The sequence below is a fragment of the Streptomyces sp. NPDC006610 genome (assembly GCF_040611575.1).
In the GTDB taxonomy this organism is placed as follows: domain Bacteria; phylum Actinomycetota; class Actinomycetes; order Streptomycetales; family Streptomycetaceae; genus Streptomyces.
In genome coordinates, this window is sequence record NZ_JBEXOP010000010.1 from 113,228 (window position 1) to 169,159 (window position 55,932).

At 74.2% G+C, this 55,932-nt stretch carries 51 protein-coding genes and 1 pseudogene (1 of these 52 running past the window's edge); 22 read left to right on the plus strand and 30 right to left on the minus strand.

Going from position 1 to position 55,932, the window contains the following annotated elements; genetic code table 11:
- Nucleotides 1–42 precede the first annotated feature (42 nt).
- Nucleotides 43–1,434, minus strand: coding sequence for a glycoside hydrolase family 43 protein (locus tag ABZY13_RS10875; protein WP_356629032.1), 1,392 nt, complete (start codon nucleotides 1,432–1,434; stop codon nucleotides 43–45).
- Nucleotides 1,435–1,547: 113 nt separating this feature from the next.
- On the opposite strand from ABZY13_RS10875, the gene ABZY13_RS10880 reads away from it, so the two are divergent.
- Nucleotides 1,548–1,994: a type II toxin-antitoxin system PemK/MazF family toxin gene (locus tag ABZY13_RS10880; protein WP_356629034.1), complete on the plus strand. Its 447-nt coding sequence runs from the start codon at nucleotides 1,548–1,550 to the stop codon at nucleotides 1,992–1,994.
- Here the strand turns inward: ABZY13_RS10880 and ABZY13_RS10885 are convergent.
- On the minus strand, nucleotides 1,979–2,824 hold the full coding sequence (locus tag ABZY13_RS10885) for a TIGR02452 family protein (protein WP_356629035.1): 846 nt from the start codon (nucleotides 2,822–2,824) through the stop codon (nucleotides 1,979–1,981). The two genes, ABZY13_RS10880 and ABZY13_RS10885, sit on opposite strands and share 16 nt — an antisense overlap.
- A gap of 276 nt (nucleotides 2,825–3,100) precedes the next feature.
- Here ABZY13_RS10885 and egtA point away from each other — a divergent pair, with 276 nt between their 5' ends.
- The 4 genes from egtA to egtD are packed head-to-tail and all read left to right on the plus strand — an operon-like array spanning nucleotide 3,101 to nucleotide 7,534.
- On the plus strand, nucleotides 3,101–4,417 hold the full coding sequence (gene egtA, locus ABZY13_RS10890; protein WP_356629037.1) for an ergothioneine biosynthesis glutamate--cysteine ligase EgtA: 1,317 nt from the start codon (nucleotides 3,101–3,103) through the stop codon (nucleotides 4,415–4,417).
- Nucleotides 4,414–5,775: an ergothioneine biosynthesis protein EgtB gene (gene egtB / locus ABZY13_RS10895; protein ID WP_356629039.1), complete on the plus strand. Its 1,362-nt coding sequence runs from the start codon at nucleotides 4,414–4,416 to the stop codon at nucleotides 5,773–5,775. Before egtA ends, egtB begins: the two co-directional genes overlap by 4 nt.
- The gene (egtC, locus tag ABZY13_RS10900; protein WP_356629041.1) at nucleotides 5,775–6,566 is read left to right on the plus strand and encodes an ergothioneine biosynthesis protein EgtC; all 792 of its coding nucleotides are present in this window, start codon (nucleotides 5,775–5,777) and stop codon (nucleotides 6,564–6,566) included. Before egtB ends, egtC begins: the two co-directional genes overlap by 1 nt.
- Nucleotides 6,563–7,534, plus strand: a complete 972-nt coding sequence (gene egtD, locus ABZY13_RS10905) for an L-histidine N(alpha)-methyltransferase (protein WP_356629043.1) — start codon at nucleotides 6,563–6,565, stop codon at nucleotides 7,532–7,534. Before egtC ends, egtD begins: the two co-directional genes overlap by 4 nt.
- Before the next feature lie 31 nt (nucleotides 7,535–7,565).
- Here egtD and ABZY13_RS10910 read toward each other — a convergent pair whose 3' ends face one another.
- Nucleotides 7,566–8,840 (minus strand): extracellular solute-binding protein, encoded by a 1,275-nt coding sequence (locus ABZY13_RS10910; protein WP_356629045.1) that lies wholly within the window; start codon nucleotides 8,838–8,840, stop codon nucleotides 7,566–7,568.
- A gap of 237 nt (nucleotides 8,841–9,077) precedes the next feature.
- Here ABZY13_RS10910 and ABZY13_RS10915 point away from each other — a divergent pair, with 237 nt between their 5' ends.
- Nucleotides 9,078–9,299 (plus strand): dodecin, encoded by a 222-nt coding sequence (locus ABZY13_RS10915; protein WP_356629047.1) that lies wholly within the window; start codon nucleotides 9,078–9,080, stop codon nucleotides 9,297–9,299.
- A 170-nt stretch (nucleotides 9,300–9,469) separates the two neighbouring features.
- Here the strand turns inward: ABZY13_RS10915 and ABZY13_RS10920 are convergent, their stop codons facing one another.
- On the minus strand, nucleotides 9,470–9,961 hold the full coding sequence (locus tag ABZY13_RS10920; protein WP_356629049.1) for a hypothetical protein: 492 nt from the start codon (nucleotides 9,959–9,961) through the stop codon (nucleotides 9,470–9,472).
- An 86-nt stretch (nucleotides 9,962–10,047) separates the two neighbouring features.
- On the opposite strand from ABZY13_RS10920, the gene ABZY13_RS10925 reads away from it, so the two are divergent.
- Nucleotides 10,048–11,061, plus strand: a complete 1,014-nt coding sequence (locus ABZY13_RS10925) for an LLM class flavin-dependent oxidoreductase (protein WP_356629051.1) — start codon at nucleotides 10,048–10,050, stop codon at nucleotides 11,059–11,061.
- Here ABZY13_RS10925 and ABZY13_RS10930 read toward each other — a convergent pair.
- The 5 genes from ABZY13_RS10930 to ABZY13_RS10950 form a co-directional block, all read right to left on the minus strand.
- Complete coding sequence (locus ABZY13_RS10930; RefSeq protein ID WP_356629053.1) at nucleotides 11,013–11,930, minus strand: lysophospholipid acyltransferase family protein; 918 nt, start codon at nucleotides 11,928–11,930, stop codon at nucleotides 11,013–11,015. The genes ABZY13_RS10925 and ABZY13_RS10930 overlap by 49 nt on opposite strands.
- Nucleotides 11,930–12,703: a GNAT family N-acyltransferase gene (locus ABZY13_RS10935; protein WP_356629055.1), complete on the minus strand. Its 774-nt coding sequence runs from the start codon at nucleotides 12,701–12,703 to the stop codon at nucleotides 11,930–11,932. Before ABZY13_RS10935 ends, ABZY13_RS10930 begins: the two co-directional genes overlap by 1 nt.
- Nucleotides 12,704–12,929: 226 nt before the next feature.
- The gene (locus ABZY13_RS10940; protein WP_356629057.1) at nucleotides 12,930–13,679 is read right to left on the minus strand and encodes a succinate dehydrogenase/fumarate reductase iron-sulfur subunit; all 750 of its coding nucleotides are present in this window, start codon (nucleotides 13,677–13,679) and stop codon (nucleotides 12,930–12,932) included.
- Nucleotides 13,676–15,625 carry a fumarate reductase/succinate dehydrogenase flavoprotein subunit gene (locus ABZY13_RS10945; RefSeq protein WP_356629059.1) on the minus strand — a complete coding sequence of 650 codons (1,950 nt, stop codon included), beginning with the start codon at nucleotides 15,623–15,625 and terminating at the stop codon, nucleotides 13,676–13,678. Before ABZY13_RS10945 ends, ABZY13_RS10940 begins: the two co-directional genes overlap by 4 nt.
- 1 nt (nucleotide 15,626) lies before the next feature.
- The gene (locus tag ABZY13_RS10950) at nucleotides 15,627–16,334 is read right to left on the minus strand and encodes a succinate dehydrogenase (protein ID WP_356629061.1); all 708 of its coding nucleotides are present in this window, start codon (nucleotides 16,332–16,334) and stop codon (nucleotides 15,627–15,629) included.
- An 84-nt stretch (nucleotides 16,335–16,418) separates the two neighbouring features.
- Between ABZY13_RS10950 and ABZY13_RS10955 the strand changes: the two genes are divergently transcribed.
- Nucleotides 16,419–17,303 carry a LysR substrate-binding domain-containing protein gene (locus tag ABZY13_RS10955; RefSeq protein ID WP_356629063.1) on the plus strand — a complete coding sequence of 295 codons (885 nt, stop codon included), beginning with the start codon at nucleotides 16,419–16,421 and terminating at the stop codon, nucleotides 17,301–17,303.
- A 453-nt stretch (nucleotides 17,304–17,756) separates the two neighbouring features.
- Here ABZY13_RS10955 and ABZY13_RS10960 read toward each other — a convergent pair whose 3' ends face one another.
- From ABZY13_RS10960 to ABZY13_RS10970, 3 genes are all read right to left on the minus strand, one after another.
- Complete coding sequence (locus tag ABZY13_RS10960; protein WP_356629065.1) at nucleotides 17,757–19,886, minus strand: EAL domain-containing protein; 2,130 nt, start codon at nucleotides 19,884–19,886, stop codon at nucleotides 17,757–17,759.
- Entirely contained in the window at nucleotides 19,883–20,695 is an 813-nt protein-coding gene (locus ABZY13_RS10965; RefSeq protein ID WP_356629067.1) for an SAM-dependent methyltransferase, read from the minus strand. Before ABZY13_RS10965 ends, ABZY13_RS10960 begins: the two co-directional genes overlap by 4 nt.
- 298 nt (nucleotides 20,696–20,993) lie before the next feature.
- Nucleotides 20,994–21,950 (minus strand): SCO0930 family lipoprotein, encoded by a 957-nt coding sequence (locus ABZY13_RS10970; protein WP_356629069.1) that lies wholly within the window; start codon nucleotides 21,948–21,950, stop codon nucleotides 20,994–20,996.
- Between the two features lie 773 nt (nucleotides 21,951–22,723).
- Here ABZY13_RS10970 and ABZY13_RS10975 point away from each other — a divergent pair.
- Nucleotides 22,724–22,852 carry a hypothetical protein gene (locus tag ABZY13_RS10975; RefSeq protein WP_356629071.1) on the plus strand — a complete coding sequence of 43 codons (129 nt, stop codon included), beginning with the start codon at nucleotides 22,724–22,726 and terminating at the stop codon, nucleotides 22,850–22,852.
- A 30-nt stretch (nucleotides 22,853–22,882) separates the two neighbouring features.
- Entirely contained in the window at nucleotides 22,883–23,647 is a 765-nt protein-coding gene (locus ABZY13_RS10980; RefSeq protein WP_356629073.1) for a hypothetical protein, read from the plus strand.
- A gap of 178 nt (nucleotides 23,648–23,825) precedes the next feature.
- Here ABZY13_RS10980 and ABZY13_RS10985 read toward each other — a convergent pair whose 3' ends face one another.
- Complete coding sequence (locus tag ABZY13_RS10985; protein ID WP_356629075.1) at nucleotides 23,826–24,314, minus strand: hypothetical protein; 489 nt, start codon at nucleotides 24,312–24,314, stop codon at nucleotides 23,826–23,828.
- Between the two features lie 335 nt (nucleotides 24,315–24,649).
- Between ABZY13_RS10985 and ABZY13_RS10990 the strand changes: the two genes are divergently transcribed.
- A complete protein-coding gene (locus tag ABZY13_RS10990; RefSeq protein ID WP_356629077.1) occupies nucleotides 24,650–25,312 on the plus strand; it encodes a class F sortase in 663 nt (220 codons plus the stop codon).
- 38 nt (nucleotides 25,313–25,350) lie between these two features.
- Here ABZY13_RS10990 and ABZY13_RS10995 read toward each other — a convergent pair whose 3' ends face one another.
- Both ABZY13_RS10995 and ABZY13_RS11000 read right to left on the minus strand, forming a co-directional pair.
- Entirely contained in the window at nucleotides 25,351–26,181 is an 831-nt protein-coding gene (locus tag ABZY13_RS10995) for a polysaccharide deacetylase family protein (protein ID WP_356629079.1), read from the minus strand.
- A 116-nt stretch (nucleotides 26,182–26,297) separates the two neighbouring features.
- Nucleotides 26,298–27,479, minus strand: a complete 1,182-nt coding sequence (locus ABZY13_RS11000; protein ID WP_356629081.1) for a CapA family protein — start codon at nucleotides 27,477–27,479, stop codon at nucleotides 26,298–26,300.
- 212 nt (nucleotides 27,480–27,691) lie between these two features.
- Between ABZY13_RS11000 and ABZY13_RS11005 the strand changes: the two genes are divergently transcribed.
- The 4 genes from ABZY13_RS11005 to ABZY13_RS11020 all read left to right on the plus strand — a co-directional run bounded on the left by ABZY13_RS11005 (nucleotide 27,692) and on the right by ABZY13_RS11020 (nucleotide 31,086).
- On the plus strand, nucleotides 27,692–28,237 hold the full coding sequence (locus tag ABZY13_RS11005) for a sigma-70 family RNA polymerase sigma factor (RefSeq protein WP_356629083.1): 546 nt from the start codon (nucleotides 27,692–27,694) through the stop codon (nucleotides 28,235–28,237).
- A 136-nt stretch (nucleotides 28,238–28,373) separates the two neighbouring features.
- Nucleotides 28,374–28,886, plus strand: a complete 513-nt coding sequence (locus tag ABZY13_RS11010) for a hypothetical protein (protein WP_356629085.1) — start codon at nucleotides 28,374–28,376, stop codon at nucleotides 28,884–28,886.
- Nucleotides 28,887–29,086: 200 nt separating this feature from the next.
- Entirely contained in the window at nucleotides 29,087–29,737 is a 651-nt protein-coding gene (locus tag ABZY13_RS11015) for a zf-HC2 domain-containing protein (protein WP_356629087.1), read from the plus strand.
- A 167-nt stretch (nucleotides 29,738–29,904) separates the two neighbouring features.
- A complete protein-coding gene (locus tag ABZY13_RS11020; RefSeq protein WP_356629088.1) occupies nucleotides 29,905–31,086 on the plus strand; it encodes a PP2C family protein-serine/threonine phosphatase in 1,182 nt (393 codons plus the stop codon).
- Nucleotides 31,087–31,129: 43 nt separating this feature from the next.
- On the opposite strand, the gene ABZY13_RS11025 is transcribed toward ABZY13_RS11020, so the two are convergent.
- The 3 genes from ABZY13_RS11025 to ABZY13_RS11035 all read right to left on the minus strand — a co-directional run bounded on the left by ABZY13_RS11025 (nucleotide 31,130) and on the right by ABZY13_RS11035 (nucleotide 35,536).
- Nucleotides 31,130–31,993, minus strand: a complete 864-nt coding sequence (locus ABZY13_RS11025; protein WP_356629090.1) for a DNA-formamidopyrimidine glycosylase family protein — start codon at nucleotides 31,991–31,993, stop codon at nucleotides 31,130–31,132.
- Nucleotides 31,994–32,035: 42 nt separating this feature from the next.
- Nucleotides 32,036–34,132 carry a SpoIIE family protein phosphatase gene (locus tag ABZY13_RS11030; protein ID WP_356629092.1) on the minus strand — a complete coding sequence of 699 codons (2,097 nt, stop codon included), beginning with the start codon at nucleotides 34,130–34,132 and terminating at the stop codon, nucleotides 32,036–32,038.
- A gap of 126 nt (nucleotides 34,133–34,258) precedes the next feature.
- Complete coding sequence (locus ABZY13_RS11035) at nucleotides 34,259–35,536, minus strand: DUF6777 domain-containing protein (protein WP_356629094.1); 1,278 nt, start codon at nucleotides 35,534–35,536, stop codon at nucleotides 34,259–34,261.
- A gap of 119 nt (nucleotides 35,537–35,655) precedes the next feature.
- Between ABZY13_RS11035 and ABZY13_RS11040 the strand changes: the two genes are divergently transcribed.
- Complete coding sequence (locus ABZY13_RS11040) at nucleotides 35,656–37,077, plus strand: lipase maturation factor family protein (protein WP_356629190.1); 1,422 nt, start codon at nucleotides 35,656–35,658, stop codon at nucleotides 37,075–37,077.
- Between the two features lie 171 nt (nucleotides 37,078–37,248).
- On the opposite strand, the gene ABZY13_RS11045 is transcribed toward ABZY13_RS11040, so the two are convergent.
- From ABZY13_RS11045 to ABZY13_RS11065, 5 genes are all read right to left on the minus strand, one after another.
- Nucleotides 37,249–37,467 (minus strand): hypothetical protein, encoded by a 219-nt coding sequence (locus ABZY13_RS11045; RefSeq protein ID WP_356629096.1) that lies wholly within the window; start codon nucleotides 37,465–37,467, stop codon nucleotides 37,249–37,251.
- 68 nt (nucleotides 37,468–37,535) lie between these two features.
- Nucleotides 37,536–38,423: an amidohydrolase family protein gene (locus tag ABZY13_RS11050; RefSeq protein ID WP_356629098.1), complete on the minus strand. Its 888-nt coding sequence runs from the start codon at nucleotides 38,421–38,423 to the stop codon at nucleotides 37,536–37,538.
- Nucleotides 38,420–39,403, minus strand: coding sequence for an aldo/keto reductase (locus ABZY13_RS11055; protein ID WP_356629100.1), 984 nt, complete (start codon nucleotides 39,401–39,403; stop codon nucleotides 38,420–38,422). Before ABZY13_RS11055 ends, ABZY13_RS11050 begins: the two co-directional genes overlap by 4 nt.
- Complete coding sequence (locus tag ABZY13_RS11060; protein ID WP_356629102.1) at nucleotides 39,400–40,158, minus strand: SDR family oxidoreductase; 759 nt, start codon at nucleotides 40,156–40,158, stop codon at nucleotides 39,400–39,402. The genes ABZY13_RS11055 and ABZY13_RS11060 overlap by 4 nt, the downstream gene beginning before the upstream one ends.
- Nucleotides 40,155–41,495, minus strand: coding sequence for an L-fuconate dehydratase (locus ABZY13_RS11065; RefSeq protein ID WP_356629104.1), 1,341 nt, complete (start codon nucleotides 41,493–41,495; stop codon nucleotides 40,155–40,157). Before ABZY13_RS11065 ends, ABZY13_RS11060 begins: the two co-directional genes overlap by 4 nt.
- A gap of 158 nt (nucleotides 41,496–41,653) precedes the next feature.
- Between ABZY13_RS11065 and ABZY13_RS11070 the strand changes: the two genes are divergently transcribed.
- Nucleotides 41,654–42,409, plus strand: coding sequence for an FCD domain-containing protein (locus ABZY13_RS11070; RefSeq protein WP_356629106.1), 756 nt, complete (start codon nucleotides 41,654–41,656; stop codon nucleotides 42,407–42,409).
- Here ABZY13_RS11070 and ABZY13_RS11075 read toward each other — a convergent pair.
- Complete coding sequence (locus tag ABZY13_RS11075) at nucleotides 42,393–45,410, minus strand: glycoside hydrolase family 38 C-terminal domain-containing protein (protein ID WP_356629108.1); 3,018 nt, start codon at nucleotides 45,408–45,410, stop codon at nucleotides 42,393–42,395. The two genes, ABZY13_RS11070 and ABZY13_RS11075, sit on opposite strands and share 17 nt — an antisense overlap.
- 233 nt (nucleotides 45,411–45,643) lie before the next feature.
- On the opposite strand from ABZY13_RS11075, the gene ABZY13_RS11080 reads away from it, so the two are divergent.
- A complete protein-coding gene (locus ABZY13_RS11080) occupies nucleotides 45,644–46,990 on the plus strand; it encodes an amidase (RefSeq protein WP_356629110.1) in 1,347 nt (448 codons plus the stop codon).
- A 52-nt stretch (nucleotides 46,991–47,042) separates the two neighbouring features.
- Here the strand turns inward: ABZY13_RS11080 and ABZY13_RS11085 are convergent, their stop codons facing one another.
- Nucleotides 47,043–47,216 carry a hypothetical protein gene (locus ABZY13_RS11085; RefSeq protein ID WP_356629112.1) on the minus strand — a complete coding sequence of 58 codons (174 nt, stop codon included), beginning with the start codon at nucleotides 47,214–47,216 and terminating at the stop codon, nucleotides 47,043–47,045.
- A 485-nt stretch (nucleotides 47,217–47,701) separates the two neighbouring features.
- On the opposite strand from ABZY13_RS11085, the pseudogene ABZY13_RS11090 reads away from it, so the two are divergent.
- The 3 genes and pseudogenes from ABZY13_RS11090 to ABZY13_RS11100 form a co-directional block, all read left to right on the plus strand.
- A pseudogene (locus ABZY13_RS11090) lies at nucleotides 47,702–47,985 on the plus strand (metal-dependent phosphohydrolase); the annotation flags it as partial.
- A gap of 6 nt (nucleotides 47,986–47,991) precedes the next feature.
- Entirely contained in the window at nucleotides 47,992–48,138 is a 147-nt protein-coding gene (locus ABZY13_RS11095; RefSeq protein ID WP_356629192.1) for a hypothetical protein, read from the plus strand.
- A complete protein-coding gene (locus ABZY13_RS11100) occupies nucleotides 48,135–48,290 on the plus strand; it encodes a hypothetical protein (protein WP_356629194.1) in 156 nt (51 codons plus the stop codon). The genes ABZY13_RS11095 and ABZY13_RS11100 overlap by 4 nt, the downstream gene beginning before the upstream one ends.
- Here the strand turns inward: ABZY13_RS11100 and ABZY13_RS11105 are convergent.
- The 5 genes from ABZY13_RS11105 to ABZY13_RS11125 all read right to left on the minus strand — a co-directional run bounded on the left by ABZY13_RS11105 (nucleotide 48,269) and on the right by ABZY13_RS11125 (nucleotide 54,558).
- Nucleotides 48,269–49,744, minus strand: coding sequence for an SDR family NAD(P)-dependent oxidoreductase (locus tag ABZY13_RS11105; protein WP_356629114.1), 1,476 nt, complete (start codon nucleotides 49,742–49,744; stop codon nucleotides 48,269–48,271). The genes ABZY13_RS11100 and ABZY13_RS11105 overlap by 22 nt on opposite strands.
- A gap of 102 nt (nucleotides 49,745–49,846) precedes the next feature.
- A complete protein-coding gene (locus ABZY13_RS11110) occupies nucleotides 49,847–51,184 on the minus strand; it encodes a wax ester/triacylglycerol synthase family O-acyltransferase (RefSeq protein WP_356629116.1) in 1,338 nt (445 codons plus the stop codon).
- 120 nt (nucleotides 51,185–51,304) lie between these two features.
- Complete coding sequence (glgC, locus tag ABZY13_RS11115) at nucleotides 51,305–52,525, minus strand: glucose-1-phosphate adenylyltransferase (RefSeq protein ID WP_356629118.1); 1,221 nt, start codon at nucleotides 52,523–52,525, stop codon at nucleotides 51,305–51,307.
- A 52-nt stretch (nucleotides 52,526–52,577) separates the two neighbouring features.
- Entirely contained in the window at nucleotides 52,578–53,750 is a 1,173-nt protein-coding gene (gene glgA / locus ABZY13_RS11120) for a glycogen synthase (protein WP_356629120.1), read from the minus strand.
- 37 nt (nucleotides 53,751–53,787) lie between these two features.
- The gene (locus ABZY13_RS11125) at nucleotides 53,788–54,558 is read right to left on the minus strand and encodes a (2Fe-2S)-binding protein (RefSeq protein ID WP_356629122.1); all 771 of its coding nucleotides are present in this window, start codon (nucleotides 54,556–54,558) and stop codon (nucleotides 53,788–53,790) included.
- Nucleotides 54,559–54,786: 228 nt separating this feature from the next.
- Between ABZY13_RS11125 and ABZY13_RS11130 the strand changes: the two genes are divergently transcribed.
- On the plus strand, nucleotides 54,787–55,932 hold the 5' portion of the coding sequence (locus tag ABZY13_RS11130) for a DMT family transporter (protein ID WP_356629124.1). It continues 102 nt past the right edge of the window; 1,146 of the gene's 1,248 nt are visible here — the first part of the coding sequence; the start codon lies at nucleotides 54,787–54,789; its stop codon lies off the right edge, out of view.

Consider the following 55,932-nt stretch of genomic DNA (forward strand, 5'->3'; position numbering starts at 1 on the left):
CCCGCGCCGGCCGGCGGACGGGGAGCCGGCGGGGTGGCCGGCTCAGGCCCAGGCGGTCACCGGCAGGAAGGAGCTGTCCTGCCGGAACAGCTCCGTGCCGTCGGCCGGGTCCACGCGCAGCTGGTAGCCGTAGTGGCGCAGATAGCGACCCGGGTAGTTGTACGACTCGAAGCGGACGGCTCCGGAGGCGGTGCCCGTGCGGGCGATGAACGTGGCGTCGCGGGCGAGGACCGCGGAGCCGTCGTCGGCGTCGAATCGGCCCCGGAAGTCCCAGTGCCGCAGGTACCTGCCCGAGGCGTCGCGGAAGGAGAAGGCGGCGGGGTCGGCGAGTCCCGGCGCCAGGGTGAAGGACGCCGCCTGTTTCTCCGCGGTGGTGGACGAGGAGGTCACCACGGGCAGGTTGAGCAGGGCGGACTGCTCCTGCCAGTGGCGGGTGGGGAAGTTGACCGAGCGGAAGGAGCGGCGGACGCCGGTGGCGAGGGCCGGGCCTGCGGGGACGGTCTCCTTGAGCACGGTGAAGTGGCGGGCGGTTCCGGAGATGCCGGGGAGCCTGCGGGGCGCCGTCCAGGTGGCGAAGGTGTCGTGGCTGTCGCTGTAGTAGTAACTGCCGTCGCCGTAGCCGTCGAAGAAGATCCGCCAGGCGCCGTTGTCGAGCCGGATCAGCGCGGGCCCCTCGCGGGTGCCGCCCCAGCCGGCCCAGTCGCCGGTCCGGTGGACGGTGTAGGGGCCGCCCAGGCTGGAGGCGGTGGCGTACTCGATGTACTTCGTCGTCTCGTTCTTCGGGAACGCGTGGTAGGTGGACCCGGTCCGGACGATGAAGGTGTCGATGCGGTTGGCGCCGATCCCCGTCAGGGCGACCGGCGGACTCCAGGCGGTCAGGGCGGAGTTGGCGGCCCTCATCCGGTACGGGGTGAAGATCCACTGGTTGTCGGCGGTGGAGCAGGACACGATGACGTGGACGCTGCCGTCGGCGTCGACGAACCACTCCGGCGCCCACGCCCGGGACAGGCCCGCGATCGGGACCGGATGGTCGTACAGGAACGTCCAGTCGAGCCGGTCGGCGCTGCGGGCGAAGCCGATGGTGGTGCTGGTGTCCTGCCAGGTGCGGGTGGTGTAGACGAGATAGTAGAGGCCGTCGGTGTGCTTGAGGATGCTGGCGTCGCGGATGCGGTGGGCGGGCGGCCGGTAGGCGGCGGAGCGCAGCAGCCGGAAGTCGGTGGCGTCGTCGGACTGGTAGACGTTCACGGTCCCGTCGTCGCTGTCGAGGAACGGGACGATGGTGTAGCGGGTGGCGGATCCGCTCGGCGGCGCGGCGGCGTGGGCGACGCCGAGCGGTCCGGCTTCGCCGAGCGCGAGCGCGGAGGCGGGCAGGGCGGTCAGGGCGGCGCGCAGCAGGGTCCGGCGGGAGGGGGTGGCGGGGTGGTGTGGGGGCACGGGCGGCTCTCCTCTGAACGTCCGACATACCGAACACGGTTCGGGAAGGCGGTCAGAAGCTAGAGCCGGGGCATGGACGCGTCAATGGCCGGCGCAGGGCTACCGTGACCCCCGTGACTGCCTTCACCGACGACGCCGCGCCCGGCCGCTTCGGCCCCACCGCCACCACCGAGACCGACCCGCGCGCGGTGGGCCGGGTCCGCACCGAGTACTCCCCCGCACACGACGGCGACCCGGATCCCGGCGAGATCGTCTGGACGTGGGTGCCCTACGAGGAGAACGACGGGCGCGGCAAGGACCGGCCGGTTCTGGTCGTCGCCCGGGAGGCGGCGGGCACCTTCCTCGCCGTGCGGCTCAGCAGCAAGCGGCACGGCGGGGACCGCGAGTGGGTGCCGATCGGGCAGGGACCGTGGGACCGGTCCGGGCGGGACTCGTGGGTGGGCGTGGACCGGGTGCTGCGGCTGCACGAGCGGGGGATGCGCCGGGAGGCCTGCGCGCTGGACCGGATGCGGTTCGACCTGGTCCGGCGGCGGCTGCGGGAGCGCTATGGCTGGAGCTGAGCCGCCGGCGCCGCGGCGGACGCCTCGGGGAACGCCCGGACGAACGCGGCGCGCACCACGGCGCCCGGAGTGCGGTCCAGCACGCCGAACACCACCTGCGTGAACACGCCCGCGAACCGGCCGCCGGGCGCGAGCAGGTCCCGGAACGCGCCCGCCACCTGCGCCGGGTCGTTCTGGAAGACGCCGCAGCCCCAGGCGCCCAGCACCAGCCGCCGGTGGCCGTGGTGGGCGGCGGTCTCCAGCACCCGCTCGGCGCGCACGGCGAGGACGCGCGGCAGTTCCGCCGCCCGCTGCGGCGCCGTACGGCGCACGACCCCGGCGTTCGGGGCCGCCGCAGTGAGGAAGGCGGCGGTGAAGGGCTCCTCCAGCAGCCGGCCCCGGTCGTCGCGGAAGACCGGCACGCCCGGGGAGTGGATGACGCGGTCCGAGTACAACGGGTCGCGGTGGGCGCGGTGGTGGGCGTAGAACTCCGGGGCCCGCAGCAGGCAGGCGTACAGCGCCGAGGCACGGCACAGCGCCTCCTCCTGGGCCTGGGCGCCGTTGAGGAAGCCGCCGCCCGGGTTGCGGGCGGAGGCGAAGTTGAGCACGGCGGCGTCGCCGATCCGGCGGGCCGCCTCCAGGCTGCTCTCCCCCGTCACCTCGAACACGGTGGCCCCGCCGTCCGGCAGGGAGGGGAGCGGCACCGGGTCGGGTCCGTGCATGAACGTGCCCGCGCACGCCTCCCGGACCGCGGCGGCGAGGGACACCTCGCGCCCGCCGTCCGAGCGGTAGCCGCCGTCGGCCACGATCCGCTCGGTCTCCCGCGCGAGCGCGCGCAGCCGGGCGCTCATGGCGCCACCCCCGTGGACGCCATGACCGCCCCGACCGCACACGGCCGGCGGGCCGCTCCCGTCTTCCCCGTGGTGCTCATGAACGCATCGTGAGCGATGCTGGTCCTGCGGTGCAACGGAGTTTTCCCGCCCCGGGAACCCGCCCCCCGCGGTCCGGCACGTCCGCGGTCGCGCCCTTGTGCGCGGCGGTGCGAGGGGTTTGGGTGGACGGTGGAGCCGGTCCGGGACGCGTTCCCGGACCCGGCGACATGGTGGAACTCTCAGGAGGAACCCGACATGTCCGATACCGAGCCCGCCGGTCCGGCGGGCGACCGTACGGATTCCCGGTCCGCCGTCACCGAAGCCGAGGTGGAGGCCCTGGTCCGCGGGATCTGTTTCAAGACGGGACCGCCCCGCCGCGTCGGCGTGGAAGTGGAATGGCTGGTCCACGAGCTGCGCGAACCGCGGCTCCCCGTGACGTCCGAACGACTCGAAGCGGCCTACGCCGCACTGCGCACCGTCCCGCTGCGGTCCGCGCTCACCGTCGAACCCGGCGGTCAGCTGGAGCTCAGCTCCCCGCCCGCCGCCTCCCTGACGGACTGCGTGCGCACCGTCTCCGCCGACCTGGACGCCGTCCGCACCGCCCTGCGCGAGCACGGTCTCGGCCTCAGCGGCCTCGGCCACGACCCGTGGCACCCTCCCCGCCGGTTCCTGCGCGAGCCCCGCTACGACGCCATGGAGGCCTGCCTGGACCGCACCGGCCCGGCCGGCCGCGCCATGATGTGCACCTCGGCCTCGGTGCAGGTCTGCCTGGACGCCGGGCACGAGGAGCCGGGCCCGCTCGGACATGTGCGGCGCTGGTGGCTGGCCCACCAGTTGGGCGCGGTCCTGGTGGCCGCCTTCGCCAACTCCCCCGTGGTCGAGCACGCGCCCACCGGCTGGCGCTCCACCCGTCAGCTGCGGTGGACGCAGATCGGCTCCGGCCGGGCGGGCGGCCCCGCCCTGGACACCGCACCGCGTGAGGCGTGGGCCCGGCACGTCCTGGACGCCCCGGTGATGTGCGTACGGCGCGACGGCGGCCCGTGGGACGTTCCCGAGGCGCTGTCCTTCCGGGAGTGGACCCGCACCGGCCTGCCCCGGCCCCCGACCAGGGACGACCTCGACTATCACGTCACGACGCTGTTCCCGCCGGTCAGACCGCGCGGCCACCTGGAACTGCGCATGATCGACGCGCAGCCCGGCGACGACGGCTGGATCGTGCCGCTGGCCGTGACGACCGCGCTGTTCGACGATCCGGAGGCCGCCGAGACGGCCTACCGCGCGGTGAAGCCGCTGGGCGAGCGCACCCGGGCACGGCCCGCTCCGCACAATCCGCTGTGGCTGGAGGCGGCCCGCAGCGGCCTCGCCGACCCGGAGCTGCGCGAGGTGGCCGCCCAGTGCTTCGCCGCGGCCCTCGACGCGCTGCCCCGCCTCGGGGCCGGCCCGGGGATCACCGACGCCGTGGCGGCGTACCGGGACCGCTATGTGAGCCGGGGCCGCTGCCCCGCCGACGACCTGCTCGACCGGCTGTACGGCGCCGGCCGCAGCCCGCACGGGAGGGACGACCGCCCATGACCGACTCCGTCACCGATTCCGTCACCGACACCGGCCACGGCTCCCCCGTACCCGCCGACCCCGAGACGCTGCGCGAGCGCGCCCTGGCCTCGCTGCTCATCGCGCGGGACCGCACCGCCCTGCTGACCGGCTGCGTCGAGGAGCCGGACCTGACCGCGCAGCACTCCCCGCTGATGTCCCCGCTGGTGTGGGACCTCGCCCACATCGGCAACCAGGAGGAGCAGTGGCTGCTGCGGGCGGTCGCCGGACAGGAGGCGATACGGCCCGAGATCGACAGCCTCTACGACGCCTTCGAGCATCCCCGGTCCGAGCGGCCCTCGCTGCCGCTGCTGCCGCCCGCCGAGGCCCGCCGGTACGCGGCCGACGTGCGCGGCCGGGTGCTGGACGTGCTGGCGCGCACGCCGTTCGAGGGCACGACCCGGCTCACCGAGGCCGGGTTCGCCTTCGGCATGATCGCCCAGCACGAACAGCAGCACGACGAGACGATGTTGATCACCCATCAGCTGCGCAAGGGCCCGCAGGCCCTGGCCGCCCCGGACCCCGGGCCCGCCCCGCTGTTCACGGGACCGTCCGAAGTCGTGGTTCCCGGCGGCCCGTTCACCATGGGCGCCACCGGCGAGCCGTGGGCGCTGGACAACGAACTCCCGGCCCACCGCCGCGAGGTGGCGTCGTTCGCCATCGACACCACGCCGGTGACCAACGGCGCCTACCAGGTGTTCATCGAGGACGGCGGGTACGACGACCCGCGCTGGTGGACGGCGGAGGGCTGGGCGCACATCCGCCGGCACGCCATCCGGGCCCCGCTGTTCTGGCACGGCGACGGCGGGCAGTGGCTGCGCCGCCGGTTCGGGGCGACGGAGATCGTGCCGCCCGACGAGCCGGTGCTGCACGTGTGCTGGTACGAGGCCGACGCGTACGCCCGCTGGGCCGGGCGCCGGCTGCCCACCGAGGCCGAGTGGGAGAAGGCGGCCCGCTTCGACCCGGCGACCGGCCGCTCCCGCCGCTACCCGTGGGGCGACGCCGATCCGGGGGCCGAGCACGCCAACCTGGGCCAGCGGCATCTGCGCCCGGCCCCCGCCGGCAGCTACCCGGCGGGCGAGTCGCCGCTCGGCGTACGCCAGTTGATCGGGGACGTGTGGGAGTGGACGGCGAGCGACTTCCTGCCGTACCCGGGATTCACGGCGTTCCCGTACAAGGAGTACTCGGAGGTGTTCTTCGGGCCCGACCACAAGGTCCTGCGCGGCGGTTCGTTCGCCGTGGACCCGGTGGCCTGCCGGGGCACCTTCCGCAACTGGGACTACCCGATCCGGCGGCAGATCTTCTCCGGCTTCCGCACGGCCCGCTCGGTGGACGCCTGATGTGCCGTCACATCGCTTACGCGGGACCGGAGCTGGCGCTCGGCGAGGTGCTCGTCGATCCGCCGCACGCGCTGTACCGGCAGTCGTGGGCGCCGCGGCGGCAGCGCCACGGGACCGTCAACGCCGACGGTTTCGGAGTCGGCTGGTACGCCGAGGGCGATCCGCGCCCGGCCCGTTACCGGCGGGCCGGGCCGATCTGGGCGGACCTGTCCTTCGCCGACCTCGCACGCGTCGTGCGCACCACCACGCTGCTCGCCGCGGTGCGCGACGCGACGCTGGCCGGCGCCGACGCGGAGGCCGCGGCGGCCCCGTACGCGGCCGGGCCCTGGCTGTTCAGCCACAACGGCGCCGTCAAGGGCTGGCCCGGCTCCCTGGCGCCGCTGTCGCGGACCCTGGACCCGGTGGATCTGCTGTCCCTGGAGGCCCGCAACGACTCCGCGCTGGTGTGGGCCCTGGTCCTGGCCCGGCTGCGGGCCGGGGACGATCCGGGGCGGGCGCTGGCCGAGACCGTGCCGGAGGTCGCCGCGGCGGCCCCCGGCTCCCGGCTCAACCTGCTGGTGACCGACGGCGCCTCCGTCGCCGCGACCGCCTGGGGCGACACCCTGTGGTACCTGTCCCGGCCCGCGGGCGGCACGGTCGTGGCCTCCGAGCCGTACGACGACGATCCGCGCTGGCGCGAGGCGCCCGACCGCACCCTGCTCACCGCGGGCGGCGCCGGGGTGCGGCTCACGCCGCTGAAGGAGCCGAGCGACGTCTCGGCGCACGCACCGACCGAGGAGCCCCACCCGTGAGTCCGTTCCACCTCACCCGCACCCTGCCCGAGGGCGCCACGGAAGCGGCACTGCGCCAGGACGTCCTGCGCGGGCTGACCGCCACGCCCAAGACCCTGCCGCCGAAGTGGTTCTACGACGCCCGCGGCAGCGAACTGTTCGACGAGATCACCGAGTTGCCTGAGTACTACCCGACCCGCGCCGAGCGGGAGATCCTGCTCGCCCGTTCCACCGACGTCGCGGCGGCGACCGGCGCCCGCACCCTGGTCGAACTGGGCTCCGGCTCCTCGGAGAAGACGCGTCTGCTCATCGACGCGCTGACCGGGACGGGCGCCCTGCACACGTACGTCCCGGTCGACGTCAGCGAGAGCGCGCTCACCCGGGCGGGGCACGCCCTGGTCGCGGAGCGGCCCGGTCTGCGGGTGCACGCGCTGATCGCCGACTTCACCGCCGGGCTGGAGCTGCCGGACTCACCGGGGCCCCGGCTGCTGGCGTTCCTCGGCGGCACGATCGGCAATCTGCTGCCCGCCGAACGCGCCGCGTTCCTCGCCTCGGTGCGCGCACTGCTCGCCCCGGGCGACGCGCTGCTGCTCGGCACGGACCTGGTCAAGGACGAGCGGGTCCTGGTCCGGGCGTACGACGACGCTGCCGGGGTGACGGCGGCGTTCAACAAGAACGTCCTGACCGTCGTCGACCGCGAGCTGGGCGCCGACTTCGATCCGGGCGCCTTCGACCATGTGGCCCTGTGGGACGCCGAGCGGGAGTGGATCGAGATGCGGCTGCGCTCGCGCACCGCGCAGACCGTGAAGGTGCCGGCGCTCGACCTCGCCGTGGACTTCGCGGCGGGCGAGGAACTGCGCACGGAGGTCTCCGCGAAGTTCCGCAAGGAGGGCGTGCGCGCCGAGCTGCGCGCGGCCGGCCTGGAGCCGGTCCACTGGTGGACGGACTCCGAGGGCCGGTTCGCGCTGTCGCTCGGCGTGGCCCGGTAACGGCCGGGGGCCCGCGCCACCGGGTCCGGCGTCAGGAGACGGAGACCGTCAGCGCCTCGGTGATCCGCTGCGAGGCGCGGCGGGCCTCCGTCGCCGGGTCGGCGCCGGTCAGCACCTTCGTCATGTACTCCTTGATCGGGTTGTCCGCCTCGACGTTGGCCCACTCGGGAGAGGAGGGGGTCGCCCGGCCCCGCGCGGCGCCCGCCGCCATCGCGGCGACCCCTTCCTCGCCGGCGACCGCGTCGGCCAGCGTCGTCTTGTTGGGCACGTAGTTCATGGTCCGGGCCAGTTCGGTGTTCCACTTCTCGCCGGCGAGCGCCTCCACGACCGCGACGGCGGCCTCGCGCTGGTCGGTGTTCCTCGGCACGACCAGGTCGGAGCCGCCGGTGAAGACGGCGCCCGGCTTGTCGGCGCTCCGGCCCGGCACCGGGAAGAAGCCCAGCTTGCCCTTCAGGTCCGGGTTCCGCTCGACGATGGCGCGGGCGAGGCCGGGCACCGCCACGATCTGCGCGACCCGTCCGTCGGCGAACACCCCGGCCTGCGGCGGGTGTTCCTCGTCGGCGTCGACCGGGCCGTCGCCGAGCGCCTGGAGCCGCCGGTAGAAGTCCATGCCGCGCAGGGCGGCCGGGGTGTCCAGCGTGCCGTACCACGAACCGCCGCGCTGCTCGGCGAGTTCGCCGCCCTCCTCCCAGATGAAACCGGAGAGCGTGTACCAGTCCTGGCCCGCGAGGTAGATGCCCTGGCGGCCGTCCCCGTCGAGCTTCTCGGTGACCGCCAGCCACTCGTCCTGGGTCTTCGGCACCCCGGTGACGCCGGCCTCGGCGAACAGGTCCTTGCGGTAGATGACGACGCGGTTGGCCGCATACCAGGGGATGCCGTACTGGGTGGAACTCTGCTGCCCCGGTTCGGCGAGGCCGGGCAGCCAGTCGCGCATCCCCCAGTCCCGCATCGACTCCAGCGTCAGGTCGAGCAGTCCGCCGCCGGCGACGTACTGCGGGACCTGGGTGTTGCCGACCTCGATGACGTCCGGCCCGTTCGCGCCCTCCTCCCCGGCGCGGGCGTCGAGCTTGGCGTGCACCTTCTCCCCGATGCCGGTCCATTCCTGGATGCGGATGTCGAGGTCGAGGTCGCCGTGGGCGCTCTCGAAGTCCTCGGTGAACCGGTCGATGAACTCCCGGGAGGCGCTGTCCTTCATCAGCCATACGGTGACCGTGCGCCGCTCGCTCCCACCCCCCTGCGGCACGAGTCCGCAGGCGCCGGCCAGGGAGGCGGACACGCAGACGAGGGCGAGGAAACGAAGTCTCACGGTGGTCCTGTTCTGTCTGACGGACAGGGGGAAGGGACCCGACGTGGGGGGCCGAGTCCGGGACTCGGACGGGTGTGCCGATTTTGGTATGGACCAATGCGGAGGTCAAGACCGGTGCGGTCACCGTCCGGGGACGGCCGACGTCTCGCGCTCCGCCTCGGCTTGGGGCACGGTGGAGTGACGTGTGACACACGCGCGGCCGAAGAGGCGGCGGAGGAACGGAAGGGGAGCACCCGTATGTCGAACCACATCTACCGGGTCACCGAGATCGTCGGCACCTCGCCCGACGGCGTGGACCAGGCGGTCCGCAACGCCATCGGCCGCGCCTCGCAGACCCTGCGCAACCTGGACTGGTTCGAGGTGACGCAGGTCAGGGGGCAGATCGAGAACGGGCAGGTGGCGCACTGGCAGGTGGGCCTGAAGGTGGGCTTCCGGCTGGAGGACGCGGACGCGGGCTGAGGGGCGGACGCAGGGGCGGGCCGAGGCGCGCTCCACGCGGCGGCCGGCGGTCGGCGGCGTCCCGTGCGCCGGGTTGCGCCGGTGTCGTGCGTCGGGTCCCGTGTGCCGGGTGTCGGGTCCCGTGTGCCGGGTGCGTCGGGCGAGCCGGCGTGCGGGGTGCGCGAGGTGCTTCAGGTGCGGCCCTCCTTCTCCTGGGCCGCCTTCAGGTCGGCCGACGGGCTCGCCCAGCGCGCCCGCACCACGGTGAACCCGGCCCGTTCGGCGTCCGCGCACACCAGTTCGTCGTCGTCCACGAGGACGCGGACCGTGCGGGTGCGGGCGAGCCGGCGCAGGATCTGGAGCTTGGTGAAGCGGGCCGGCCTGCGGTCGTCGTCGCGCCGCATGTACACGCGGCCCTCGGGCAGTCCGTGCCGGGCCAGCCACTCCAGTGTGTCGCGCCGGCAGCGCTCGGGACGGCCGGTGAGGTAGACGACCTCGCACTCCTGCGCGCTCGCCGACGCCAGGGCCAGCCCCTCGGGGAGCGGCGGGTCCTGGGGCGCCGCCGCGAAGAAGGCGTCCCAGTCGCGCGGCCTGCGCTCCAGGAACCGCTGCCGGTGGGCGGTGTCCGCGAGGGTGTTGTCCAGGTCGAAGACGGCGAGCGGCCGTGCGCTGTCGGCTGTCACGCCCCCAGCCTAGGCACCCGCCGCGTCCGACGCCTGCGGCGCCCCGGCTCGGGGAATGCCGCGGCGCGGACGGCGTTGAACCGGGTGTGACTTCCGTGATCGGCGCGACCCGTTTCTCCGTGCTCGACCGTTCCCGCATCCGTGAGGGGCACGCGGACGCCGAGGCACTGCGCGACACCGTGCGGTTCGCCCAGAAGGCGGAGCGGCTCGGCTATCACCGGTTCTGGGTGTCGGAGCACCACGGCGTGCCCGGCGTCGCCGGGTCCGCTCCCACCGTCCTGGCCGCCGCGGTGGCCGCCGCGACCTCCACGATCCGGGTCGGCACGGGCGGGGTGATGCTGCCCAACCACCGGCCGCTGGTGGTCGCCGAGCAGTTCGGGGTGCTGGAGTCCCTCTTCCCGGGGCGGATCGACATGGGGCTCGGCCGGTCGGTGGGGTTCACGGACGGGGTGCGCAGGGCGCTGGGCCGCGGCAAGGAGGACGCCGAGGACTTCGCGGCCCAGCTCGACGAGTTGCTCGGCCGGCTCCGGGGCACCTTTCCGGACGGGGTGCGGGTTCGGCCCGCTGCGGGGCTTTCGGAACCGCCGTTCGTGCTGGCCATGGGCGAGGGGGCCGCCGTGGCCGCCCGCGCGGGGCTGCCCATGGTCATCGGCGACCTGCGCGACCGCGCGAAGATGCTGCGCGGCGTCGAGCGCTACCGCGCCCACTTCCGCCCCTCCCCCTGGGCGCGGGAGCCGTACGTCGTCGTCTCGGGCACGGTCGCGGTGGCCGCGACCCCCGAGGCGGCCCGTCGGCTGCTGGTTCCGGAGGCCTGGTCGATGGCCCACTCCCGTACCCACGGCACGTTCCCGCCGCTCCCGCCCGCCGGACGCGTCGAGTCCCTGGCCCTGTCCCCCAAGGAGCGCGACCTGTACGAGTCCGGGCTCACCGGCCATCTGGCGGGCACCGAGGAGCAGGTGGCGGACGGGCTGGAGACGCTGCTGAAGGAGACGGGCGCCCAGGAGGTGCTGGTCACGACCAGCACGTACGACCGCGACGCCCTGCTGGACTCCTACCGGCGGCTGGCGCGCGTCGTCGCCTCCCGGGCCGCCGGCCGTTGAGCCGTCCCCTCCTGCGCCGTCGCCTCCCGGACGGTCACCTGACGGGGCATCACCGGCCGCCCGGACGGAGCGATCCGCGCGGTGTGGTCGCCGCCCGGAGCGGTGTGCGGCTGGGCGGCGCGGGCGAGGGCCCGGCGGTCGGGGTGGGCGCCGGGCGCAAGGGGCGGCCGTATGTCCACCTCGGCGACCAGGCCGCGGGTGGAGGCGACCCGCCACAGCGAGGCGAGCAGGGAGTCCTCGCCGACGAAGGCGGGCGCGGTGCTGGCCGCGCCGTCGGCGAAGCGGTAGTGGAGGCGGACCGGCTGCACCGGCACGCCCGCGTCCAGGGCGGCCTGGAAGACGGCCCGGCGGAAGGCGCCCTGGGCCCGGCCGCACCAGGTGCTGCCCTCGGGGAAGACACCCACCGCCGCCCCGGAGCGCAGGGCGCCGGCGATGTCGGCGACCGTCCCGGGCAGGGTGCGCAGCCGGTCGCGTTCGATGAACACCACGCCCGCCCGCGCCGCCAGCGGGCCGGCGACCGGCCACTGCCGGATCTCCGTCTTGGCGATCATCCGGGCCGGGCGGACGACGGCGAGCAGCGGGATGTCCAGCCACGAGATGTGGTTGGCGACCAGCAGCAGCCCGCCGGCCGGTACGGGGCCGCCGGACAGGCGGATCCGCACCCCCGCGGCCCGCACGACGGCCCGCGACCACACCCGCACCAGCCCGGCGGGGACCCGCCCGCCGAGCGGCAGCAGCACGATTCCGGCCAGCACCAGCAGCGTCACCGCGGCGAGCCGCAGCACGGCCCGCGGCGCGGCCACCGCCCGGTCCGCGGGTTCGACACACGCCCCGGGGGTGCAGGGCGCACTCGGCAGCCAGACGCTCATCAGGACGGGACGAGCGAGAGGAAGTGCTTCAGGTAGCGGGCGTTGACCCGGCTCATCGGCAGCAGCACATAGAGGTCGGCGACCCCGAAGTCCGCGTCGTGGGCGGGCTCGCCGCACACCCAGGCGCCGAGGCGCACGTAGCCGCGCAGCAGGGGCGGCAGGTCGGTGTGGCCGGCCGGGCGGGCGACGCCCTCGGGGTTCCACGGCGTCAGCGGCCGTACCCGGTACTCCTCGGGGGCGAGATTCTTGGCCCGGACGCGGTCCCAGGTGGCGGCGGCGACCGCGCCGCCGTCGGCCAGCGGGATCGAGCAGCAGCCGGCCAGCCACTCGTGGCCGCGGTCGACCATGTAGCGGGCTATGCCGGCCCAGATCAGGCCGATGACGGTGCCGTCGCGGTGGTCGGGGTGCACGCAGGAGCGGCCGACCTCGACGAGTCCGGGGCGGATCGGGTCGAGGCGGGTGAGGTCGAACTCGCCCTCGGAGTACAGCCGGCCGGCGACCGCGGCGCGCTCGGGCGGCAGCAGCCGGTAGGTGCCGACGACCTGGTCGGTGAGGGTGTCCCGGACCAGCAGGTGGTCGCAGTAGGCGTCGAAGGCGTCGATGTCGTGGCCCGGCTGCGGGGTGGACAGCAGGGCGCCCATCTCGCCGGCGAAGACGTCGTGGCGCAGCCGCTGGGCGGCGCGCACGTCGTCCTCGTCGCGGGCGAGGGTGACGGTGTAGCGGGTGGGAGCGGCTGGCTGCGGGGGGCGGTCGAGCGTGGAAACGCCGGTCATGTCACTCTCCTGGTCGGGCCGGGGACGGCGGAGCGCGGAGCGGGGCCGGCGCCGTGTGTCCGGCCGTCACAGTTCTTCCGATTCCGGCTGTCCTGCGCGTGACCCGTGCGCGGAGAGCGGGTGTGAGCTAGTTGAATGCCCGGGGTGCACGACGGGGCCGGGATGAGCACCGCTCCCGGCCCCGCCCGTCCGCACCCTGCCGGCGAACGTTCCTCAGCTGCCGCGTCTAGCCCCTGGCCACCTTGCGGGTCGCGCGCAGCCACTCCTTGTTCATGCTCGTGATGGACGTCAGCGGGATGCCCTTGGGGCAGGCGGTGGCGCACTCGCCGGTGAGGGTGCAGCCGCCGAAGCCCTCCTCGTCCATCCGCGCGACCATGTCCAGCACCCGGGTCTCCCGCTCGGGCGCGCCCTGCGGGAGCACGCCGAGGTGGTTGACCTTCGCGGAGGTGAACAGCATCGCCGCTCCGTTGGGGCAGGCGGCCACGCAGGCTCCGCAGCCGATGCACTCGGCGTGCTCGAAGGCGAGGTCGGCGTCCGCCTTGGGCACGGGCGTGGCGTGCGCCTCGGGCGCGGAGCCGGTGGGGGCCGTGATGTAGCCGCCGGCCTGGATGATCCGGTCGAAGGCCGAGCGGTCCACGACCAGGTCCTTGATCACCGGGAAGGCGGCGGCCCGCCACGGCTCGACGTCGATGGTGTCGCCGTCCTGGAAGGAGCGCATGTGCAGCTGGCAGGTGGTGGTGCGCTCGGGCCCGTGGGCGTCGCCGTTGATGACGAGGCTGCACGCGCCGCAGATGCCCTCACGGCAGTCGTGGTCGAAGGCGACGGGGTCCTCGCCCTTGAGGATGAGTTCCTCGTTGAGGGTGTCCAGCATCTCGAGGAAGGACATGTCGGGTGAGACGCCGTCCACTTCGTACGTGGACATCGCGCCGTCGGCGTCGGCGTTCTTCTGCCGCCAGACGCGCAGGGTGAGCTTCATGCGTAGCTCCGCTGGGTGGGGTGGACGTACTCGAAGGCCAGGTCTTCCCTGTGCAGGACGGGCGCCTCGCCGGTGCCGGTGAACTCCCAGGCGGCGGCGTAGGAGAACGCGTCGTCCTTGCGGGCGGCCTCGCCGTCGGGGGTCTGGGACTCCTCGCGGAAGTGGCCGCCGCAGGACTCGGTGCGGTGCAGCGCGTCGAGGCACATCAGCTCGGCGAGTTCGAGGTAGTCGACGATGCGGTTGGCCTTCTCCAGGGACTGGTTGAACTCCTGGCCGGTGCCGGGGACCTTGATCCGCCGCCAGAACTCCTCGCGGATCTGCGGGATGCGCTCCAGCGCCTTGCGCAGGCCGCCGTCGGAGCGGGACATGCCGCAGAACTCCCACATCAGCTCGCCCAGTTCGCGGTGGAAGGAGTCGGGCGTGCGGTCGCCGTCGACGGCCAGCAGCAGGTTGAGGCGGTCCTCGGTCTCGGCGAGCACCTCCTGCACGACGGGGTGGTCCGCGGTGACCTCCCCCTGGCGCGGGGTGCGGGCGAGGTAGTCGTTGAGGGTGGCCGGCAGCACGAAGTAGCCGTCCGCGAGGCCCTGCATGAGCGCGGACGCGCCGAGCCGGTTGGCGCCGTGGTCGGAGAAGTTGGCCTCGCCGATGGCGAACAGGCCGGGGATCGTGGTCTGGAGGTCGTAGTCGACCCACAGGCCGCCCATCGTGTAGTGCACGGCCGGGTAGATGCGCATCGGCACCTCGTACGGATCCTCGTCGGTGATCCGCCGGTACATGTCGAAGAGGTTGCCGTACCTGGCCTCGACGGCCTTGCGGCCCATGCGCCTGATCGCGTCCGCGAAGTCGAGGTAGACGCCCTGTCCGCCGGGGCCGACGCCGCGGCCCTCGTCGCAGACGTTCTTCGCGGCGCGGGAGGCGATGTCGCGGGGCACCAGGTTGCCGAAGGACGGGTAGATGCGCTCCAGGTAGTAGTCGCGTTCGTCCTCCGGGATCTGCGCCGGCGGGCGGGTGTCGCCCTTGGCCTTCGGCACCCAGATGCGGCCGTCGTTGCGCAGCGACTCGCTCATCAGCGTCAGCTTGGACTGGTGGTCGCCGGTGCGCGGGATGCAGGTGGGGTGGATCTGGGTGAAGCAGGGGTTGGCGAAGTACGCGCCGCGCCGGTGGGCCCGCCAGATCGCGGTCGCGTTGGAGTTCATGGCGTTCGTCGACAGGTAGAAGACGTTGCCGTAGCCGCCGGTGGCGAGGACGACGGCGTCCGCGAAGTACGTGTCGATCCTCCCGGTGACCAGGTCGCGCGCCACGATGCCGCGGGCCCGCCCGTCGACGACGATCAGGTCGAGCATCTCGGTGCGGGCGTGCATCTCGACGTTCCCGGCCGCGATCTGCCGGGACAGCGCCTGGTAGGCGCCGAGCAGGAGCTGCTGGCCCGTCTGGCCGCGGGCGTAGAAGGTGCGGGAGACCTGGACGCCGCCGAAGGAGCGGGTGTCGAGCAGGCCGCCGTACTCGCGGGCGAAGGGCACGCCCTGTGCCACGCACTGGTCGATGATCTCGACGGAGATCTGCGCGAGCCGGTGCACGTTGGACTCTCGGGCGCGGAAGTCGCCGCCCTTGACGGTGTCGTAGAACAGCCGGTGGATCGAGTCGCCGTCGTTGCGGTAGTTCTTCGCGGCGTTGATGCCGCCCTGCGCGGCGATGGAGTGGGCGCGGCGCGGCGAGTCCTGGAAGCAGAACTGGACCACCTTGTAGCCCTGTTCGGCGAGGGTGGCGCCGGCCGAGCCGCCGGCGAGGCCGGTGCCGACGACGATCACCGTGTGCTTGCGCCGGTTGGCCGGGTTGACCAGCTTCGCCTCGAAGCGGCGCTTGTCCCAGCGCTCGTGGACGGGTCCGGGCGGCGCCTTCGTGTCGGCGATCGGCTCGCCCATCGTGTAGTTGGCGTAGTCGCTCATGTCAGCTCACCACTCCGGTCATGACGCCCACGGGGACCGCGATGAAACCGGCCGTGAGCAGCAGTGCGAGGACGTCGGCCGAGGCCTTGAGGGCGCGGTCGCGGGTGCGGCTGCCGACGCCGAGGGTCTGGGCGGCACTCCAGAAGCCGTGCCGGATGTGCAGGCCGAGGGCGAGCATCGCGACGATGTAGATGACGTTGCCGTACCAGGTGGAGAACGTGTCCAGGACGTTCTGGTAGGGCTTGCCGTGCTCGAAGCCCCCGGTGTGCACGGTGCCGGTGGTCAGGTCGAGGATGTGCCAGACGATGTAGAGGCCGAGGATGACGCCGCCCCAGCGCATGGTGCGCGTCGCGTAGGAGGCCCGCGGCTTCTTGTGGACGTAGCCCCTGGGCCGCGCCCGGATGTCGCGGCGGCTGAGCTGGTAGGCGGACACTCCATGGGCGACGACCGCGACGACGAGGACCACGCGGATGAGCCACAGCGTCCACTCGTAGTGCATGAACGGTTCGCCGAGGGTGCGGATCCAGTGCGCGTAGCCGTTGAAGTCGCCCGGCCCGAAGAAGATCTTCAGGTTTCCGTACATGTGGACGACCAGGTACAGCAGCATGATCACGCCGCTGACCGCCATGACCGCTTTCTTGCCGACGGTGCTGTCCCACATCGTGCGCGCGAACGACGGCCGTCGGTCCGTCCGCGTTGCCAGAGCCATGTCCTCAGACGTTAGGGGGGAGAAACCCCATCGGTCCAAGACATGGTCCGGCTTGATTCGATAGGGCGGGCCTATGATGCGAGGGTGCAGTTCCAGCAGCTCCAGTACTTCGTCGCGGTCGCCGAGACCCGGCACTTCACCCGTGCCGCGGAACTCGTCCACGTCGCGCAGCCGTCACTCTCGCAGCAGATCAGGGCGCTGGAGCGGGAGCTGGGCGCGGACCTCTTCCTGCGGGCCCGCGGCAACATCACCCTCACCGACGCCGGGGAGGCGCTGTTGCCGCTGGCCCGGCGCATCCTCGCCGACGCGGACACGGCCCGGCACGAGGTGCAGGAGCTGGCGCAGCTGCGGCGCGGCCGGGTGCGGCTCGGGGCGACGCCCAGTCTGTGCACCGGTCTGCTGCCGGACGTCCTGCGCGCCTTCCACGACCGTTATCCGGGCATCCGGCTGATGATCGAGGAGGGCGGCTCGCACGATCTCGTACGGCACCTGGCGCGCGGCGCGCTGGATCTGGCCCTGGTCGTGCTGCCGCTGCCGACGCCGTCGCCGGCGCTGACCACGGTGGAGCTGCTGCGCGAGGACCTGGTGGTGGTGTCGTCGCCGGAGACGCCGCGGCCGGGCCGGGGCCGGCGCACGGTGCGGATCGCCGATCTGGAGGGCGAGCGGCTGGTGATGTTCCGGCACGGCTACGACCTGCGGGAGCTGACCGTGGCGGCGTGCCGGGCGGAGGGGTTCGAGCCGGACTTCGCGGTGGAGGGGGGCGAGATGGACGCGGTGCTGGGGTTCGTGCGGGCGGGGCTGGGCCTGGCGGTGGTGCCGCGGATGGTGGCGGCGCGCTCGGGGCGGGGGCTGCGGGTCACCCCGCTGGCGCGGCCGGGGCTGCATCGCACCATCGCGCTGGCGCACCGCAGCGACGTGGCGCCGCCGCGGGCGGCGCGGGAGCTGCAGCGGATGCTGCTGGAGCGGTGACGGGGCCGACGCCGCCGTTCCTCCGCCGGGCCGGCGTACGGCGTCGTGGTCCGGCGTACGGCGCCTCGGCGCCCGGCATGTCGTCGGGCGCGGCGCACATCGGCAGCACCGGCGAGTCGTCGGTGCGCGGCACGCCCGGCACGTCGGCGGGCGCCCCGCCACGGTCGGCGCCCGGCACACTCCCGTCGCCCCGCGTCACGGCGGCCGACGGCGCATCGGGCGACACACGGCAAGTCCGTGCGCGGCACGGCGGCACGCCCGGCACGTCGGCGGGCGCCCCGCCACGGACGGCGCCCGGCACACTCCCGTCGCCCCGCGTCACGGCGGCCGACGGCGCGTCGGCGGGGGCACGGACGTCGGAGGGCGCCTCGACGACCGACGGCGCCTCGGCGCACCCCCGGCGCGCACTGCAAGGCCCGGCGCGCCGGTGGCGCGGCCCCGGGGCGGACCGCGCTACGCCCGCGTGTCCGCCATCGCCAGCTGGTGCAGCCGGTCCGGGGGGCCCGGGCGGGCGTAGTACCAGCCCTGGGCCGTGTCACAGCCCAGGAGGCGCAGTTGCTCGGCCTGGGCGCCCGTCTCCACGCCCTCGACCGTCACCGTGAGGTCCAGGCTGTGGGCGAGGGAAACGATCCCCTCGACGATCTTGAGGTCCACCGGGTCCGCCGGGAACTGCTGCATGCCCTGGGTGAAGGAGCGGTCCAGCTTGAGGACGCTCACCGGCAGGCGGCGCAGGTTGGCGAGGTTGGAGTAGCCGGTGCCGAAGTCGTCCAGGGCGATGTCGACGCCCATCTCGGCGAGTCGGCGCAGCGGTTTGAGCAGGTCGTCGTCGGCGCCGATGAGGGCCGACTCGGTGACCTCCAGGCACAGCGCGTCCGGCGTGACGCCCTCGGCGTCCAGGATGTCGACGGTGTCCTGGACCAGACCGGGGTGGGTGAGCTGGCACGGCGAGAGGTTCACGTTGATCCGCAGCGGGCCGGCGTGCCGCTCCCGCCACGCCTTGGCCTGGCGCACGGACTGCTCCAGCACCCAGCGGCCCAGCGGCACGATCAGCCCGGTGTGCTCGGCGAGCGGGATGAACCGGTCGGGCCCGAGGACGCCGTGCTGCGGATGCAGCCAGCGCACCAGCGCCTCCGCGCCGCGCACGCTGCCGTCGCCGAGGTGGACGAGCGGCTGGTACTCGATGAAGAACTCGCCGCGTTCCAGGGCGGTCGGCAGCGCCGTGGTCAGCCCGTGCCGGGTGATGGCGCGGGCGTCGGCCTCGGCGTCGGCCGTCTCGTAGCGGTTGCCGCCCGCCGACTTGGCCCGGTACATGGTGATGTCGGCGCTGCGCAGCACCTCGGCCGCGGTGCGCTCGCCGGCGGCGCCCTCGACGATGCCGATGCTGCCGCGCACGGTCAGTTCCCGGCCGTCGACGCTGATCGGGGCGAGCAGGGCGTTCATGATCCGCGCGGCCAGCTCCTCCACCTCGCGCCGGGAGTCGGGGCCGGTGGTCAGCGCCACGAACTCGTCGCCGCCGAGCCGGGCGACCATCTCGCCGGGAGCGGTGGCACAGGCCTGGAGCCGGTCGGCGACCTCCACGAGCAGCCGGTCGCCGGCCGCGTGGCCGAGGCTGTCGTTGATCGTCTTGAAGCCGTCCAGGTCGAGGTAGCACAGCCCGAACCGCCGGCCGTCGCCCGCGGCGAGGACCTTCTCCAGCCGCTCGGAGAACAGCGTGCGGTTGGGCAGGCCGGTCAGCGCGTCGTGGGTGGCCTCGTAGCGCAGCCGCAGATTGAGCAGCCGCCGCTCGGTGGTGTCCTCCATCAGGGCCAGCTGGTACTGCGGGTTGCCGTCGGCGTCGCGCAGCAGGGAGACGGTGAGGTTGGTCCACAGGGCGGTGCCGTCGGGCCGGTAGTAGGCCTTCTCCACGTGGTAGTGGTCGCGTTCGCCGCGCACCAGTTCCTCGTACAGCCGCCACACCTGCGGCGCGTCCTCGGCGTGCGTCCACTCGCGGACGTTGCGGCCGCGGACGTTGTGCTCGGTGCCGCCGAACATGCGCATCAGGGCGTCGTTGGCCTCCAGGACGTTGCCGTCCAGGTCGGCGATGCCGATGCCTATCGCCGCGCCCTCGAACACCGCGCGGAAGCGGGCCTCGCTGCTGTGCAGGGCCTGTGCCACCACGCCCTGGGCGCGCAGCGCGGCCTGGGCGATGGACTCCTGCTCGGCGAGGGTGCGTTCGCGCAGCGCCTGGGCGTACCCGGCGGCCATGGCGTGCTGGAGGCGGGAGGAGCGGGCCCGCAGGTCCTCCTGGGGACCGCTGCCGCCGCAGTAGAGCACCAGGTAGGCGTCGACGCAGTCCAGGCTGCGGCTGAGCGCCTCCGGGTCGGTGCAGTGCGCCTCGACCAGCGCGGCGCCGACCTCACGGCCGGCCGCCGCGTCGAAGCCGCGGGCGCGCAGGGCCACGCTCAGCCGCCGCGCGAGCGGCAGCAGTTGCTCCTCGAACTCGCGCCGGGTCAGCGACGAGGCCGTCACCGGGTACACGGCCCGGCTCCAGATCGTCGCGAACCGGCGCAGTCTGTCCTCCGGCCCGTCCGGTTCCGCGCTCACGCCGTACGCCCCACACCCGCGAAACCGGAGAACGCGTAGGGGTCCTCGTCCTCGGGCGCCGTCTCCGGCCGCCAGGCGGCCAGCGGCACCAGTCCCGGTTCCACCATGTCGTACCCCTCGAAGAACCGCGCGATCTCGTCGCGCGAGCGCATGATCAGCGGGTTGCGGATGTTCTTGTACACGTCGACGGTGCCGCCCGCCCGCTCGGGCGGCAGCGGGATGCCGTCGTAGGCGGCGTGCGTGAGCACCAGCATGCTGCCGCGCGGCAGCGCGTCCCTCAACTGCGCGACCGCGCCGTAGGGGTCGTCCGCGTCCTCGACGAAGTGGAGGACCGCGACCAGCAGCAGGGCGACCGGCCGGTCGAGGTCCAGCAGCCGCTCCACGGTGGGACTCGACAGGATCTCCTGGGGCTTGCGCAGATCGGCGGCGAGCACGTCGGCGTCGGCGTTGCCCTCCAGGACCGCCTGGCTGTGCGTGACGGCGACCGGGTCGTGGTCGACGTAGACCACGCGGGCGCCGGGATGGGCGGCCTGGGCCACCTCGTGGACGTTGCCGAAGGTGGGTATGCCGGAGCCTATGTCGAGGAACTGCGTGACGCCCTCGCCGACCGCGAACCGCACGGCGCGGCGCATGAAGGCACGGTTCGCCTGCATGATCTTGGGGAGTCCCGGCATGAACTCCATGGCCTTGCGGGCCGCCTCCCGGTCGACCTCGAAGTTGTGCGAACCGCCCAGGTAGTAGTCGTAGATGCGTGAAACGCTCGGCACCGAGATGTCGATGCTCCGGGGGGCCCAGGCGGGACGCTCCATCTACTTCTCCAAGGCGTAGGCGATCCGGTGTTCGAGCAGAGGCTACTGATCGTCCGCCAAAGGAGCGAGCCGAAACGGAAATTGACCGTCCGTTCCCGGTCACTGCCTGTGGCTCGTACCGAATCGTCGCGCGGCGCGGAGCGAGGCGCATGTGCCTCGGGGAGTTGCCCGAGAGTTCCGGATCGTGCTGGTGCATTCCGACAAAAACGGCCCGCCTCCTGCGAGGGGAGCGCAGGGGCGGGCCGCGGGGGGAGGCGCACGGGGAGAGGCCGGCCGGGGAGCCGTTCCGGCGGGGTGGCTACCGACCCTTCGCGGGCGCGCCGACCGGTTTTCCGTCGGGCGCCACGGCGAACCAGGTGCCGCCCACACCCTGGCCGTTGGTGTCGCCGGGCTTCTCGTCCCCGGCGAAGGTGTAGATGGGCCAGCAGTCGATCGTCTGCTGCCCGGCGCCGTCGGGCCGGGTGAAGCTCATCAGTCCCTTCTTCTCCACGCCCTTGGTGTCGGCCGCCTCGACCGGCGCGACGACCGGCCACTTGTCCAGGCATGCCCCGGTGCACGCCGAGACGGGCTTCGGCCAGGCCTCGTCCTCGAGGAAGCGGTAGACGGTGTTGCCGTCTCGGTCGACGACGATCTCGCCGAGCTTCGGGTCCTCGCGGGTGGACAGCCCCGGCAGGTCGGCGAGCCGGGCCTTCTTGCCGTCGGGCGCGAGCGCGTGCCAGGTGCCGTTGACCCCTTGACCCTTGGTGTCGCCGGGGTCGACGTCCTCGGCGAAGCGGTACGCCGGCCAGCCGCCGACGGTGAGCTGCTTGGTGCCGTCGGACCGGGTGACCTCGCCGAGCAGCGATTGGTCGACGCCCTCGCCGGCGGAGGCGTCGTCCGCGGGGACCGGCGGCCAGGCGGTGGCGCAGTCGCCGTCGCAGGTGGACCTGGGCGGCTCGGCGGTGTCCTCGTCGAACCGGTAGAGGGTGCGTCCGCCGGCGTCGGTCAGCAGCTCGCCGAGTTGCGGGTCGGCCGCGACGGCCAGCTCGCCCGCGGGGGCGGCCTGGGCGGCCGCGTTCTGCTCTCCGGGCGCGGCGCCCGCGCCGGTGTCGGTGCCCGCGCCGATGCCCGTGCCGCCGTATCCGCCGGCCGGCGCCGTGGCGCCGGCGTTCTGGCCGGCCGGCCCGTCGGCGCTGTCCTGACCGCACGCCGTTGTCAGCGCCAGCACTGCCGCGGCGCTCGCCACGACAGAGGCGCTCCGCCAGGAGGTCTTCATCTCAACTCCCCGATCATCGCAAGGTGTCGCGGCGCCCTGCTGGGCCGTCGCACGACCAGGGGTACGGGCGGGGGCGGCCGGCGTGTTCAACCGCGTCGGTTTTTTCTTCTCCCGCACGGTCCCGCCCTCTCCCCGACGACCCCGCGCTCTCCCTGACAACACCGAGTTGTCCCTGGCAACCCCGAGAGCGGCGTTTCCCTCGTTCGGACCAATCCACCGCGGCCCGCCCACGGCCTGACCCGCGACGGCCCATGCTCGGCATCGTGCATGGTTGCCGACCGACCCATTCGCCTTTGCCCACAAGGCTGTTGGCCCTCCTGGCGCTCGCCTGGGCGCTCGCCGGCGCCCCGGCCGGCGTCGCGGTGGCCGACGCGTGCGCCCACGCCTCGACCGGACCGGACGGCACCGAGGCGGTGTCCGTCGCGGGGAGCCGCACCTGGCCGCCCCCTCCGGGCTGCCCCCACCCCACGCCGCCCCCGACGCCCACACCGACGCCCACCCCTACCCCGACCCCCACCCCGACTCCCCCCGAGCCGACCCCCACCCCGTCTCCGTCTCCCCCGCCGGCCCCACCGCCCCCGCCGCCGAGGCCGACACCGGCCCCCGCACCGCCCCCGCCGCCCGCGGCCCGCCCGGCACCACCCCCGCCACCGGCCCCCACGCCCTCCACGACCCCCCGGCCGACGCCGGCACCGCGCCCCGAACCGACGCCACCGCCCGCCCCGGCGCCGTCCCCGTCGCCCTCGCCCGCCCCCCGCCCCTCGGCGTCCCCCGTGAGCTACCCGGAGTACCGCACGGCCCCGCGCACCCGCACCCGCGGCCGCGGCCACTCCCCCCTCACCCACGTCCTGCTGATCACCGTGCCCGCGCTGGTCGCCGTCGCCGCACTGCGGCCGCGCTGACGGCCGGCCCCAGATCCCCGGAGGATCCCGTTGCCGGAATGGCTTGTTCTCACCCTCGCGATGGTTGCCGCCTGCACCCTGGTGGTGGTCATCACCCTGCTGCGGCACCGCTCGGCCTCCGACGACGAGGACCCCTCGGAGACGCCCGACGTCATCGAGTACATGACGATGTGGATCGGCGTCATCTACGCCATCGTGCTGGGCCTGGCCATCGCGGGCGTCTGGGAGGCCCGCAACGTCGCCCAGGACCATGTGCAGGCCGAGGCCCAGGCGCTGCACGAGATCTCCGAGCGGGTCCGCGTCTACCCGGCCGACGTGCGCAACCGCATCAGGGAGGACGTCAACACCTATGTCGGACACGTCGTGACCGACGAGTGGAAGGCGATGGCCGACAAGGGCGAGGTCACCGAGCGCGGCGCCGAACTGCTGGACCGCATCCGCGCCGGCGTCACGGACTACGAGCCGAGGACGGACTTCGAGGCCCAGGCATACCAGCCGCTGGTCGACCAGGTGGCCGCCGCCGACCAGGCGCGCACCGGCCGGGCCAACGCCACCGGACCGACCATGCCGGGCGTGGTGTGGTTCGGGCTGGTGATCGGGGCCGTGATCACGATCGGGATGATCCTGGCGCTCCAGATCCGGCGCACCCCGCGCGAGCTGATCCTCGCCGCGCTGTTCTCCGCGCTGATCGCGTTCATCCTCTTTCTGATCTGGGACTTCGACGCGCCGTACAGCCGCGGCATCACGGCCACGGCCGACCCGTTCCTCACGCTCTTCCCCGGGGCCGGGGGCTGAACGCCCCTCCCCGGGGGCCGGCGGGGACGCCGGCTCCTGACACACCCTCGAACCCCGGCGCCCCGCACAGGCCTTCGCCCCGGACGGCCCTCACGGGGTCCGGGGCGAAGGCCTGTGCGGCGTGCGAGGTCGAAGCGTGCGTGCGATGTCGACGTGCGAAGGGAAGACAGCTGCGGCCTCAGAGCGTGTGCCGCTCCGAGCGCCGGCGCATCCAGAACAGCCCGCCGCCGACGACCGCCGCCGCCACCAGGCCGCCGCCGATCGCCATGTCGGTCGGCGTCGCCCCGGTGGAGCTGCTGCCGCCGAGACCGCCGCGGACGCCGCCGATGACGGTGAACGCGGCCGGGCGGGTCAGCGTGCGGCCGGAGCAGTTGACGGTGATGTCGTACGAGCCCGGACGGGCGTTGCTGTGGATGGTGGCGGTGCCCTTCGCGGTCTCGTTGGCTCCGTGGATCGGCGTCAGGGTGGCGGTCGAGAACGCGCCGGACGTCATGGTGCCGCCCTTGGGGCAGCCGTCGACGGTGACCGTCAGCTGGCCGCCGCGGGCGATGACGCTGGGCAGGGCGACGATGTTGCTCGGTGTGTCCCACGCGACGGCCGCCGGGGCGGCGAGCCCGAGGGCGGCGACCGCGGCGGCAGAGACCGCCAGGGCACGAGAGTTGCGCATGTCATCCTCCGCGGAAGACGCCCCGGGACCCGTCCCCGGTCGATCGGCGAGAAAGCGTCTCCCGCAACGACCCTCGATCGCCCGGGACGCGCCCGCATGTCGGGAATGGTCCGTCCTAGTGAGACAACACGCCGGGCGAAAAGCACACAATCGGATATTGTCGCAGGTCACGGACCGTCAGGAAATTTCTGTGCGCGGCAACTCGGATGGCGCACCCGAAGGCCGCAGCGGCCACCCGTTCGTCTCCGCCCCCGTCGCCGGTTCCCGGCGCTGCGCTTAGCGTTCTGTCATGCGCGAATGACGTGGCGACGGCCGCGTCGAGAGGGGATTGCCGAATGTCTGTTGCCGAGCTGGCCGAAGAGGAGGAGCGGCGGAGGAGGCGCGCCCCGTGGGGCGTGATAGCGCTTGTTCTGCTGACCGGTCTCGCGCTCATTCGGAATGGTTCGGGCGAGTTCGACGTCGGGCCGCCGCAGCCCGCCCCGGCCGCCGCCGCGGACGCCGGCACCACCCCGGACACCTTCCTCAACGCCCCGCAGCCGCTGCCGTACTCGGTGCCCGACCGGGTCAGGATTCCCGCCATCCAGGTCGACGCGCCGATGATGCCGGTGGGCCTGGACGCCGAGGGCTGGGTGGACGCGCCGCCGCCGGAGGACCCGAATCTGGCGGGCTGGTTCACCGGCGCGGTGGCGCCCGGTGAAAAGGGCACCGCGGTGGTGGTCGGCCATGTCGACAACCAGCGCGGCCCGGCGGTCTTCTACGGTCTGGGCGCGCTCAAGCGGGGAAACCTGGTGGAGATCACCCGGCAGGACGGGAAGACGACGGTTTTCGAGATCTACGGCGTCGAGGTGTTCGAGAAGAACAATTTCCCCGGGGACCGGGTCTACGGTTCCAAGGGTGCCGCCGAATTGCGGGTCATCACCTGCGGCGGCGGTTTCTCCCAGCAGAACGGCTACGACGGCAATGTGGTCGTCTTCGCCCGCCTGGTCGAGGTCCGCTGAGCGGGCCCCGGCCGGGCGGGCGCGGGCCGTGCGGACGCTCACGGCCGGTGCCGGCGGGGCACGGTGACGCGGTAGCCGTCGTCCAGCAGGCGCGGCAGATAGTCGCGCAGCGCCCGTACGCTCTGTGAGCGGTCGCCTCCGGCGTCGTGCGAGAGCACCACCACTCCGGGGGCGGCGCCGTTCTCCACCCGTTCGGCGATGGTGCGCGCGCCGGGCTCGGTCCAGTCGAGGGTGTCGACCGTCCAGGCGAGGGGTTCCATGCCCAGTTCGGCGCCGAGCTGGAAGGCCGCCCGGTTCCAGGCCCCGTAGGGTGCGCGGAACCAGCGGGGGCGCTCTCCGCAGGCATCCTCGACGACGTCGCTGGTGCGCTCCATCTCGGAGCGGATCCGGCCGCGGCCGAGCCGGATGAGCAGGGGGTGGGACCATGTGTGGTTGCCGACGACGTGGCCGTCGTCCGCCATCTCGGCGATCAGGTCCTTGCGGGCGGCTGCCATCTCCCCGCACACGAAGAACATGGCGCGCACGTCGTAGGCGCGCAGGGTGCGCAGGACGTCGGGGGTGTAGCGGGGGTCGGGGCCGTCGTCGAAGGTCAGCACGATGGTGCGGCCCGCGCCGGACATCCGCAGCAGCGGCGCGCGGCGTACCAGGGTGCGGGTGGGGGCGGCGGCGGGCGGACCGTATCCGGCCAGGGGCTGGAGTCGGTGGGCGGAGGGCTTGAGCGGGCGGCGCGCCGGGGGCCCGGCGGCCGGGGCGGGGGCCTGCCCGCCGCCCGTGCCCAGGCCGAGCAGCCCGCACGTCCCGGCCGCGCCCAGGGCGCCGGCGCCGAGGAGCAGGGCACGGCGCCGCGTCGGCAACTGGTCCTTCGTCATGACTCATCAGTCGCCCACCGCGGACCCGACGCACCACAACGACACCGGGGCGGCGGTGCGAAAGCACCCGTGCGGCCCATGCCTCGCCCGTCGGCCGGGAGGGCCCGGCGCGGTTGTCATCGCCCCATGACCAGCCCGTCCTCGGCCGCGCCCCGGCTGAGGACCACCCGCCGGATGCGGTCGCGCACGGCGGTGAGGTCGGCGCCCTCGGCGAGCGCGGAGTTGAGGTTCACCACGCGGCCGGCGTCGACGTCGAACCACTGCGGCACGAACTCGGCCCGGGTCACCCGCCACCGTTCGCCGGGCCGGGCGGGCGGGGCGAAGGTGAAGCGGCCGACGGTGGACTGGTTGCCGCGCGGGTCGGGCAGCCGCTGGTGGTTGGTCATCTCGCCGGCGATCTGGTCGCCCATCCCGTAGATCACCCAGGTGCCGTTGACCTTCTCGTACGCCTGCGGGACGTGGGCGTGGGTGCCGACGATGAGATCGATGTCCGGCCGGCCCCGGGTGGCGGCGGCGGTGAGCGACCGGGCGAGGGAGAGCTGCCGCTCGTCCGGCTCGTCCTGCCACTCGGTCCCCCAGTGCAGGGAGACGACCACCACGTCGGCGCCCGCCTGCCGGGCCGCGCGGGCGTCGGCGACGATCCGGGTCCCGTCGATCAGGTTGACGGCCCAGGGCCGGTCGGCGGGGAGGGGGTGGCCGTTGGTGTCGTAGGTGTAGGCGAGGTGGGCGACGCGCGCCGGGCCGGCCGGGATGATCGTCGGGGTGTGCGCCTCGGCCGGGGTGCGCGCCGACCCCGCGTGCCGCACGCCGGCCCGGTCGAGGGCGTCCAGGGTGCGGCGGATGCCGTCGGCGCCGTCGTCGAGGCTGTGGTTGGAGGCGGTGGAGCAGCCGTCGTAGCCGGTCTCGGCGAGCGCCAGGGCGACCTCGGGCGGGGACTTGAACAGGGGGTAGCCGGTGTAGTGGCCCGCCTCGCCGTAGACGGTCTCCATGTGGCACAGGGCGAGGTCGGCGCGGGAAACGACCGGCCGGATGCCGGAGAGCATCGGCCCGAAGTCGTGGCCCCGGCCGCCGGCGTCGAAGGCCGCCTGCTCGATGACCGAGGTGTGCGGGAGGACGTCTCCGGAGGCGACCAGGGTGAACCCGCGCGCCTCGGCGGAGGCCTCGGCGGACGGGGCGGGGGCGGGACGGCCCCGCGCGGCGGGCGGTTCCTCGCTCCGGGCCTGGCAGGCGGCGGCCGCGGCGAGCAGGGCCGTGAGTGCGAGGGCCGCCTGCCGTCTGCGTGCGATGGATACGAACATCAGCTCACCCCAATGCAGTCGTATTTACGCACAAATAGGTACGAAGTTGGAGCCGTGGCCAAACTGCCCCAGGGGCCCCTTTAACCCGTCCGGTGTGCGCGGGCGGCGGCCCGGAACCGTTCATCGAACCGTTCATCGACGGTTTCGACCGTCCGTCGCAGCACCGTGTGCGCGCTCTGTCCGGATACGGCTCCCTGGGGTGACATACGGCCATGACGGCCGGAACCACCATGACCAACGGGACGACCGCCGAACACGAGCTCGCCGCGCTGCAGCGCGAGCACGGGCGACCGCTCTTCGCCCTGCTGCTGCGTCTGTGCGACGGCGACCGGCAGCGGGCGGAGGACCTTGTGCAGGAGACCCTGGTACGCGCCTGGCAGCATCCCGAGGCGCTGCGCGCCGACGCGTTCGACTCCGTACGCCCCTGGCTGCTGACCGTGGGGCGGCGGCTCGCGATCGACGCACGGCGGGCCCGGCAGGCGCGCCCGCCGGAGGTCGGCGACGCGATCCTGGAGAACGCGCGGGTGTGCGCGGACCACGCCGAACGGTCGGCGGCCACCGTCGACGTGCGCGAGGCTGTGAAGACTCTCACTCCCGAACACCGTGAAGTCCTGATGCTCATGTACTTCCAGGGGGCGAGCGTGGCGGAGGCCGCCCAGGCCCTGGGCATTCCGCCCGGTACCGTGAAGTCCCGCGCGTACTACGCGCTGCGCGCCCTGCGCCGGGTACTTCCGGGCTACGCGGCCGACCTGCGGTGAAACCGACAGCCGGGTCAAGCCTCCGTAAAGTGCCTTGCCGATGACCCCCATGGGGTAATCGGCTGTCCTCATCCGTGTTCCGGACCAGGACCCGGGGTCGGGCCACGCGCCACGCACCGGAGGAAGGCAGGAAGGGATGCAGCACAGAGGTGAGCAGAGCACGGAGGGGGCCGACGGCGGTGAACTGACCGTCCCGATGGCCTGGTTGTACGCCGAGTACATCGCCGACGAGCTGCTGCGCAGCGGCGATCTGATGCCGCCGACGTCCTTCGAGTTCCGCGCCGGGCGCGACGCGCTGGCGCTGACGGTCTTCCTGGCCGACACCGGGGGCGGGCCCGGCATCGAGGTCGTCTCCCAGCTGGAGACCTGGCTGGCGCTGACGGCGTACGACCAGCCGTGGCAGGACTGGGTGGGCGAGCGCATGGCCCGGTTCGCGCAGCGGGCCGCCGAGTCGGGCGGCCCGGCGCCGGACCTGGAGCTGGCGGAGGCGGCCTGGCGCTGGCTGCGGGAGACCGAACTGCTCGCGCCCGACCTGAACGCGGTGCCGGGCGGCGGTGCGGTGATCGGCGAGGAGGACGGGCCGAAGGTGTGGACGCCCGCGTGGCAGCTCGGCCTGCCCCTGGGGCATCTGGCGATCCATCTGTTCTGACCCGGCGCCGGGTGTCGTGCCGGTCCTCCGCCGGACCGCTCGGACGGCCGCGGGGAATTCCCGTCGCCGGCCGGTCCTCCACTGGGGCCGCGCGGAATCGTTCGGGTCGCGATGCGGAATACGGCGTGAGTGATTCCGCGTGGCGGTGCGTACGGGTGGATGAACGAAGTGACTCCCACCCCACGGCACGAGGATGCGGCATGAGGTCCCTGGAGAGGCATCGCGACGTCGGCGCGTACACGCTCGGCGTGCTGGACGAGGCGGACGCCTTCCGTTTCGAGGACCACCTGACCGGGTGTCCCGGCTGTGCCGTGCGGCTTTCGGAACTTCGCTTCGCCGCACGGCAGTTGATGCTCTACCGGCGGGCGACGCCGCGGGTCGTGCACCCCGTGGCGGGCCCCGGGCCCCGGCTGCTGGACCGGCTGCTCGGCGAGGTCGCGGCGCGGCGGCGGGCGGGACGCCGGCGACTGCTGTGCGCGGTGGCCGCGTCGGCCGTCCTGGCCGTCGCCGTCCCGGCCGTCGCGGTGATGGCGCAGGGCGGCGGCCGCGCCCACCGGATCTCCGCGACCGACGAGCGCTCCGGGGTGTGGGCCCGGGTCACGGCCGAGGACCAGGCGTGGGGCAGCCGGGTGCGGCTGGACGTGCGCGACGCGGCCGGCCCCCGCGTCTGCCATCTGGTCGCCGTGGGCCGCGACGGCTCGGAACAGACCGTCACCACCTGGACCGCCCCCCGCCACGACGCCCGCCTCCGCACCGCACACGGCGGCGCGGCCCTGCGCCCTGCGCAGATCGACCGCTGGGAGGTGCGCACGGCGACGGGGGAACGACTCGTGGCCCTCGATCCGCGCTAGACCCGCGTCCGACCGCTTCCCGCCCCACTCGGACGCGGGCACGGCGGGGGCCGCCCCGCGCGCCGGCGCCGGCGCGGTTGACCCGGCCGCCCCTCCCGGCGGGCGGGGCGCCGGGGCCGGTGTGAGACTGCCGGTGGGCCGAACCGGCGCCGGCGAGGGGAGATCAGGTGACGGCTGCGGAGACCGGCGACGGGCTGCTGGAGGACTTCCTGGCCGACCCGGGCAACGCCGCGCTGGACCTGAACACCGCGGTCGCCCGCTGCTCCAGGGCGCTCGGTCTCCCGCACTGCGTTGTCCATCTGGTGGACGTCCAGCAGCGCGTGCTGATGCCGCTGAGCGAGGCGGCCGTCCCGCTGCCCGTCGACGGCTCGCTGGCCGGCTGGTGCTACCGGACCCAGTCGCTGCGCGTGGAGGAGTCGGAGACCACCGGCCTGACCGTGTGGCTTCCGCTGCTGGACGGCGTGGAACGGCTCGGCGTACTGGCCGTGCACACCCCGGCGCTCACGCCCGTCATCCTGCGCCGCAGCCGCAGCCTCGCCACCCTGCTGGCGATGATGATCACCTCGAAGCGGGCGTACAAGGACACGTTCGTGCGGCGCACCCGCACCGAGCCCATGCGCCTGCCCGCCGAGATGCTGCGGGCCTTCCTGCCGCCGCGCACCATCGGCACGGCGCACGTCGTCTCCACGGCCGTGCTGGAGCCCGCCTACGACCTCGGCGGCGACGCCTTCGACCACTCGCTGACCGATACGGCCCTGCACGCCTGCGTCTTCGACGCCATGGGGCACGACCTGGCCTCGGGGCTGACGACCTCGGTGGCGATGGCCGCGTGCCGCAACGCCCGGCGTGTGGGCACCGAGCTGCCCGAGCTGGTGAAGTGCGTGGACGACGCGCTGTCGTCCTGGCTGCCGGACGGGTTCTGCACCGGCGTCGTCGCCCGGCTCGACCTCACCGACGGCCTGCTGCGGTGGTGCAACTGCGGACATCCGGCGCCCCTGCTGATCCGGGACCACCGGCTGCTGGTGGACGCCATGGAACGGGACGCCGACCCGCCGATGGGCCTGCCGGCGCTGCTGGCCGGACGGTCCCGGCAGGTCCACGAGATCGCCCTGCAGCCCGGCGACCGGGTGCTGATGTACACCGACGGGGTCACCGAGGCGCGCACCCACGACGGCAGTCTGTTCGGACTGGAACGGTTCGCCGACTACGTCATCCGGGCCAGCGCCACCGGCGAACTCGCCCCGGAGATCCTGCGGCGGCTGATCCACTGGATCCTCGACGCCAACCCCGGCCGGCTGCGGGACGACGCGACCATCCTCATGTTCGAGTGGCACCCGCCGAACGGCTGACCCGTGGGCGGTCGCCTCAACGCCCGGGACCGCCCCCCGACGGTCACTTCAGCAGCCGGGACAGCCGCCGGTCCGCCAGCGGTTTCCCGCCCGTCTGGCAGGTGGGGCAGTACTGCAGCGAGGAGTCGCTGAAGGACACCTCGCGGACGGTGTCGCCGCACACCGGGCAGGGCTCGCCGGTGCGGCCGTGGACGCGCAGGCCGCTCTTCTTCTCCGCCTTCAGCCGCCCGGCGGCCAGCCCTCGCGAGCGCTCCACGGCCTCGCCGAGGGTGGTGCGCAGCGCCGCGTGGAGCCGCTCGACGTCCTCGGGCGTGAGGGAGGCGGTCGGCTTGAACGGCGACATCCGCGCCGCGTGCAGGATCTCGTCGCTGTAGGCGTTGCCGATGCCCGCGATCAAACTCTGGTCGCGCAGGGCGCCCTTGATCTGCCGGCGTTCTCCGGCGAGCAGCGCGCCGAGGCGGGCCGCGTCGAAGTCGGCGGCGAGCGGGTCGGGGCCGAGCCGGGCCACGCCGGGCACCTCCTGGGGGTCCCGCACGACGTACACCGCGAGCCGCTTCTGGTGCCCGGCCTCGGTGAGATCGAAGCCGGCGCCGGTGTCCAGGGCCACGCGCAGCGCCAGTGGGCCCTTGCCGGGGCGGGGCGGGCCGTCGGGGAGCCGGTCCTTCCAGTGCAGCCAGCCCGCACGGGCCAGATGGGTCACCAGATGCGGGCCGCCGGCGGTCCCGACGTCGAGGAACTTGCCGTACCGGCGCACCTCGGCGACCTCGTGGCCCTCGACGGCGGCCGGCGGCGGGTCGTACGTCTTGAGCACGCTCACGGCGACCGGCAGCACCCGGACGATCTCCCGCCCGACCAGGTGCTCGGTCAGGAAGTCCTTCAGCGCTTCGACCTCGGGAAGTTCCGGCATACGTCCAGGGTGGCCATTGCGCGCCGCCCCCGCCACGCGGGCTCAGTCCCCGTCCCGGTCCGCGTCCCCGTCTCCGTCCGGCACCGCGAACTCGCACCACACGCACTTGCCGCCGCCGCGCGCCTCCACGCCCCACACCTGCGCGAGCAGGTCGACCAGGAGCAGGCCGCGCCCCGAGACCCCCGACTCCCCCGCCTCCCGGCGGCGCGGCAGGGCGCTGGAGGAGTCCTCCACCTCCACCCGCAGCCGGCGTTCGCCCCCCGTGAGGTTCCGCAGGGTCAGGATGGCGGCGCCCTCGGTGTGCATCAGGGCGTTGGTGATCAGCTCGTCGGCGACGAGTTCGACGTCGTCGACGCGGTCGGCCGCGCCCCAGGCGCGGGCCGCGGCACGGATCATGTGCCGGGCCTCGCGCAGCGCCTCCGGGTCGCCGGGGGCGACGTGCTGCTGGAGGCGTCCGCCGGTCTGCGGGGTGTCCGGCCCGCGACGGCGCAGCAGGAGCAGCGCCACGTCGTCGTCGCCGCCGCGTTCGTCGGCCATGCCGATGAGCACGTCGGCGAGCCGGCGGACGTCCCGGGGGCCGGAGGCCATGAGGGCGGTGAGTTCCCGGAAGCCGTCGTCCAGGTCGGTGCCGGGCTGTTCGACCAGGCCGTCGGTGCAGAGCAGGAGCGTGTCGCCGGGGTCGAGTTCGAGGGTGGCGACGGGGTACTCCAGACTGCCGAACTCGGCGGACAGCCCGAGCGGCAGACCGCCGGCGACCGGGACGCGGCGGCAGTCACCCGCGTCGTCGCGGATCAGCGGATCGATGTGACCGGCCCGCACCGCCTGGACCACCCCCGTGGCCAGGTCGGCCTCCGCGTACAGGCAGGTGGCGAAGCGGTCGGTGTCCAGCTCGTGCAGGAAGACGGAGGCGCGGGCCATGACCGCGGCGGGCGTGTGGCCCTCGGCGGCGTAGGCGCGCAGCACGATGCGCAGCTGGCCCATGACGGCCGCGGCGTGCGTGTCGTGGCCCTGGACGTCTCCGATGACGGCCCCGACCCGCCCGCCGGGGAGCGGGATCAGGTCGTACCAGTCGCCGCCGATGTCCCGGCCGAGGGAGGCCGAGCGGTAGCGGACGGCGACGTCGGCGCCGGGGACGCTGGGGATGGTGCGCGGGAGCATGGCCTGCTGGAGGCCGGTGGCGAGGTCCTTCTCCTGCTCGTAGAACATCGCCCGCTGGAGGTTCTGCGCGATGCTGCTGCCGAGCGCGACGAGGATGTTGCGCTCCTCGGGCGTGAACCCGCTGCGGTCGTTGTAGAGCAGGCCGATGGCGCCGATCGGCCGCGCCTGGACGATGAGCGGCAGATAGGCGGCGGCGGTGACGCGCAGGTCGGTGAGGTGCGGCCACAGGATCGGGTAGCCGCGGGCGAACTCCTCCGGCGACTCGATGAACCGGGGGGTGAGGGTGCGGACGACCTCGCTCATCGGGTACGGCTCGTCGATCCGGGTGACCAGGGTGCCCGGCACGAAGCTGCCCTCGGGCCCCTCGGCGACCAGCCGGATCCGTCCGGCCTCGACCAGGCCCATGACCAGGCTGGTCGCGCCCAGGTGGGTGACGCCGTAGGTGTCCTTGAGCACGTCGATGACGTCCTGGACGGTGCGGGCGTGCGCGAGGGCGGCGGTGGTGACCTGGATGACGTCGGTGCGGTCGAGGCGGGTGTCGGCCGGGACCATGACGCCGTGGGTCGCCGGGTCGCTCAGTTCCTCGGTGGCGTCGCGGACGATGCCGATGATCCTGGTCGGCCGGCGCGAGGCGTCGCGGCGGATGTAGCCGTGGGTGTGGGTCCAGCGCAGGGTGCCGTCGCGGCGGCGGACGCGGAAGTAGGCGGCGTAGTTCTCGCTGCCGTCCTTGATGGCCTGGGCGACCATGGCGTCCAGGCGCTGGTTCTCGGTCGGCGGCACCCGGACGGCCAGGCCCTCCGGCCGGCCGTTGAACTCGCCGGGCAGCAGATCGAAGATCTCGTGCGCCTGGGCGTCCATGTGGAACAGCCCGGCGTCCAGATCCCAGTCGAAGCTGCCCATGCGGTTGAGCGCCAGAATCGGATCGGCGTGGGCGGGCCAGTCGTCCGGGAGTGACTGGGCGCTCGCTCCCCGATCAACCATGCGCCCACCTTGCCAGTATTTGCCCGGATATTCGACCGGGTCGGATCGGACCGGTGACCGGACCGGTACTCGTTGACCGGTGACGTCGGTGACGTCGGTGCCGGTTCGGTGACACGGGTCGGCGCGTCAGTCGGCGAACACGCCGGTCGGGCTGCCGAAGATGCTGCCGTCCGCCTCGCCGGCGCCATCGCCGCCGCCGCCGTCGCCGTCGCCGTCCGGGCCATCGGGCTCGTCGGGGGCGTCGGGGACGAGTCCGCCGCCGTCGGGCGGGTCGGGCGCGTCCGGTACGGTCGCGGGTCCCGCGTCGCCCGCCCCGGCCTCCGGCCTTGGTACGGCGTCCGCGGCGTCCGCGGGCTCCGGGACCCCGGCCCCGTCGTCCGCCGCCCGGGAGGGATCGGCAGGACCACCCGGCTCCCGCGGCGACCCCGAGGCGGTGTCGGCGAGCACCGGCGGCTCCTCGGGGTCCGAGGGTTCCGAGGACTCCGAGGGTTCCGAGGGCTCCGAGGCCGGGTCCGGGGCGTCCGCCGCCGACCGGTCCTCGGCCGGGCTCGCGCCCACGCTCGGGCTCGCCGCCCGGTCCGTGCGCTCCGCCCCGTACGGCCCCGGCATCACCCGGTCGTGCCGCACGTCCGCCCCCACCTCGCGCTCCACCCACGCGCCGTCGTCGATGTCGACGATCGTGAACGTCCCGACGGCCCGGGGCGCCGGCGTCACCACGACGACCCGCTCCGGCCGGTACCCCGCCCACGTCCCGGCCGCGCCGCCGACGGCGCTCCGCGTCGGGACCGGCGGCGCGAGCGGATTGCCGCAGGCGCAGCGCACCCGCGGGACGCCCCGCGTGTCGACGAGCACGGCGGTGCCCGCCTGGAGGGCGGCCTGGTACGCCACGGCCCGGCCGGCGCGGTATCCGTGCCCGGTGACGCGGGTGTCGGCGCGCAGCACGACCGGGGTGAGCGCACGCAGGTGGGCCGGGATCGCCGCCTCCACGATCCCGGCCGCCCCGGCAAAGGCGCGCGCCCTGTCCGGGTCCGCGGTCGGCAGGCGGTCGACGTCGCAGTCGGCGGCCCGCCGGCGACCGGCGTAGAGGCCGGGCGTGCCGCCGGAGTGGCGGCGTACGCCAGTGAGGGCTGCCGCGGGGTCGGCGCCGGAACGGGGGCGCGCGGCCGGGGGCGTTCGGGTGAGCGGTGGCGGGGTAGCCGGGGAGGTGGCCGCGGCGTCCGTGAAGGGGCCGGGTCCGCGGGCCGCGGCCGGCAGGAGGACGAGTCCCGCGCCGGACGGCGCGTCGTACCGCGCGGCGCGTTGGTCCCCCGGCCGGGCGATCTGGCCGACGACGCCGCACCCGGCGACGAGCAGCGTCGTCAGGAGCGCGCAGGCCGCGCCGAAGGCTCCGGTGGGTCTGTGCACCGTGTTCTCCCGACTCGTCCGGGCAGTTCGTTCACTATTGTCTGCTTCACTCGCTCGGGTCACGCAAACGGAAGAGACGCTGACGCGCGGTGACGAGGGCAGGAGAGGAGCGCACGGGCGTGGACTGGTTCACCGCATCCGACTACTGGCTGAGCCGGCTGGTCTTCCAGCGGGCGCTGGCCGCCGTGTACCTGGTGGCGTTCCTGACGGCGGCCCTCCAGTTCCGGGCGCTGATCGGCGAGCGCGGGATGCTGCCGGTGCCGCGGTTCGTGGAGCGGACGTCGTTCCGGCAGGCGCCGAGCCTGTTCCGGCTGCACTACTCCGACCGCTTCTTCGCCTGCTGCGCCTGGGCGGGGTGCGCGGTGTCGGCGGCCCTGCTGGCGGGGCTGGACTTTCTGCTGCCGCTGTGGGGCGCGATGCTGCTGTGGCTGGTCCCCTGGGCGCTGTACCTGTCGATCGTCAACGTGGGCCAGACCTGGTACGGGTTCGGCTGGGAGTCGCTGCTGCTGGAGGTCGGTTTCCTCGCCGTGTTCCTCGGCAACGACGAGGTCGCGCCGCCGGTCGTGGTGCTGTTCCTGCTGCGCTGGATCCTGTTCCGGGTGGAGTTCGGCGCGGGCCTGATCAAGCTGCGCGGCGACGCGTGCTGGCGGAAGCTGACGTGTCTGGACTTCCACCACGAGACCCAGCCGATGCCGGGCCCGCTGAGCTGGTTCTTCCACCGTCTGCCGAGGCCGCTGCACCGGGTGGAGGTGGCCGCCAACCACGTCACGCAACTCGTGGTGCCGTTCCTGCTGTTCGCCCCGCAACCGATCGCGTCGGCCGCCGCCGCGCTGATGGCCGTCACGCAACTGTGGCTGGTGCTGTCCGGGAACTTCTCCTGGCTGAACTGGATCACCATCGTGCTGGCCCTGTCGGCGATCCGCTTCCCCGGCGAGTCGCCCTCCGCGCCCGGCGCGCCGCTCTGGTTCGTCGTCGTGGTCCTGGCCGTGGCCGCGCTGATCGCGTTCCTCAGCCACCGGCCGGTGCTGAACATGGTCTCCCGCCGCCAGGTCATGAACCGTTCCTTCGACCCGCTGCACCTGGTCAACACCTACGGCGCGTTCGGCAGCGTCAACCGGGTCCGGTACGAGATCGTGATCGAGGGCACGGCGGACCCGGTGGCGCGCGAGGACTCCGACTGGCGCGAGTACGAGTTCAAGGGCAAGCCCGGCGATCCCCGGCGCTGGCCGCGCCAGTTCGCCCCGTACCATCTGCGGCTCGACTGGCTGATGTGGTTCGCGGCGCTCTCCCCCGCCTACGCCGGAGCGTGGTTCGGCGCGCTGGTGGAGCGGCTGCTGGAGAACGACCGCGACACGCTGAGGCTGCTGCGCCGCTCCCCCTTCCCGGCCGACGAACCGCCGCGCTTCGTCCGCGCCCGGCTGTTCCGCTACCGCTACACGACCTGGCGCGAGCTGCGGGAGACGGGCGCGTGCTGGGAGCGGACGTTCGTGCGCGAATACCTGCCCCCGACGCGGCTGGCGAGGGCGGCCGGGGGTGCGTGAGGCGCGTCGTCAGCGCTTGGCCGCGACGTAGTAGGCGTTCAGCGGGTCGCCCTCGACCGTCTTGACGTCGACGGCGCGGAAGCCGGCCTCCGCGACCATCCGGAGGGCCGTCTGCTCGCCCCGGACGGCGCCCAGCCGTCCCGGCGAGGTCGTCGGGGCCGGCCTCGGTGGTCAGCGAGGCGGCGTGCCCGGGCGGGAGCCGGTACGCGCCCCGCTCCGGCTCGTACTCCACGACGCCGCCGACTCGCGCACGTACCGCTCGTCCAGGCCGGCGGCCGCGGCGATCTCCCCGCCGGTCGGCGGCGGAAGGCCGGCCGGCGTGTCGAACGGGCCGTTCTGATGGCCGACGCCGTTGAGCAGCGCGAGCGCCCCCCTTCCGCCGATCCGCATTCGCCGCATTACGCCGGAATTGTCCCGGCGAGTCGCCTGCACGGGGAGGGCGGGACGGCCTGTCCGGGTCAGAGGCCGTAGACGCGGACGGCGGTGCCCTCGAAGACCTCCGTCCGCTCGGGCCCGCTCAGGCCCTCGGTCAACTCGTGCGCCGCGGCGAGCACTTCGCCGTAGTCCGCCGCCAGGGTGCTCACCGGCCAGTCCGAGCCGTACATCAGCCGGCCGGGACCGAAGGCCTCCAGGACGGTGTCGGCGTACGGGCGCAGGTCCTCGACGGTCCAGGAGGCGGGGTCGGCCTCGGTGACCAGGCCGGAGAGTTTGCAGACGGTGTTGGGCAGGGCGGCGAGGGTGCGCAGGTCGCGGGCCCAGGGGTCGAGGGAGCCCGAGGCGACGGGCGGTTTGCCCGCGTGGTCGAGGACGAAGGTCAGGCCGGGGAGGGCCCGGGCCGCCCCGGCGCAGGCGGGGAGTTGGTGCGGGAGCACGACGAGGTCGTAGACGAGTCCGGCGTCCGCGACGGCGGCGAGGCCGCGGCGCACGTCCGGGCGCAGCAGCCACTCCGGGTCGGCCTCGCCCTGCACCTGGTGGCGGACGCCCTTGAGGCGGCGTCCGCCGGGGAGGGCGCGGAGGCGGGCGAGTTCTTCGGCGACGTCGGGGCGGGTGAGGTCGGTCCAGCCGACGACGCCGGCGATCAGGCCGCGCCCGGCAGCCGGCCCGTGCCGTTCCTCCCGTTCCTCCCGCTCGTCCTGCTCATGGGCGAGGGCGAGGAGTTCGGGGGTCTCCTCCGGGACGGTGACCGTCTGGACGAGCACCGTGCGGTCGACGCCGGCCGCGGCGGCCTCGGGGGCGAGGTCGGCGAGGGTGAAGTTCCGCCGTAAGGGGGTGAGTCCGGGTCCGCGGATCCAGTCCTGGTCGCGTACCGAGAGGTCCCAGACGTGGTGGTGGGCGTCGACGGTCACGCCGGGTCCCCGGTGGGCACGGGGGCGTCGGGCGGGAGCAGTCCGGTGTCGCGCAGCTCCTGCCAGAAGGCGGGCGGGACGGGGGTGCGGAACTGTTCGGCGCAGTCGTCCACCTCGGCGGCGCTGCGGGCGCCGGCCAGGACGCTCACGACCGCCGGGTGGGCGGCGCAGAAAGCCAGGGCGGCGGCGCGCAGGGTGGTGCCGTGGCGCTCGGCGAGGGACTTCAGGCGCAGGGCGCGGTCGAGCAACTCGGGGGGCGCGGCGGCGTAGTTGTAGGTGGCCCCGGGCTTGGGATCGGCCAGCAGGCCGGAGTTGAACGCTCCGCCGACGACGACGGCGACGCCGCGCTCCTCGGCGGCGGGGAGCAGTTCGGTGAGCGCGCTCTGGTCGAGGAGGGTGTAGCGGCCGGCGCACAGCACCACGTCGACGTCCGTCTCGCGCACGAAGCGGGTGAGCATCTCCGCCTGGTTCATGCCCGCGCCGATCGCGCCGACGACGCCCTCGGAGCGCAGCCGCTCCAGTGCCGGGTAGCCCTCGCGGAAGGCCTGTTCGGGGTGGTCGTCGGGGTCGTGCAGGTAGACGATGTCGACGCGGTCGAGGCCCAGGCGCTCCAGGCCGGCCTCCAGGGTGCGCCGTACGCCGTCCGCGGTGAAGTCCCAGACGCGGCGATGGGTGGCGGGGACGGCGAAGCCGTTGGCCAGGTCGTCGCCGACGGAGTCGGGACGGCCGACGGGTTCCAGGCGCCGGCCGACCTTGGTGGAGAGCGTGTAGGCCTCGCGCGGGTGGGCGCGCAGGGCGGCGCCGAGGCGGCGTTCGGACAGGCCGAGGCCGTAGTGGGGCGCGGTGTCGAAGTAGCGGACGCCCTGCCGCCAGGCGGCGGTGACGGCCTCGTGCGCCTGCTCGTCGGTGAGCGGGGCGTACAGGTTGCCGATCCCGCCGCCGCCGAAGCCGAGCGGGCCCATGTCGTGGCGCAGGCTCATCGTGCCCCCTCCGGTCGCAGTCGCAGGCCCTGCATGCCGCCGTCGACGGCGAGGGCGGTGCCGGTCGTCGCGCCGGACAGCGGGCTGGCCAGGTAGGCGATGGCGCCCGCGACCTCGGCGGCGGAGACGAGACGGCCGGTGGGCTGCCGGGCCTCCAGCGCGGCGCGTTCGGCGGCCGGGTCGTCGGCGGCGTCCAGCAGCCGGGCGACCCACGGCGTGTCCGCGGTGCCGGGATTGACGCAGTTCACGCGGACGCCCTCGCGCAGGTGGTCGGCGGCCATGGCGAGGGTGAGGGACTGCACGGCCCCCTTGGTGGCGCTGTAGAGGGCGCGCTGCGGGAGCCCGGCGGTGGCGGCGATGGAGCAGGTGTTGACGATCGCGGCGTGCTCGGACCCGCGCAGGTGGGGCAGGCAGGCGCGGGCCGTGCGGACCATGCCCAGGACGTTGACGTCGAAGACGCGGTGCCACTCGTCGTCGGGGTTGTCCTCCACGGTGCCCTGCGCGCCGATGCCCGCGTTGTTCACCAGGACGTCCAGGCCGCCGAGTTCGGCGACGGCCGCCGCGACCGCCGCGCGCACGGAGGCGTCGTCGGCCACGTCGGCCCGGTACGCGAGCAGCGGCTCGCCGACCGGCTTCGGGTCCAGGTCCAGTACGGCCACCCGGGCGCCGCGCGAGGTCAGGAGTTCCGCGGCGGCCCGGCCGATGCCGCTGGCGCCGCCGGTCACCAGGGCCGTGAGGCCCTCGAAGTCGTTCATGCCGTCCGCCCCTTCTCGCGGTCGGGGTCGGCGGCCCAGTACGCGCCGCCGGGATAGGTGTACCGCGCGACGGACTCGGGCCGCATGGCGGCGGAGAAGCCGGGCGCAGTGGGCGCCGTGTAGTGACCCTCGCGGATCACCACCGGGTCGAGGAAGTGGTCGTGCAGATGGTCGACGTACTCGATGGCGCGGTCCTCGGTGGTGCCGGCGACCGCCACGTAGTCGAACATCGCCAGGTGCTGGACGAGTTCGCACAGGCCGACGCCGCCGGCGTGCGGGCAGACCGGCACCCCGAACCGGGCGGCGAGCAGCAGGACGGCGAGGTTCTCGTTGACGCCGCCGACGCGGGCGGCGTCGAGCTGCAGGACGTCGATCGCGCCGGCCTGGAGGAGTTGTTTGACCACGATCCGGTTCTGGGCGTGTTCGCCGCTGGCGACCTTCACCGGGGCGACGGCCCGGCGGATCGCGGCGTGGCCGAGGATGTCGTCGGGGCTGGTGGGCTCCTCGATCCAGTAGGGGTCGAACTCGGCGAGGGCGCGGGTCCAGCGGATCGCCTCGTCGACGTCCCAGCGCTGGTTGGCGTCGATCGCCAGGCGGACGTCCGGGCCGACGGCGGCGCGGGCGGTGCGGCAGCGGCGGACGTCGTCGGCCAGGTCGGCGCCGACCTTGAGCTTGATCAGCCGGAAGCCGTCGGCCACCGCGGCGGTGGCGAGCCGGGTGAGCTTGGCGTCGTCGTAGCCGAGCCAGCCAGCGGAGGTGGTGTAGGCGGGGTAGCCGCGCTCCAGCAGGGCGCAGGCGCGCGCGCCGGCGCCCTGCTGGCCACGGCGCAGGAGGTCGAGCGCCTGCTCGGGGGTGAGCGCGTCCGTGAGGTAGCGGAAGTCGATCTGGCGGACGATCCACTCGGGCTCGGCGTCCGCGAGGAACCGCCACAGCGGCTTGCCGGCGCGTTTGGCGGCGAGGTCCCAGACGGCGTTGACGACGGCGCCGATCGCCATGTGCATCACGCCCTTCTCGGGCCCGAGCCAGCGCAGCTGGCTGTCGCCCACCAGGTCGCGGCTGAGGGTGGCCGGGTCGGCGCACAGCTCGTCGACCGACCGTCCCACGACATGCCCGCGCAGTGCGTCGATCGCGGCGACCTGGACGTCGTTGCCCCGCCCGATGGTGAAGGCGAACCCGTGTCCCTCGTGGCCGTCTCCGGCGTCGGTGCGCAGGACGGCGTAGGCGGCCGAGTAGTCGGGGTCCGGGTTCATGGCGTCGGAGCCGTCGAGGTCGCGGGAGGTGGGGAAGCGGATGTCGTGGGTGTCGAGGGCGGTGATGCGGGCGGGGGTGGGGGTCACTGCTGGCCCTTTCGTGGGCGACGGGGCGACTGCCGCATACTTATCAGACCACTTGGGCCCGGCGACACCCCGCAAGCCGGAAAACTCTCTCCAACGGACGTAATGGTCGGACCACTTCTCCCGCTACACTGCGGCGACGCACCGACGGGAGAAGCCACGTGGACGAGACCGCGGCCGGGGGGCCCGCCGCCCGCAGGGGCACGGTCACCCAGCACGCCATCGAACGGATCAAGGCGATGATCGCCGACGGCCTGCTGGAGCCCGGCCAGCGGCTGCCCACCGAGCGGGACCTCGCGGTACGGCTCGGCCTGTCCCGCAGCTCGATGCGGGAGGCGATCCGCGCGCTCACCGTCCTCGGCGTGCTGGAGGCCCGGCACGGCTCCGGCGTCTACGTCACCCAGCTCAGGGCCGGCGACCTGCTGGAGACGTTCGGCGTCGTGGCCGATCTGTCCCGCGGCCCACGGCTCGCCGAACTGCTGGAGGTGCGCCGCGTCCTGGAGTCGGCGGCGACCGCGCTGGCCGCCGCCCGGATCACCGCGGAACAGCTGGCGCAGGTCGGGCGCCATGTGGCGGCGATGGAGGCGACCGACGACCCTGAGGAGGTCCTCGCCCACGACCTCGCCTTCCACCGCGCGATAGCGGCGGCCTCGGGCAACGAGACGCTGGCCGCCCTCCTGGACGGCCTGTCCTCGCGCACCTTCCGCGCCCGCGTCCACCGGGGCCGCCACGAGGAGGGCGCCTTCGCCCGCACCCGGCGGGAACACGCCGCCATCCACCGCGCCCTGGCCGCCCGCGACCCGGAGGCGGCCCGCGCGGCGGCGGCGGCGCACGTGGGCGAGGTGGAGGCGTGGCTGCGGGAGCGGGAGGGGTCCGGCTCCGGAGCCCGGGCGTCGGGCCCTACCGCCGGAGCCTGAGCGTCATCAGCTGGAACGGCCGCAACGCCACGGCGATCCGGTCGCCGTCGGCGGTGACCGAAGGCGCGTCGGGCAGCGGGCGTTCCAGCAGGTCCGTGACCTCGACGCCGGTGACGGGGAAGCCGGCCGTCAGGGTGGTCCGGGCCCGGCCGCCGTGGGCCTCGTGGAAGCGGACGACCACGTCGCCGCTGCGGTCGTCGGCCAGCTTGACGGCCGTGATCACGACAGCGTCCGCGTCGGCCGTGACCAGCGGGGCGACCTCGGCCGCGCCGGTGTGCCGCCGCTCCGGCAGGTTGATCCGCCAGCCCTCGCGCACCGCGTCCCCGATGTCCGCGCCCGGCACCAGCGCGTGCCGGAAGCGGTGGACGCCCTGGTCGGTCTCGGGGTCGGGGAAGCGCGGGGCGCGCAGCAGGGAGACCCGGACCGTGGTGGTCGTGCCCCGGTCGGCGCCTGCGCGGACGGTGCGGGTGACGTCGTGGCCGTACGTCGAGTCGTTGACGACCGCGACGCCCCAGCCGGGTTCGGCCACATGGACGAAGCGGTGGTTGCAGGCCTCGAACTTGGCGGCCTCCCAGCTGGTGTTGGTGTGGGTGGGCCGGTGGACGTGCCCGAACTGGGTCTCGGCGGCGTACCGTTCGGCGTGCACGTCGAGCGGGAAGGCCAGCTTGAGGAACTTCTCCGTCTCGTGCCAGTCCACCTCCGTGTCCACGACCAGCCTCCGCTCCCCCGGCGGCAGCGACAGCACCTGGGTGACGCGGGAGGCCCCGAAGGACCGGACGACGCGCACCGACGCGCCGTCGTCCCCGGCGGCGACCTCGTCGGCGTCGGTCAGGTCGATGACGGTGTTGCGGTAGAACTCGTCCACGTCCCAGGCGTCCCACTTGTTCGGGAAGTCGGGGTGGAGTTGGAGGAGGTTGGCGGCCCCGCCGGGGGCGACGGTCTCCCGGCCGGCGGCGATGTCGTACACCGACACGACCAGTCCGGCGGGGTCGATTCCGACGCGCAGCAGCCCGTTGTCCAGGACGTGGCCGCCGGCCGGGCGTGCGGTGAGGGTGGTGCGGCCCTGGGCCACGAGGGGTGCGGCGCCGCCGGCCGGGACGCCGGAGCGGGTGTGCGGGGCCGCGTTGAAGACGAGCGGCATGGCGCCGTCGCCGGCCAGTGCCCGCTGGGCGGCGTCGACGATCGCCTCCAGTTCCGCCGCGACCCGCTCGTAGGTGCGGCGGGCCTCGCGGTGCACCCAGGCGATGGAGGAGCCGGGCAGGATGTCGTGGAACTGGTGCAGCAGCACGGTCTTCCAGATGCGGTCCAACGCGTCGTAGGGGTAGGGGAATCCGGTGCGTACGGCCGCGGTGGCCGCCCACAGCTCCGCCTCGCGCAGGAGGTGCTCGCTGCGCCGGTTGCCCTGCTTGGTCTTCGCCTGGCTGGTGAGGGTGGCGCGGTGGAGTTCGAGGTACAGCTCGCCCACCCAGACGGGCGGGGCGGTGTACTCGGCCTCGGCCTTGGCGAAGAACGCGGCCGGGGTCTCCCACTCGACGGTGGGTGAGCCCTCCAGGCTGCGCAGCCGGGTGGCCCGGGCGACCATCTCGCGGGTGGTGCCGCCGCCCCCGTCGCCCCAGCCGGTCGGCGCGAGGGAGTGCCGGGCGGCGCCCTTGTCGCGGAAGTTGCGCACCGCGTGGGCGAGTTCGGCGCCGCTCATGGTGCAGTTGTAGGTGTCGACGGGTGGGAAGTGGGTGAAGATCCGGGTGCCGTCGATGCCTTCCCAGAGGAAGGTGTGGTGCGGGAAGCGGTTCGTCCGCGACCAGGAGATCTTCTGCGTCAGCAGATGGCGGGAACCGGCCGCGGCGATGATCTGCGGGAGCCCGGCGGCGAAGCCGAAGGTGTCCGGCAGCCAGGCCTCCTCGTTGTCGACGCCGAACTCCTCGATGAAGAACCGCTTGCCGTGCACGAACTGCCGGGCCATCGCCTCCGAGCCGGGCATGTTGGTGTCGGACTCCACCCACATGCCGCCGGCCGGCACGAACCGGCCGTCCGCCACGGCCTTCTTGACCCGCGCCCACACCTCGGGCCGGTGTTCCTTCACCCAGGCCCACTGCTGGGCCTGCGACATGGCGAAGACGAACTCGGGCTCGTCGTCGATGAGGGCGGTCATGTTCGCGGCCGTGCGCGCCACCTTGCGGACCGTCTCGCGCAGCGGCCACAGCCACGCCGAGTCGATGTGGGCGTGGCCGACCGCGCTGATCCGGTGCGCGGAGGGCGCGGCCGGCGCGGACAGGACCGCGGTGAGCCGCGAACGGGCGTCGGCGGCGGTGGCGCCCACGTCCTGGAGGTCGACGGCGTCGAGGGCGCGCTCCACCGCGCGCAGGATCTCCCAGCGGCGCGGCGACTCCACCGGCAGCTCGGCCATCAGGTCGCCGAGCACCTCCAGGTCGGCCACCAGCTGCCACACCGTCTCGTCGAAGACGGCGAGGTCCATCCGGCCGAGGGTGTACTGCGGCTCGCTCCCGGCGGTCTCCCGGTCGCCGAGCGGCGTCGGCCGGAAGCCGCGGTCGCCGAGGATCACCGGGTTGGACGCCGCCTCGATGTGCAGCCGCACCCGCTCGCCGCCGGCGACGGGGGCGCCGATGCGGACCCACTGGTTGCGCGGGTTCAGCCCTTTCACGGGGGTGCCGTCGGGGCGGTACACCAGGCCCTCGCACTGGAAGCCCGGCATGTTCTCGTCGAACCCGAGGTCGAGGACCGCCTCCACGGTCCGGCCCGCCCACTCCTCGGGCACGGTCCCGGTGACCCGGAACCAGCTGGTGCCCCAGGGGACGCCCCACCGCGCGCCGGCCCCGATGGGCTCGTGCGGGGCGGCAAGGCCCTCGGCGACCGGCACCGGCTCGCCGGCCGCGTGCCACACCGCCACTTCCAGCGGCACGGACCGCGGGTGCACGGCGGGGCGGACGCGTTCGTCGAGGACTCGCTTCAGACGGGCCTCGACCAGGGTGCGGTCGTCGTGCATACGGGGGTCCTCCCGGTTCGTCGTCGGTCGGCGGTCGGTCGGGGTGTCGGCCGGAGGCCGGCGGGCGAGGTCCGACGCTGTCTACAGCTCCCCTGCGGCGGACGCTTCGAACCGTCCGGCGTCCGGGGGACCGCCGGACCGGTCGTCTCGACGCGGGGCCCGGCTCGGGGGCACAGTACGTACTCACCAGTAAGCCTCATCGCCAGTCAGCCCACATGAGCCGAGGAGCGCCCGTGACCAGCTGGGTCGGACGGACCGCCGTCGAGATCGCCGCCGCCGTACGGGAGAAGCGGGTCACGCCGCGGGAGGTGGTCGCCGCGCACCTGGAGCGGATCGAGCGGCTGGACGGCCGGATCGGGGCGTTCCGCCGGGTGCGCGCCGAGGCCGCGCTCGCCGAGGCCGACGAGGTGGGCGCCCGCGCCGATCTGGCCGAACTGCCGCTCGCCGGCGTGCCGGTGGCCGTCAAGGACAACGTGGCGGTGCGCGGGGAGTCCCTGCGCATCGGCTCGGCGGCGACTTCTCCGGCGCCCGTCGGCCGGGACCACGTCACCGTGGCCAGGCTGCGGGCCGCGGGCGCGGTGGTCGTGGGGCTGACGAACGTCCCGGAGCTGTGCGTGTTCGGCACGACGGAGGGCGTGCACGGCACCGCCCGCAACCCGTGGGACCTCGGCCGTACGGCGGGCGGTTCGTCGGGCGGGAGCGCGGCGGCCGTCGCCGCGGGGCTGACGCCGGTCGCGCTGGGCAACGACGGCATGGGCTCGCTGCGCATCCCGGCGGCCAACTGCGGGCTGGTGACGATCAAGCCCGGTCACGGGGTGGTGCCGGCGGGCATCGGCGAGGGCGACTGGTTCGGCATGTCGGAGAACGGCCCGCTGGCGACGACCGTGGCGGACGCGCGGCTGACGCTGTCCGTCCTGGCCGACGCGTGGCCCGTACGGCGGGAGAGGCCCGGCACGCTGCGGGTCGCCGTCTCGCTGCGCAGCCCGATCGCCGGGGTGCCCGTGGCCGGGCCGTACACGGAGGCCGCGCGGGAGGCGGCCGGGGTGCTGATGAAGGCCGGTCACCAGGTGCGGCGCGCGGATCCGCCGTACCCGGTGTCGCTGGGGGCGGTCGCGCTCGCCCACTGGACGGCGGGCACGCACGTCGACGCGGCGGGGCTCGACCGGCGGCTGCTGGCCCGGCGCACCCGCGTCCACGCCGCCGTGGGCCGGCTGTTCACGGGGGTGGCTCGCGGCGGCGGGAGCCGGGAGGCGCTGCGGCGTCGGCTGGAACCGTTCTTCGCGGAGTACGACGTGCTGCTCACGCCGGCGCTGGCCCGGCGCGCGCCGCGGGCCGAGCCGTGGCACGAGCGGGGCTGGCTGCGCAATGCGGCCGTCAACACCGCCTACGCGCCGATGACGCCGCCGTGGAACCTGACGGGCTGGCCCGCCATGGCCGTCCCCATGGGCGCGCTGCCGTCGGGCGCGCCGTGCGCGGTCCAGCTGGTGGGGCCGCCGGGGACGGAGGCGCGGCTGCTGGAGGTGGCCGAGCGGCTGGAGAGCCTGCGCCCGTGGCGGCGGACGGCGCCGGTGGCGGAGTAGGGACCGGGCATGGGCGTGAGTGGGACACGCCCATGCCGGGGATCGCGAGGCGTCAGTCGACGCTGGGCAGGATGTGCGGCTCGGCGAGGTCGTCCTCGTAGCCCGCCAGGCGGATCGGGGCGGACCTGGCCCACACGTCGAGGCTGCCGAGCTCGCCGGGCCGGCGGCCCGCCCGCTCGGTGCGTTCCCTGGGGCGCTGTTCGCGATTCGTCTTCTCCGGTGTCACCGCGCACTCCTTATGTGTCGGTCACCCCGCGGGGGCCGCGCCGGCCGGTCTGCGGTCCGCTGCCGACGCCCGCGGGGGTCGTGGGTGTTGCCTGGTCGGACGCGGTGGCGTCGGTAACTCACCGGAGAGCAGGCCGTTGTGCACCGGCCGGTCCCGGGACGGACGATGGGTGTGGGTGGGGACCCGTTGTCGCTGTCCGTCCACACCAGGTTAACCAAATGAGCGGCCCCCCGCTCGATGGGGACGGAAAACAATGCGTAACCGTAACGAGTCACCACCCGCACAACATGCGGACATGTGACGGTATTTGTTACACAAAGGACTCAAAGCGACTCGGGGTGACTCACCCATTCGGCTCATCTCCCGAACATCCGTGCCCTCTTGCGGCGTCGTGGGCCGCGCAGTTCGGGTCCCGTTGGCCGGTTCGCAAGGCGGCCATGATCCGCCGGCGGACGCAACGGCTTGTCCGGCGGGAGGACTGACGCATGGAACTGCGCAGTGTCGAAGAGCTGATGGAGCTGCTGAACGCCCGCCGGGGCGCCCGGGACTTCCCGGAGTGCACCGGCGACCCGGTCGACCCGCACGAGCACGCGCTGCTGACGGCCGCGCTGCTGCGCCGAAGTCGCCCCGCCGACAAGGCACTCAGATCGCGGGCCTGGTGCACGACGTGGGCCGGCTGCTGCGCCCCGGCCACGGCCCCGCGCGCCCCGGCCACGGCGCGGACGCGCTCCGCCCGCTGCTGGGCGAGCGGGTCTCCCGCCTGGTACGGCTGAACGTGTCCGCCGCCCGCTACCTCGCCCTCGTCCCACCCGACCGCGGCCCGTCCCCGCGCGGCGCGCTCGCCCTGGTGCGGCAGGGCGGCCCGACGACCCCGGCGGAAGCCGCCGGGGTCGAACAGCCCCGCTCGCCGAGGACGCCGTGACGCTGCGTCAGGCCGACGCCGCGGGCCGCGTCGCCGGCTTCGACGCGGGCGTGCCGGAGGACTGGCGCACGGTCCTGGAGCTGGTGGCGGCGCGCCGCGCCCCGCTGCCCGTCCCGGACGCCGTCCGGCATCACCACTTGCCGGGCGCGTAGTCCTTCAGGAAGACGCCGTACAGGTCCTCGCCCGCCTCGCCGCGCACGATCGGGTCGTACACCCGCGCCGCGCCGTCGACCAGGTCGAGCGGGGCGTGGAAGCCGGCCTCGGCGAGCCGGACCTTGTCCGGGTGCGGGCGCTCGTCGGTGATCCAGCCGGTGTCGACGGCCGTCATGAGGATGCCGTCCTTCTCGAACATCTCCTGCGCGCTGGTGCGGGTGAGCATGTTCAGGGCGGCCTTGGCCATGTTGGTGTGCGGGTGGCCGGCTCCCTTGTAGCCGCGGGCGAAGACGCCCTCCATGGCGGAGACGTTCACGATGTAGGTGCGGCGCGAGGCGGAGGCCGCCATCGCCGGACGCAGCCGGCTGATCAGGATGAACGGCGCCGTCGAGTTGCAGAGCTGCACCTCCAGCAGCTCGATCGGGGTGACCTCGTCGACGGTCTGGACCCAGCTGTTGGTGTCGTGCAGGTCGGGGACGAGGCCGCCGGCGTCGATCGCGGTCCCGGCCGCGATGCGCTCCAGGGAGGCGGATCCGGAGACCAGGGCGAGGTCCGTCACCTCCTGCGCGGTGAGCGCGCCGCCGCCCGCGACGGGCAGGGCGGCGACCGCGCCGGAGCCGAAGGTGCCGATCACCTCGGCGGCGGGCAGTTCGCCCGCGGGCAGCGGACCGGACTCGGCGGCGACCAGCTCGCTGTAGGCGCCCGGGGAGCGCCGTACGGTCTGGGCCGCGTTGTTGATCAGGATGTCCAGCGGGCCCTCGGCGGCCACCGACTCGGCCAGCGCGACGACCTGGGCAGGGTCGCGCAGGTCGATGCCGACGATCTTCAGCCGGTGGATCCACTGGTCGCTGTCGGGCTGGGCCTTGAAGCGGCGGATCGCGTCGTTCGGGAAGCGCGTGGTGATCGTGGTGTGCGCGCCGTCGCGCAGCAGCCGCAGTGCGATGTACATGCCGATCTTGGCCCGGCCGCCGGTGAGCAGCGCGCGCTTGCCGGTGAGGTCGGTGCGCGCGCCGCGGCGGGCGCGGTTCTCGGCGGCGCACTTCTGGCAGAGCTGGTGGTAGAAGTAGTCGACCTCGACGTACCGCGTCTTGCAGATGTAGCAGGAGCGCGGGCGCTGGAGTATCCCCGCGATCTGCCCCTCCTCGACCCGCGAGGACGGCAGGATGCCCTCGGTCTCGTCGTCGATGCGCTGCGCGGAGCCGGTCGCGGTGGCCTCGGTGACCGCCCTGTCGTGCGCGGTCTTGGCGGCCCGGCGCTCCTGGCGGCGGCGCTGCTTGACCGTGCGGTAGACGCCCGCGGTGGCCCGGCGCACGGCGATCGCGTCGGGGTGGTCCACGTCCAGCTTGTCGAGTTCCTCGAGCACGCTCAGGCAGACGGCCAGCCGCTCCGGGTCGATGCCGGGCCCGTACACGACCTCGTCCGTGGCCGCCGAGCCGTCCTCTGTCACCGTCATCGCGCTGCCGTTCCCTGGTTCCGCCGTGCGGCGCTCCGGTGGCCGCCGCATTCGAACGGCAGATTTTACGGAGCGCGGGCCGCACCGCCAAACCCGTCATGATCACGGGGCGCAGGCCGCCGACAGCGTCCGCGCCTCCTCGGTCAGGGCGCGGGCCAGCCCCTCCAGGTCCGGCACGGCCCGTCCGTCGGCGACGAGGCCGTAGTGGACGCGTCCGCGGTACGTCGAGACGGCGATCGCCAGTGACTGCCCGCCGGCCAGCGGGGCGAGCGGGAAGACCTCGGTGAGCGGGTTCCCGCCGAGTCTCAGACCGAGGCCGGGCAGCGGCACGCTGGTGACCAGGACGTCGAACCAGAGCCGGGCGGCCTGGCCGACCAGCGGGCCGCCGAGCCGGTGGCCGAGGGCGGGGACGTGGTCGGCGAGCAGCGCGACGGCGCCGGGGCCGCGGTCGGGTCCAACGTCCTTGTTGCGGTCCATCGCGGTGCGCACCGCGTCGAGGCGGCGGCGCGGGTCGGGGTCGTCGACCGGGAGCCGCAGCAGGTACCCGGAGAGCCGGTTGCCCTGCGGGTGGGCGGTGCGCGGGCGGCGCCGGGAGACGGGGATCAGCGCGCGGGGCGCCACGCCGTCGCTCCCGTCGCCGCGCTCGTCCAGCCAGCGGCGCAGCGCCCCGGCGACGACGGCGATCAGTACGTCGTTGACCGTGCCGCCGGCCGCCTTGCGGACGCGGTGCACGTCGTCGAGGTCGAGGACCGCTCCGGCGGTTCGGCGGGTGCCCGACGGCTCGCAGACCAGGGCGGGCGAGGTACGCATGCCCAGCGTGGCCCCGGCGACGCGGGCGCCGATGTCCAGGGCGCGGGCGGCGTCGGCGAGGGCGCCGCGCAGCAGCGCGGGGAGCCCGCGCACGTCGGGCACGGGCAGCGCGGGACGCGCGGGCGGTTCGGGGCGGGGGCGGTGCGGCGGCAGGTCGGTCGGATCCAGGACCGCGGCGGCGAGGGTCAGCGCGCGCAGTCCGTCGGCCAGGGCGTGGTGGAACTTGAACAGCACCGCGAAGCGGACGCCGTCCAGGTCCGGCACGACGTGCGCCTCCCAGGGCGGCCGGCCCCGCACCAGCGGGCGCTCCATGAGCCGGCCCGCGGCGTCGTGGAAGTCGGCGGCGGGCTCGTGCAGCCGGACGTGATCGAGCGGGTCGAAGCCGGGGTCGGGCTCGCGGGCGGCGCCGCCGAAGGCGTACGGGGCGGCGAGCGGCTGCCAGACGTCCCGGATGCGCATCCGCAGTCCCGGCACGGCGGCGGCGCGGGCGGCCAGCAGGTCGGCGGCGTGGGCCCCGGCGGAGGGCGAGGCGGCCGAGAACACGCCGAGGGCGCCCAGGTGCATCGGGCTCCGCTCCGACTCGATGTTCCAGAACGCCAGGTCCAGGGGGGCGAGCAGGTCAGGGGTCACGGGGGCCTCGCGTCGACGGTGGAGGGGCTGCAGTCAACCGTCCCGGCCGATTACGGTCAAGTACGATCAGGCTACGCACAGTTAACAACAGATTAAACGCGGCCCCGTGCTCCCCGCCCGCTACGACACCCGTCGGCCCTTGCCGAGCGCGATCACGCCGCCCTTGGACACCGTGTACAGCTCGCCGTCCCGCTCCGGGTTCACGCCGATCGTCGCGCCCGGCGGCACCTCGACGTTCTTGTCGAGGACCGCGCCCCGCACCACCGCGCCCCGCCCGATGTGCACGTTGTCGTGCAGCACCGATCCCTGCACCACCGCCCCCGGGTCGACGACCACGCCCGGCGACAGCACCGACCGGGTGACCTGCCCGCGGATCAGGCAGCCGGCGCTGATGATGGACTCGCTCGCCATCCCGCCGGCGTTGAAGCGGGCCGGGGAGAGCTGGTAGGAGTGCGTGTAGATCGGCCACTGCCGGTTGTAGAGGTTGAAGGCGGGCCGCTCGGCGATCAGGTCCATGTGGGCGTCGTAGTAGGCGTCGAGCGTGCCGACGTCCCGCCAGTAGCCCTGGTCGCGGCTGGTCTCGCCGGGGACGTGGTTGCCGCCGAAGTCGTACAGCGCGGCCTCGCCCCGCTCGGTGAGCTGGGGCAGGATCGAGCCGCCCATGTCGTGCACCGACTTGGGGTCCTCGGCGTCGCGCTGGAGCGCCTCGATGAGGGCCTTGGTGGTGAAGACGTAGTTTCCCATGGAGGCGTAGACGCAGTCCGGGTCGTCGGCCAGGCCCGGCGGGTCGGCGGGCTTCTCCAGGAACCGTTCCACCGTCCGCCCGTCCGAGCCCGGCGTGATCACGCCGAACGCGGACGACTCGGTCCGCGGCACCCGTATCCCGGCGACCGTCACGCCGGCCCCGGACTCGATGTGCTGCTCGACCATCTGCCGCGGGTCCATGCGGTAGACGTGGTCGGCGCCGAACACCGCGACGTACTCGGGCCGTTCGTCGTGGACCAGGTTCAGGGACTGGAGGATCGCGTCCGCGCTGCCCAGGTACCAGCGCGGGCCGAGCCGCTGCTGCGCCGGGACGGGCGTGACGTAGTTGCCGAGCAGGCTCGACATCCGCCAGGTGGTGGTGATGTGCCGGTCCAGCGAGTGCGACTTGTACTGCGTGAGCACGCAGATGCGCAGGATGTCGCCGTTGACGAGGTTGGAGAGCACGAAGTCCACGAGGCGGTAGGTGCCGCCGAAGGTGACCGCCGGTTTGGCGCGGTCCGCGGTCAGGGGCATCAGGCGTTTGCCCTCCCCGCCCGCGAGTACGATGCCGAGCACCGAAGGCCCACCACGACGCATGGCCGCTCCCCTCACCCTGGTTGACCCAACTTCTGCCCCAGGGTCGTCAGGGCTAAGCCTGTTCGAGGATCTCCGCGTAGAGCCGCGCCGTGCGCCGGGCGATCGCGTCCCACCCGAACTCCCCCACGGCGCGCTCCCGTCCGGCCTCGCCCATCCGCCGGGCGGCCTCCGGGTCGCCGAGCACCCGGTCCAGCGCCCGCGCCAGGCCCGTCTCGAACACGGCGTGCTCCTCGTCCACCGGCACCAGCAGTCCCGTCACGCCGTCCTCCACGACCTCCGGGATGCCGCCGACCCGGGAGGCGACGACGGGCGTGCCGCAGGCCATCGCCTCCAGGTTGACGATGCCGAGCGGCTCGTAGACCGAGGGGCAGACGAACACGGCGGCGTGCGTGAGGAGTTGGATCACCTCGGGGCGGGGCAGCATCCGCGGGATCCAGTGCACGCCGTCGCGCACCCGGTCCAGTTCCTCGTACAGCTCGCGGAACTCCCGGTCGATCTCCGGGGTGTCGGGCGCCCCGGCGCACAGCACGACCTGTGCCGAGGGATCGATGTCCCGCACCGCGCGCAGCAGATGGGGCACGCCCTTCTGCCGGGTGATGCGGCCGACGAACAGCACGAAGGGGCGGGCGGGGTCCAGGCCGAGGCGGTCGAGGACGTCGGTGGCCGGATCCGGGCGGTACAGCTCGGTGTCGATGCCGTTGTGCACGACGTGCACCCGGGCCGGATCGAGCGCCGGGTAGCAGCCGAGGATGTCCTCGCGCATGGCGCCGGAGACGGCGATCACCGCGTCGGCGGCCTCGATCGCGGTGCGCTCGGCCCAGCCGGACAGGGCGTACCCGCCGCCGAGCTGCTCGGCCTTCCAGGGGCGCAGCGGCTCCAGGGAGTGCGCGGTCATGACGTGCGGCACGCCGTGCAGGAGCTTGGCGAAGTGCCCGGCGAGGTTGGCGTACCAGGTGTGGGAGTGGACGAGGTCGCGGCCCTCCAGCGCGGCGGCGACGGAGAGGTCCACGGAGAAGGTGCGCAGGGCGTCGTTGGCCCCGTCGAGCGCGCTCCAGGGCCGGTGCCGCACGACGCCGGAGGCGCGGTCGGCGGTGGAGCCCTCGCCCCAGCAGTGCACCTCGAGGTCGACCAGCGGCCGCAGTTCCCGGGCGAGGAACTCGACATGGACGCCCGCGCCGCCGTAGACGTCCGGCGGGTACTCCCGGGTCAGCAGTCCCACGCGCACCGGGAACCCCCCATCTCGACGGTTGTCCCGTTCATGGTCACCCAGATGTGCCGCGTGCGGAAGACCGCGGCGGCCTCGGGAAGCAGCAGTCGCCGCAGACGCCGCCGCCCGGGACGCGGTAGTACAGGCAGCAGCTGCGCCGCCGGAAGCCGCCGCCCGTGCCGGTTCCCCCGGTCCGGGTGAAGGCGCCGGTCGCGGCGAGCGGGGGGTGCGCGAACAGTTCCGCGGTCAGGGAGCGGGTGCGGGCGGCGACGTCCGCGCGGGCGTGCGCCCGCGCCCAGCGTTCCAGTTCGCGGGCGGCCCCGGCCAGCGCGGAGGCGGCGTTGCCCCACAGCAGCCCCTCGGCGAGCCGGTGGCGGGCGCGCAGGGCGAGGGCCAGCGGGCGCAGATGACCGTCCACGACGACCGCGGCGAGCGTCCCGGCGTCCCCCGGCGACGGCCGCGGAGCGGACAGCCACAGGTCGTCGGGGGCGCTCGCGTCGGGGTCCCAGTGCAGCAGCCGGGGGTCGAGGTCGGGGACGCGGCCGTACAGGGCGGCGCTGCCGAGGGCCGCCGACCAGAGCCGGGCGGCGAGCCCCTGCTGCGCGACGGAAGCGGCGACCCGCGCCTCCGGGGCCCGGATCGCCCCCGCCACTTTTCGGACCCGCGCCGCCAGCGGATCGGGGTGCGCGCCGGGTTTCCGGAGCGCGTAGGCGTCGGCGAGGGTCGGGAGCGCGGCCCGCGAGCCGTCGGCGTCCTCCACGAAGGTGCGCAGGACGAAGAACGGGCCGAGCGGCCGGAGGGCGGCGAGGCCGGGGTCGAGGTCCACGAACAGCAGTAGTAGCAGGGCTCGTCGGGGATGTCCCCAGGGGGGCGGGGAGCCGGGGTGCCCACCCTGGGGATGACGGAGGCCCCGCCGTACTCCATCGGCAGTACGACTCATTGAGTGCTCCAGGACGACGCCGGGAACAGAACGACGAGGCATCGTGTTGGTTATGAGAGCCGAACTGTCGCCGCGACGGGCCAGGAGCCCCCGCCTCCCGCAGAGGAGCAGCGCATGAGCGCCCTCGCGTTGTCCGTGCTGCTGTCGCTCGTCTCCGCCGTCGCGTACGCGGGAGGGGCGATCGTACAGGAGCGCGTGGCGGCGTCGTCGCCGGGCGAGGAGTACGTCCCCGTGCGGCGGCCCGTCTGGTGGGCGGCGGTGGCGCTGAACGGTCTCGGCGGCCTGCTGCACGTCGCGGCGCTCGCCTACGGCCCCTTGAGCGTCGTCCAGCCGCTGGGGGCCCTCACCATCGTGTTCGCGCTGCCCATGGCGGCGCTCTTCGTCCGTCGCAGGGCCGGCGCGACGGCGTGGCGCGGCGCGATCATGGCGACGGTCGGGCTCGCGGGTCTGCTGTCCCTGGTCGGCTCCTCCGGATCGGGGTCGCTGAACGGCACCCAGCAGGCGGCCGTGTTCACGGCGACCGGCGGCGCGGTCCTGGCCCTGATGATCGCCGGCCGCGCGGCGCACCGGCACCCCGCGGTGCGGGCCATGTTCCTGGCCACCGCCTCCGGCATCGCGTTCGGCATGTCCTCGGTGTTCACCAAGACCGTCGCGGTCGACTGGACCGGCGGGCCGTCGGCCGCCGCCGTGCCCTCCCTGGCCGCGATCGGCGTGCTGGCCACGGCCGGGCTGCTGCTGTCGCAGGCCGCCTACCGGGGCGCGGGGCTCGCGGCTCCGCTGGCCACGCTGACCGTCGTCAACCCGGTGGTGGCGGCCGCGGTGGGCCTGACGATGTTCGGCGAGACCTTCCGGTACGGCACCGCGGGCACCGTGCTCGCGCTGGGGTGCGGCGTGGTGGCGGCGGGCGGTCTGATCCTGCTGACGACGGAACGCATCGCACGCACCGAGGCGGCGGGCTCGGAGAGCGGGACGGCCGGGACGGAGGGCGGCGGGACGCCCGGGGCGGAGGACCAGGCGTCCGGGGAGTCCTTGTCCGGGGAGTCCCTGGGCGACGTGCTCTGCGGCCCGTCCCCCTCTCCGGAAAGCGTGCCGGCCAGGGCGTCCCGGGCGGGCGCGCCGTCCGGGACCGAGGCCGTCGGCGCCGGACGGGCCGCCGCCGCGCCGGCGCCCCGCCGGGAGGACGCCTCGGCGCCCGCCGCGGCTCCGGCCGGCTCCCCGCAGCGTCCGGCGGACGACGAGCCGACCCCGGTGGGAGCCGGC

Bases quoted from the DNA above. Each gene is read 5' to 3' on its own strand.
- ABZY13_RS10915 (WP_356629047.1), top strand. From the start codon at position 9,078: ATGTCGAACCACATCTACCGGGTCACCGAGATCGTCGGCACCTCGCCC.
- ABZY13_RS11025 (WP_356629090.1), bottom strand. From the start codon at position 31,993: ATGCCGGAACTTCCCGAGGTCGAAGCGCTGAAGGACTTCCTGACCGAG.
- ABZY13_RS10935 (WP_356629055.1), bottom strand. From the start codon at position 12,703: ATGACCGGCGTTTCCACGCTCGACCGCCCCCCGCAGCCAGCCGCTCCC.
- ABZY13_RS10970 (WP_356629069.1), bottom strand. From the start codon at position 21,950: ATGAAGACCTCCTGGCGGAGCGCCTCTGTCGTGGCGAGCGCCGCGGCA.
- ABZY13_RS11030 (WP_356629092.1), bottom strand. From the start codon at position 34,132: ATGGTTGATCGGGGAGCGAGCGCCCAGTCACTCCCGGACGACTGGCCC.
- ABZY13_RS11105 (WP_356629114.1), bottom strand. From the start codon at position 49,744: ATGACGGTGACAGAGGACGGCTCGGCGGCCACGGACGAGGTCGTGTAC.
- ABZY13_RS11000 (WP_356629081.1), bottom strand. From the start codon at position 27,479: ATGTTCGTATCCATCGCACGCAGACGGCAGGCGGCCCTCGCACTCACG.
- ABZY13_RS11045 (WP_356629096.1), bottom strand. From the start codon at position 37,467: ATGCGGATCGGCGGAAGGGGGGCGCTCGCGCTGCTCAACGGCGTCGGC.
- ABZY13_RS11075 (WP_356629108.1), bottom strand. From the start codon at position 45,410: ATGCACGACGACCGCACCCTGGTCGAGGCCCGTCTGAAGCGAGTCCTC.
- ABZY13_RS10965 (WP_356629067.1), bottom strand. From the start codon at position 20,695: ATGGAGCGTCCCGCCTGGGCCCCCCGGAGCATCGACATCTCGGTGCCG.
- ABZY13_RS10990 (WP_356629077.1), top strand. From the start codon at position 24,650: ATGTCTGTTGCCGAGCTGGCCGAAGAGGAGGAGCGGCGGAGGAGGCGC.
- ABZY13_RS10940 (WP_356629057.1), bottom strand. From the start codon at position 13,679: ATGAAGCTCACCCTGCGCGTCTGGCGGCAGAAGAACGCCGACGCCGAC.
- ABZY13_RS11060 (WP_356629102.1), bottom strand. From the start codon at position 40,158: ATGAACGACTTCGAGGGCCTCACGGCCCTGGTGACCGGCGGCGCCAGC.
- egtC (WP_356629041.1), top strand. From the start codon at position 5,775: ATGTGCCGTCACATCGCTTACGCGGGACCGGAGCTGGCGCTCGGCGAG.
- ABZY13_RS11005 (WP_356629083.1), top strand. From the start codon at position 27,692: ATGACGGCCGGAACCACCATGACCAACGGGACGACCGCCGAACACGAG.
- ABZY13_RS11015 (WP_356629087.1), top strand. From the start codon at position 29,087: ATGAGGTCCCTGGAGAGGCATCGCGACGTCGGCGCGTACACGCTCGGC.
- ABZY13_RS10945 (WP_356629059.1), bottom strand. From the start codon at position 15,625: ATGAGCGACTACGCCAACTACACGATGGGCGAGCCGATCGCCGACACG.
- ABZY13_RS10985 (WP_356629075.1), bottom strand. From the start codon at position 24,314: ATGCGCAACTCTCGTGCCCTGGCGGTCTCTGCCGCCGCGGTCGCCGCC.
- ABZY13_RS10930 (WP_356629053.1), bottom strand. From the start codon at position 11,930: ATGAGCGTCTGGCTGCCGAGTGCGCCCTGCACCCCCGGGGCGTGTGTC.
- ABZY13_RS10995 (WP_356629079.1), bottom strand. From the start codon at position 26,181: ATGACGAAGGACCAGTTGCCGACGCGGCGCCGTGCCCTGCTCCTCGGC.
- egtA (WP_356629037.1), top strand. From the start codon at position 3,101: ATGTCCGATACCGAGCCCGCCGGTCCGGCGGGCGACCGTACGGATTCC.
- ABZY13_RS11010 (WP_356629085.1), top strand. From the start codon at position 28,374: ATGCAGCACAGAGGTGAGCAGAGCACGGAGGGGGCCGACGGCGGTGAA.
- ABZY13_RS10885 (WP_356629035.1), bottom strand. From the start codon at position 2,824: ATGAGCGCCCGGCTGCGCGCGCTCGCGCGGGAGACCGAGCGGATCGTG.
- egtB (WP_356629039.1), top strand. From the start codon at position 4,414: ATGACCGACTCCGTCACCGATTCCGTCACCGACACCGGCCACGGCTCC.
- ABZY13_RS11055 (WP_356629100.1), bottom strand. From the start codon at position 39,403: ATGAGCCTGCGCCACGACATGGGCCCGCTCGGCTTCGGCGGCGGCGGG.
- ABZY13_RS10950 (WP_356629061.1), bottom strand. From the start codon at position 16,334: ATGGCTCTGGCAACGCGGACGGACCGACGGCCGTCGTTCGCGCGCACG.
- glgC (WP_356629118.1), bottom strand. From the start codon at position 52,525: ATGCGTCGTGGTGGGCCTTCGGTGCTCGGCATCGTACTCGCGGGCGGG.